40 protein-coding genes are annotated in these 45210 nt (G+C 60.9%); 24 read left to right on the forward strand and 16 right to left on the reverse strand.

Annotated features, from left to right (window positions below):
- The first annotated feature begins 365 nt into the window (after window positions 1-365).
- The 7 genes from MA884_RS04045 to MA884_RS04075 all read left to right on the forward strand — a co-directional run bounded on the left by MA884_RS04045 (window position 366) and on the right by MA884_RS04075 (window position 8047).
- Window positions 366-1418 (forward strand): Gfo/Idh/MocA family protein, encoded by a 1053-nt coding sequence (locus MA884_RS04045; protein ID WP_256229147.1) that lies wholly within the window; start codon window positions 366-368, stop codon window positions 1416-1418.
- Between the two features lie 142 nt (window positions 1419-1560).
- Entirely contained in the window at window positions 1561-1713 is a 153-nt protein-coding gene (locus MA884_RS04050) for a hypothetical protein (RefSeq protein ID WP_256229148.1), read from the forward strand.
- Between the two features lie 53 nt (window positions 1714-1766).
- The gene (locus MA884_RS04055) at window positions 1767-2693 is read left to right on the forward strand and encodes a sugar ABC transporter substrate-binding protein (protein WP_256229149.1); all 927 of its coding nucleotides are present in this window, start codon (window positions 1767-1769) and stop codon (window positions 2691-2693) included.
- Window positions 2694-2768: 75 nt separating this feature from the next.
- Window positions 2769-4322 carry a sugar ABC transporter ATP-binding protein gene (locus tag MA884_RS04060; RefSeq protein WP_256229150.1) on the forward strand — a complete coding sequence of 518 codons (1554 nt, stop codon included), beginning with the start codon at window positions 2769-2771 and terminating at the stop codon, window positions 4320-4322.
- Between the two features lie 186 nt (window positions 4323-4508).
- Window positions 4509-5531, forward strand: a complete 1023-nt coding sequence (locus MA884_RS04065) for an ABC transporter permease (protein WP_256229151.1) — start codon at window positions 4509-4511, stop codon at window positions 5529-5531.
- A gap of 326 nt (window positions 5532-5857) precedes the next feature.
- Window positions 5858-6262: a TraR/DksA C4-type zinc finger protein gene (locus MA884_RS04070; RefSeq protein WP_003202859.1), complete on the forward strand. Its 405-nt coding sequence runs from the start codon at window positions 5858-5860 to the stop codon at window positions 6260-6262.
- Between the two features lie 561 nt (window positions 6263-6823).
- On the forward strand, window positions 6824-8047 hold the full coding sequence (locus tag MA884_RS04075; RefSeq protein ID WP_371134730.1) for a methyl-accepting chemotaxis protein: 1224 nt from the start codon (window positions 6824-6826) through the stop codon (window positions 8045-8047).
- 55 nt (window positions 8048-8102) lie between these two features.
- On the opposite strand, the gene MA884_RS04080 is transcribed toward MA884_RS04075, so the two are convergent.
- The 3 genes from MA884_RS04080 to MA884_RS04090 form a co-directional block, all read right to left on the reverse strand.
- The gene (locus MA884_RS04080) at window positions 8103-8339 is read right to left on the reverse strand and encodes a DUF2789 family protein (RefSeq protein WP_092398847.1); all 237 of its coding nucleotides are present in this window, start codon (window positions 8337-8339) and stop codon (window positions 8103-8105) included.
- Between the two features lie 86 nt (window positions 8340-8425).
- Window positions 8426-8656, reverse strand: a complete 231-nt coding sequence (locus MA884_RS04085) for a hypothetical protein (protein ID WP_256229153.1) — start codon at window positions 8654-8656, stop codon at window positions 8426-8428.
- 132 nt (window positions 8657-8788) lie between these two features.
- Window positions 8789-9025 carry a hypothetical protein gene (locus MA884_RS04090; RefSeq protein ID WP_256229154.1) on the reverse strand — a complete coding sequence of 79 codons (237 nt, stop codon included), beginning with the start codon at window positions 9023-9025 and terminating at the stop codon, window positions 8789-8791.
- 428 nt (window positions 9026-9453) lie between these two features.
- Between MA884_RS04090 and MA884_RS04095 the strand changes: the two genes are divergently transcribed.
- The 3 genes from MA884_RS04095 (at window position 9454) to MA884_RS04105 (ending at window position 11669) form a co-directional block, all read left to right on the forward strand.
- Window positions 9454-9903 carry a hypothetical protein gene (locus tag MA884_RS04095; protein WP_256229194.1) on the forward strand — a complete coding sequence of 150 codons (450 nt, stop codon included), beginning with the start codon at window positions 9454-9456 and terminating at the stop codon, window positions 9901-9903.
- A gap of 191 nt (window positions 9904-10094) precedes the next feature.
- Window positions 10095-11105, forward strand: a complete 1011-nt coding sequence (locus MA884_RS04100; RefSeq protein WP_256229155.1) for an ABC transporter substrate-binding protein — start codon at window positions 10095-10097, stop codon at window positions 11103-11105.
- Between the two features lie 126 nt (window positions 11106-11231).
- Window positions 11232-11669: a DUF3995 domain-containing protein gene (locus tag MA884_RS04105; protein WP_256229156.1), complete on the forward strand. Its 438-nt coding sequence runs from the start codon at window positions 11232-11234 to the stop codon at window positions 11667-11669.
- A gap of 307 nt (window positions 11670-11976) precedes the next feature.
- On the opposite strand, the gene MA884_RS04115 is transcribed toward MA884_RS04105, so the two are convergent.
- From MA884_RS04115 to xylA, 6 genes are all read right to left on the reverse strand, one after another.
- On the reverse strand, window positions 11977-12258 hold the full coding sequence (locus tag MA884_RS04115; RefSeq protein ID WP_256229157.1) for a fructose-bisphosphate aldolase: 282 nt from the start codon (window positions 12256-12258) through the stop codon (window positions 11977-11979).
- 615 nt (window positions 12259-12873) lie between these two features.
- A complete protein-coding gene (locus MA884_RS04120; RefSeq protein ID WP_256229158.1) occupies window positions 12874-14013 on the reverse strand; it encodes an epoxide hydrolase family protein in 1140 nt (379 codons plus the stop codon).
- 189 nt (window positions 14014-14202) lie between these two features.
- Window positions 14203-15339, reverse strand: coding sequence for a sugar ABC transporter permease (locus tag MA884_RS04125; protein ID WP_256229159.1), 1137 nt, complete (start codon window positions 15337-15339; stop codon window positions 14203-14205).
- On the reverse strand, window positions 15340-16896 hold the full coding sequence (gene xylG / locus MA884_RS04130) for a D-xylose ABC transporter ATP-binding protein (RefSeq protein ID WP_256229160.1): 1557 nt from the start codon (window positions 16894-16896) through the stop codon (window positions 15340-15342). It abuts the gene before it with no gap.
- Between the two features lie 215 nt (window positions 16897-17111).
- Complete coding sequence (gene xylF, locus MA884_RS04135; RefSeq protein WP_256229161.1) at window positions 17112-18113, reverse strand: D-xylose ABC transporter substrate-binding protein; 1002 nt, start codon at window positions 18111-18113, stop codon at window positions 17112-17114.
- A 145-nt stretch (window positions 18114-18258) separates the two neighbouring features.
- Complete coding sequence (gene xylA, locus MA884_RS04140; RefSeq protein WP_256229162.1) at window positions 18259-19575, reverse strand: xylose isomerase; 1317 nt, start codon at window positions 19573-19575, stop codon at window positions 18259-18261.
- 154 nt (window positions 19576-19729) lie between these two features.
- Between xylA and MA884_RS04145 the strand changes: the two genes are divergently transcribed.
- From MA884_RS04145 to MA884_RS04160, 4 genes are all read left to right on the forward strand, one after another.
- Window positions 19730-20914 carry a XylR family transcriptional regulator gene (locus MA884_RS04145; protein ID WP_256229163.1) on the forward strand — a complete coding sequence of 395 codons (1185 nt, stop codon included), beginning with the start codon at window positions 19730-19732 and terminating at the stop codon, window positions 20912-20914.
- A 241-nt stretch (window positions 20915-21155) separates the two neighbouring features.
- The gene (locus MA884_RS04150; RefSeq protein ID WP_256229164.1) at window positions 21156-21497 is read left to right on the forward strand and encodes a hypothetical protein; all 342 of its coding nucleotides are present in this window, start codon (window positions 21156-21158) and stop codon (window positions 21495-21497) included.
- Between the two features lie 246 nt (window positions 21498-21743).
- A complete protein-coding gene (locus tag MA884_RS04155) occupies window positions 21744-22538 on the forward strand; it encodes a DeoR/GlpR family DNA-binding transcription regulator (protein WP_256229165.1) in 795 nt (264 codons plus the stop codon).
- A gap of 118 nt (window positions 22539-22656) precedes the next feature.
- Window positions 22657-23583, forward strand: coding sequence for a Gfo/Idh/MocA family protein (locus tag MA884_RS04160; RefSeq protein WP_256229166.1), 927 nt, complete (start codon window positions 22657-22659; stop codon window positions 23581-23583).
- A 111-nt stretch (window positions 23584-23694) separates the two neighbouring features.
- On the opposite strand, the gene MA884_RS04165 is transcribed toward MA884_RS04160, so the two are convergent.
- The 4 genes from MA884_RS04165 to MA884_RS04180 form a co-directional block, all read right to left on the reverse strand.
- Window positions 23695-24726 carry an HlyD family secretion protein gene (locus MA884_RS04165; RefSeq protein ID WP_256229167.1) on the reverse strand — a complete coding sequence of 344 codons (1032 nt, stop codon included), beginning with the start codon at window positions 24724-24726 and terminating at the stop codon, window positions 23695-23697.
- A gap of 6 nt (window positions 24727-24732) precedes the next feature.
- Window positions 24733-26298, reverse strand: a complete 1566-nt coding sequence (locus tag MA884_RS04170; RefSeq protein ID WP_256229168.1) for an MFS transporter — start codon at window positions 26296-26298, stop codon at window positions 24733-24735.
- On the reverse strand, window positions 26295-27860 hold the full coding sequence (locus tag MA884_RS04175; RefSeq protein WP_371134725.1) for an efflux transporter outer membrane subunit: 1566 nt from the start codon (window positions 27858-27860) through the stop codon (window positions 26295-26297). The genes MA884_RS04170 and MA884_RS04175 overlap by 4 nt, the downstream gene beginning before the upstream one ends.
- Before the next feature lie 199 nt (window positions 27861-28059).
- A complete protein-coding gene (locus tag MA884_RS04180) occupies window positions 28060-28437 on the reverse strand; it encodes a response regulator transcription factor (protein ID WP_256229169.1) in 378 nt (125 codons plus the stop codon).
- Window positions 28438-28932: 495 nt separating this feature from the next.
- On the opposite strand from MA884_RS04180, the gene MA884_RS04185 reads away from it, so the two are divergent.
- The 6 genes from MA884_RS04185 (at window position 28933) to MA884_RS04210 (ending at window position 40643) form a co-directional block, all read left to right on the forward strand.
- Window positions 28933-34434, forward strand: coding sequence for an AAA family ATPase (locus MA884_RS04185; RefSeq protein WP_256229170.1), 5502 nt, complete (start codon window positions 28933-28935; stop codon window positions 34432-34434).
- A 147-nt stretch (window positions 34435-34581) separates the two neighbouring features.
- Entirely contained in the window at window positions 34582-35190 is a 609-nt protein-coding gene (locus tag MA884_RS04190; RefSeq protein WP_256229171.1) for a lecithin retinol acyltransferase family protein, read from the forward strand.
- Window positions 35191-35284: 94 nt separating this feature from the next.
- Window positions 35285-35935, forward strand: a complete 651-nt coding sequence (locus MA884_RS04195; RefSeq protein ID WP_256229172.1) for a response regulator transcription factor — start codon at window positions 35285-35287, stop codon at window positions 35933-35935.
- A 271-nt stretch (window positions 35936-36206) separates the two neighbouring features.
- Window positions 36207-37928, forward strand: a complete 1722-nt coding sequence (locus MA884_RS04200) for a type I secretion system permease/ATPase (RefSeq protein ID WP_256229173.1) — start codon at window positions 36207-36209, stop codon at window positions 37926-37928.
- Entirely contained in the window at window positions 37921-39291 is a 1371-nt protein-coding gene (locus MA884_RS04205; RefSeq protein ID WP_256229174.1) for an HlyD family type I secretion periplasmic adaptor subunit, read from the forward strand. The genes MA884_RS04200 and MA884_RS04205 overlap by 8 nt, the downstream gene beginning before the upstream one ends.
- 2 nt (window positions 39292-39293) lie before the next feature.
- A complete protein-coding gene (locus MA884_RS04210) occupies window positions 39294-40643 on the forward strand; it encodes a TolC family outer membrane protein (protein WP_256229175.1) in 1350 nt (449 codons plus the stop codon).
- Between the two features lie 79 nt (window positions 40644-40722).
- Here MA884_RS04210 and MA884_RS04215 read toward each other — a convergent pair whose 3' ends face one another.
- Complete coding sequence (locus MA884_RS04215) at window positions 40723-41064, reverse strand: hypothetical protein (protein WP_256229176.1); 342 nt, start codon at window positions 41062-41064, stop codon at window positions 40723-40725.
- Between the two features lie 204 nt (window positions 41065-41268).
- Between MA884_RS04215 and MA884_RS04220 the strand changes: the two genes are divergently transcribed.
- Genes MA884_RS04220 through MA884_RS04230 form a run of 3 tightly spaced genes read left to right on the forward strand, consistent with a single transcriptional unit; the run spans window position 41269 to window position 43422 of the window.
- Window positions 41269-41901 (forward strand): TonB C-terminal domain-containing protein, encoded by a 633-nt coding sequence (locus MA884_RS04220; RefSeq protein WP_256229177.1) that lies wholly within the window; start codon window positions 41269-41271, stop codon window positions 41899-41901.
- A complete protein-coding gene (locus tag MA884_RS04225; RefSeq protein WP_256229178.1) occupies window positions 41898-42443 on the forward strand; it encodes a sigma-70 family RNA polymerase sigma factor in 546 nt (181 codons plus the stop codon). The genes MA884_RS04220 and MA884_RS04225 overlap by 4 nt, the downstream gene beginning before the upstream one ends.
- Before the next feature lie 37 nt (window positions 42444-42480).
- Complete coding sequence (locus tag MA884_RS04230) at window positions 42481-43422, forward strand: DUF4880 domain-containing protein (RefSeq protein WP_256229196.1); 942 nt, start codon at window positions 42481-42483, stop codon at window positions 43420-43422.
- Window positions 43423-43483: 61 nt separating this feature from the next.
- On the opposite strand, the gene MA884_RS04235 is transcribed toward MA884_RS04230, so the two are convergent.
- Both MA884_RS04235 and gspH read right to left on the reverse strand, forming a co-directional pair.
- Entirely contained in the window at window positions 43484-44095 is a 612-nt protein-coding gene (locus tag MA884_RS04235; protein ID WP_256229179.1) for a type II secretion system protein GspJ, read from the reverse strand.
- Window positions 44092-44544: a type II secretion system minor pseudopilin GspH gene (gene gspH / locus MA884_RS04240; protein WP_256229180.1), complete on the reverse strand. Its 453-nt coding sequence runs from the start codon at window positions 44542-44544 to the stop codon at window positions 44092-44094. The genes MA884_RS04235 and gspH overlap by 4 nt, the downstream gene beginning before the upstream one ends.
- Before the next feature lie 116 nt (window positions 44545-44660).
- On the opposite strand from gspH, the gene MA884_RS04245 reads away from it, so the two are divergent.
- Window positions 44661-45092, forward strand: a complete 432-nt coding sequence (locus MA884_RS04245; protein WP_256229181.1) for a general secretion pathway protein GspC — start codon at window positions 44661-44663, stop codon at window positions 45090-45092.
- Window positions 45093-45210: the final 118 nt, after the last annotated feature.

The raw sequence follows: 45210 nt of genomic DNA on the forward strand, positions 1-45210 counted from the left end.
TCGACATTAATGCTGGAGGACCCGCCGCCATCGCGAGCAGGCTCGCTCCCACATGGGGTCTGTGGTGAGCAGAGTTCCCGCAGTTACCCGAGAACAAACTGTGGGAGCCGGGCTTGCTCGCGATAGCGTTGGGTCAGTCGACATTAATGCTGGAGGACCCGCCGCCATCGCGAGCAGGCTCGCTCCCACATGTGATCTGTGGTGAGCAGAGTTCCCGCAGTTACCCGAGAACAAACAGTGGGAGCCGGGCTTGCTCGCGATGACGGCGGCACATTCGGCATCAATGCAAGCTGATTTACCGCCATCGCGAGCAAGCTCAGCTCCCACAGGGGTTGCATTCATTCAGTGATTAACCAGGAGCTTTCATGCGAATCGGACTAGTAGGCTACGGCAAGGGCGGGCGGTTTTTTCATGCGCCGCTGATCAGCAGTCTGCCCGGGGCTACGTTTGTCGGCGTGGTGACGCGGTCCGCTGAGCGCCGCCAGCAACTGGCGAACGAGCACCCGCACGCCCAAGCCTTCGATACCCTCGAGCAGTTGGTGGCCGCAGGCGTCGATGCGGTGGTGGTGTCCACGCCGCTGGACGGTCGTCCGGCCTTGGTCATGCAGGCCATTGAGCTGGGCGTCGCAGTGGTCAGCGACAAACCTTTCGCCCTTGATGCCGCGCAGGCCGAGGCGATGGTGCTAGCCGCCGAGCAGCGCAACGTGCCGCTGACTGTGTACCAGAACCGCCGCTGGGATTCGGACTACCTGACCTTGCGCAAACTGCTGGAGTCCGCTGCGCTGGGACAAGTCATTCGTTTTGAGTCCAGCGTCGAGCGCTATTCACCAACGTCAGTCGGCAAAGGCAGCGGCGGCGGGTTCCTGCGGGACCTGGGTAGCCATCTGGTGGACCAGGCGCTGCAATTGTTCGGGCCGGTGACCAGGGTTTACGCCGAGCTGGATTACCGACAACCCGGCCAGGTGTTCGACAACGGCTTTTTTATGTGCCTGACCCACGCCAGCGGCGTGCTTTCCCACCTGAGCGGCAGTTGTCTGCAAAACGCACCGCGCCCGCGCTTTCGGGTCAGCGGCAGCGGGGGCTGCTACACCGTCGAGGGCCTGGACGGGCAGGAGGCCCAGGCGTTGGTCGGGTTGAGCCCGACGACCGAGGGTGAGCGCTGGGGGAGCGAAGAGCATCGGCGCTGGGGCTGGTTCGAGCAAGGCAGCGAGCGCGAGCGTGTGGCGTCGGAGCGCGGCTGCTGGATGGCGTTCTACCAGCGTCTGCAAACCGCCTTGCAGAACGCCGGCCCGCTGCCAGTGCAAGCCCGTGATGCACTGGCGACCACGCGCATTCTGGACGCGGCAAGGCAGAGCGCCGAACAGGGTGAAGTGGTGAGGTTATCCACGCCTGTCGGCCATGGAATAAAAAACGAATAAAATTCTAAAATTAGTTGATATGGAAAATATTTTCCAATAAAGTCGATTCCAGGTTACCGACAACCCTGTTCGTCTTTTGCCAAGCCAGCCTTGAGCAAATCACGGACAAAACAAAAACAAGAAACACAGCCAGGTACCGTCGATGAAAACCTTCAGCCGTTCTGCGTTTCACCTGCCACGCCCGCTGCGCTTGTGCGCAATCCTTCCCCTGTTCGAATCCCTGTGCATCCAGCGCAACGGCGCCGTGGTGTGTTGCATGCCCGGAGCGCCCATCGTGCGTTTGCCCCGTTCCTGAGATCCATCACGCCTTATCCATAAAACCAACAAAAAAGTGGAGAAAGACCGTTCATGAAGACCAAGACCCGTATCGCCTCGCTGGCCCTGTCGTTGATGCTCACCAGCGGCGCCGCCCTGGCGGACCTGAAGATCGGCGTCAGCATGTCCCAGTTTGATGACACCTGGCTGACGTACCTGCGTGAGTCGATGGACAGCAAGGCCAAATCCCTGCCGGATGGCGTGACCCTGCAGTTCGAAGACGCACGCAGCGACGTGGTCAAGCAACTGAGCCAGGTGGAAAGTTTTATCAGTCAGAAGGTCGACGCGCTCATCGTCAACCCGGTGGATACCGCTGCGACCCAGCGCATCACCAAGGCCGCGGTGGCCGCCGGCATCCCCCTGGTGTACGTCAACCGCCGCCCGGACGAACCGAAGTTGCCGGAAGGCGTGGTCACCGTAGCCTCCGATGATCTGGAAGCCGGGCGGATGCAGATGCAATACCTGGCCGACAAGATGGGCGGCAAGGGCAACATCGTCATCTTGTTGGGTGACCTGGCCAACAACTCCACCGCCAACCGTACCAAGGGCGTCAAGGACGTGCTTGCCAAGTACCCCAACATCAAGATCGAACAGGAACAGACCGGCACTTGGTTGCGCGACAAGGGCATGACCCTGGTCAACGACTGGTTGACCCAGGGACGCGAGTTCCAAGCGGTGGTGGCCAACAACGACGAGATGGCCATTGGCGCCGCGATGGCACTCAAGCAAGTGGGCACTAAGCCGGGCACGGTATTGATCGCCGGGGTTGACGGCACGCCGGACGGTTTGAACGCCATCAAGAAAGGCGAAATGGCGGTCTCGGTGTTCCAGGACGCCAAGGGCCAGGCCGACGGTTCGATCGACACGGCGGTGAAAATGGTCAAGAAGCAGCCCGTCGAGCAGGCCGTGTGGGTGCCGTATCGCCTGATCACCCCGCAGAACGTCGACCAGTTCAAGTGACGTTCAACCCATCGCCACCACCACAATAAGCAGGCGAGGTCGCACCGTCGACCTTGCCAAGGGGAGTACCTGACCATGTTCGCTTCAGCGACTGCTTCGAGCGCCTCGGCGGCTACTGTCCGGCCGGACGGAATACCTGAAGAACCGTACCTGCTGGAAGTCGTCAATGTCAGCAAGGGGTTTCCCGGCGTGGTGGCCCTTTCGGATGTGCAATTGCGGGTGCGCCCCGGCTCGGTGCTGGCCTTGATGGGCGAGAACGGTGCGGGCAAATCCACCCTGATGAAAATCGTGGCCGGCATCTACCAGCCGGACGCCGGTGAATTGCGCCTGCGAGGCAAACCGGTGAAGTTCGACACACCTTTGGCAGCCTTGCAGGCTGGCATCGCGATGATCCACCAGGAACTGAACCTGATGCCCCACATGAGCATCGCCGAAAATATCTGGATCGGCCGCGAGCAGCTCAACGGCCTGCATATGGTCGATCACGGGGAAATGCACCGTTGCACCGCCAAATTGCTGGAGCGCCTGCGTATCAACCTTGATCCCGAGGAGCAGGTGGGCAACCTGAGCATTGCCGAACGGCAGATGGTCGAGATCGCCAAGGCGGTGTCCTACGACTCCGACATTCTGATCATGGACGAGCCGACCTCGGCCATCACCGAGACGGAGGTCGCCCATCTGTTCTCGATCATCGCCGACCTCAAGTCTCAGGGTAAGGGCATCATCTACATCACCCACAAAATGAACGAAGTGTTCGCCATCGCCGATGAAGTGGCGGTATTTCGCGACGGCGCCTACATCGGCCTGCAACGGGCCGACAGCATGGACGGCGACAGCCTGATATCAATGATGGTCGGGCGCGAATTGAGCCAGTTGTTCCCGGAGCGGGACAAACCCATCGGCGATCTGGTGCTGTCGGTGCGTGAGCTGAGCCTGGATGGCATTTTCAAAAACGTGACTTTCGACCTGCATGCCGGGGAAATCCTTGGCATCGCCGGACTCATGGGCTCGGGTCGGACCAACGTCGCCGAGGCGATTTTCGGGGTCACCCCGAGCACCAGCGGCGAAATCTTCCTGGACGGCCAACCGGTGCGCATCAGCGACCCGCACATGGCGATCGAAAAGGGCTTTGCGCTGTTGACCGAAGATCGCAAGCTCAGCGGCCTGTTCCCGTGCCTGTCGGTGCTGGAAAACATGGAAATGGCCGTGTTGCCCCACTACGTCGGCAACGGTTTCATCCAGCAGAAAGCCCTGCGCGCGTTGTGCGAAGACATGTGCAAGAAGTTGAGGGTCAAGACCCCATCCCTGGAACAGTGCATCGACACCTTGTCCGGCGGCAACCAACAGAAAGCCCTGCTGGCCCGCTGGCTGATGACCAACCCGCGCATCCTGATCCTCGACGAGCCGACCCGTGGCATCGACGTTGGCGCCAAGGCCGAGATCTACCGACTCATTTCCTACCTCGCCAGCGAAGGCATGGCGGTGATCATGATTTCTTCGGAACTGCCGGAAGTACTGGGCATGAGCGACCGCGTGATGGTGATGCATGAAGGTGACCTGATGGGCACGCTGGATCGCAACGAAGCGACCCAGGAACGGGTCATGCAACTGGCCTCGGGCCTGTCCTGATAATAGAAGGGCGCAAACTCGCGCTGGGCTCTGTAGGAGCTGTCGAGTGCAACGAGGCTGCGATCTTTCCCCAGACACCTGAGTCACAAGCGAAAGATCAAAAGATCGCAGCCTCGCTCCGCGAGTCAGCTCCTACAGAACCCAGCGGGAGCCAGCGCCCTCGCCACATAGAAAAAGGTGAATGCTATGAACGCGATACTGGAAAACAAACCCGCGGCCGCACCGGCCCGGACACGTCGGCGGCTACCGACGGAACTGAGTATCTTCCTGGTGCTGATCGGCATCGGCCTGGTGTTCGAAGTGTTCGGCTGGATCGTGCGCGACCAGAGTTTCCTGATGAACTCCCAGCGCCTGGTGCTGATGATCCTGCAAGTGTCGATCATCGGTCTGCTGGCCATCGGGGTGACGCAGGTGATCATCACCACCGGTATCGACCTGTCGTCCGGATCGGTCCTGGCGTTGTCAGCCATGATCGCCGCGAGCCTGGCCCAGACCTCGGACTTCACCCGGGCGGTGTTCCCCTCCCTGACGGACTTGCCGGTGTGGATACCGGTGGTGGCGGGGTTGGGCGTAGGGCTTTTGGCCGGGGCAATCAACGGCAGCATCATCGCGCTGACGGGCATTCCTCCCTTTATTGCCACCCTCGGCATGATGGTCTCGGCCCGCGGCCTGGCGCGTTACTACACCGAAGGCCAACCGGTGAGCATGTTGTCCGATTCCTATACCGCCATCGGTCATGGCGCCATGCCGGTGATCATTTTCCTGGTGGTGGCGGTGATTTTCCATATCGCCCTGCGCTACACCAAGTACGGCAAGTACACCTACGCCATCGGCGGCAACATGCAGGCGGCGCGCACCTCGGGCATCAACGTCAAGCGCCACCTGGTGATCGTCTACAGCATCGCCGGCTTGCTGGCGGGGCTGGCCGGGGTAGTGGCTTCGGCGCGGGCCGCCACCGGGCAAGCCGGTATGGGCATGTCCTATGAGCTGGACGCGATTGCCGCGGCGGTGATCGGCGGCACCAGCCTGGCGGGCGGGGTGGGGCGCATCACCGGGACGGTGATCGGAGCGCTGATCCTCGGAGTCATGGCCAGCGGGTTCACCTTCGTCGGGGTCGATGCCTACATCCAGGACATCATCAAGGGCTTGATCATTGTGGTGGCGGTGGTCATCGACCAGTACCGCAACAAGCGCAAACTCAAACGCTGAACGTTCTTTCGCTGCGATAAAGCGCCACGCCTGACCCGCGTGGCGCTGCCATTTGTCTTCTTGATACAGCTATTGCATCGAATTTCTTGTTATAAACGCACTCCGATGACTACCAAAAGCTTGTCAGAGAACATTTAGAAGGGTTGTCGGACATTTTCCCTATGTTTTCAGTTGCTGACGCTTCGACTCGGCCTTAGACTGCCGCCCCTCGTAAATTGAGTGCCGGGTGGCGCTTGGAATAGACGGCGCCTTCCCGATGAGCGTGGCAGCGCGCTGCGGGACGCTTCATAATTCGTCTTAATGCACGTTTTTTTATAGAGAAATCAATGACAAAGGAAAAGTTGCTGGCCATGCCGGCGGATGACTACATGAATGCCGAGCAGCTGGCTTTCTTCACCAAGCTGTTGCAGAACATGAAAGTGGAAACCCACGAGCGCATCGAACAGAACCGAATCGCCATTGAGAGCCTGGATACCCCGGCTGACCCGGCGGACGCTGCTTCCGTAGAAGAAGAGCGGACCTGGCTGGTCAACGCCATCGATCGCGACCAGCGCATGCTGCCTCAGTTGGAGCAGGCCCTGGACCGTATCAACGACGACAGCTTCGGCTGGTGTGATGACAGCGGCGAGCCAATCGGCCTCAAGCGCCTGCTGATCAGTCCGACCACCAAGTACTGCATCGAAGCTCAGGAACGTCACGAGCAGATCGACAAGCATCAGCGTCAGGCCTGATTCGCGTTTCAGAAAAGATCGCAGCTTTCATCCGGAAGCTGCGATTTTTTGCTTTCGTCTGCGCCTGTTCGTCTACTTCCGTTGACCCCCCGCAAGAACACGACTAATGGACCATGGATAATGGCTTCGTAGTGGCGTTTAATGCAGGTATAACAACGAGAAATGTGGGTGATCAACATGGCGACAGACGGTTCCGTGGCGAATGCGGTACAGGCACAGGTGCCTGTGGCCAACAGCATGGCGCGCTGGTTGACGCCGACTTTGCAGAGCCTGGCGCTGACATTGCTGCTATGCGGCATGACGCTGGGCGGCTGGTCGTTGTATCTGGGCCTGCCCCTGGCGATGCTCATCGTCTGGCTGCCGCGCCTACGCTCGCGCCTGGCTGCCGCGCCTGAGCCGGTAGCCGCGGACACGTTGGCCGAGCTGACCCGTGACCTGTCTTACACCACCAGCCATAACGCTTTGTCGGCGGCCGGCGTCGCCTATTCGGTCAAGCAATTGGCTGGCAAGGTCCAGTCGCAGCTCGACGCGGCGGCGCAAATCGTCGGCAATGCCGAATCGATGATTGCCACCGAGCAGGCCACCTCGCAACTCAGCCAGCAGGCCCTGAGTGCCGCCAGTGAGGCCCATCGCAGCAGCGTTGCCGGGCGCAGCGAACTGGTGGAGTCCATCAGCCGGATGCACCAGCTCAGCCAGCGCGCGAACGACAGTCGCGAGTTGATCGAGGCGCTGAGCGTGCGCAGCGATGAGATCCAGCGGGTAAGCCTGGTGATTCAGTCGATCGCCAGCCAGACCAACCTGTTGGCGCTGAACGCGGCCATCGAAGCTGCACGGGCCGGTGAACATGGTCGTGGCTTCGCGGTGGTGGCTGATGAGGTCCGTGGGCTGGCCGGGCGCACGGCTGCGGCGACCGGTGAGGTTGGCGTAATGGTTGCGGACATCCAGCAGCGCACCGCCCAGGTGGTAGAGCAGATCCGGCAACTGGCCAGCGACCTGGACAGTGGCGTACAGCAGGTCGAACACACCGGCCAGCACCTGGAAAACATAGCCCGGCTGGCGGCCGGCGTCGAAACCCAGGTCAGCGCCATCGCCCAAGGCACCGACACCAACCGCGAACAACTCGACAGCCTGTTTCATGCCATCGAACAGATGCGCAGCGACCTGTCCATCAGCGATCAGCAGACCCAGCGCCTGGCCCAGGCGGCAGTGCAAATGGAAGGCCAGGCCGAAACCATCAGCGAACGCCTGGCCGAGGTCGGCCTGGACGATTATCACCAACGGGTCTACGACCTCGCACGCGAAGGGGCGAGTCAGATCGCCGCGCGATTCGAGGCGGACATCGACCAGGGTCGTGTCAGCCTGGAGGATTTGTTCGACCGCAGCTACCAGCCGATTCCCAATACCCAGCCCGCCAAGTTCCAGACCCGTTTCGACCGCTATACCGATCAGGCCCTGCCGGCCATCCAGGAGCCGTTGCTCGCCCGGCACGAGGGCCTGGTCTTCGCGATCGCCTGTACCCAGGAAGGTTATGTACCGACCCACAACAACGTCTTCAGCCAGCCACTGACCGGCGACCCGCAAGTGGACACGGTGAACAATCGCACCAAACGCAAATTCTCCGACCGCACCGGGATCCGTTGCGGCAGCCACCAGCAGCCCGTGCTGTTGCAGACCTACACTCGAGATACGGGTGAGCTGATGCATGACCTTTCTGTGCCGATCATGCTCAAGGGGCGTCATTGGGGTGGCTTGCGGCTGGGTTATAAGCCAGAGAAGCCGCGCTAGGCCTCATGCAGTTCCCTGGCCTGCACTTGAACAAATGGTGGCGAGGTTTGATCGGTTATTTACCGTCGTGCAAACGGACATTCAACTGATCCACCAGCACCGCCTCTTCGCCGTCGGCGAGCAGCCATTCGCGCAGTAGATCTTTCTGTTGCTCCGACCAGAAGTCGGCCTCCACCAGTTTGATCTCCGGGTCCAGCGGATGCGCCATGATGAAGTCATCGATGGCTTTGCCGTCCGAAGGCAGGCCGAGTTGATCGAACAGGGTTCTGAGTTCGTGCGAGGGCTGTTCCATGGGGTTCTCCTTGGGCGGGCGCCGTCATGGCGCCTCGGTTGCTTCCCTTTATCTGAGGCAAGCGCCCGTCAGGAGTTCGATCGGATTCAGGCTTTCAACGCGCCTTCATCCACGGCGAGTTTCAGGGCTATTGCCGCTGTCCGCGCGGCTTCGGCGGCGAGCTCGGGGGTTTTGAACCAGCGATCCTTTTCCACCTGATGATAACGGGTGGTGGTCAAGGGGGGCTTGGCGCGCATCACGATGACGGCCTGGAATTCGCCTTCGACCTCTCTGGCCTCGCCCCGGATGAAAAATTCGCCAATATCAAATTCCGTCACGTCGCGCCTTTCCTTCACAAGTCATAGTATGGGTGCGCGATCCGTCAATGGGGACGGGCTTCGCTGGGCGGGCAGTATGGCAGCAGTTGCTCGTCGCGGCTGAGTTAAGTGATGGGCGTGGCGTATATCAGGTCAAGCGCTTCGTTCCAGACGCCTGGCCAGGTAGCAAGCCTCGTTATGATCGGTGCGGAAACCTCGTACACGGCCAGTCGATGTTTCTTCAATATGGAAAAAGCACTTGCCGGCCAGAACCACCCGATAACGCGGTTGAAACAAAGAAACCGGCAGGTAATGGACCTCGTCAAACGTGTCGGGCTTGTTCGTGATGCAAGGAGTGAAGGGGTGGGTCAGGGTGGTGAAAGTGGCCATGTGAATTCCTTTTCTATGGTTTACCGACGAATTACCGAGCGTTTTGAGTAGTCTCCACGCCTGTGGCTGCTCTAGAATCGGCAGCACCGTGTGGATGGCTGTGCCTATCTAAAGCAATTTTTTTTGGCCTCGATGTCAGAAAAATGCTTTTCTAAGTGAGAAATTTCCCTAAAGTTAGTAGTCCCACCTTTTCCGATGCTCAGAGTGGCGTTTTCCTTCAGCCTCTGACGACCCCGCGGGAAAGACGGCGAGAGTGGCAATCCTTTAGTCTTCTCTCGCCCCGGGGCAGGGCACGCCGTTCACTTCGAATTTTCAGTTACAGGTCCACTGCGACACACAGTCGGCACGGGTTCTCGTGGTCCGTCCTTTTCAGAGGGCGGGTCGTTTACAAAGATGGGGATGTTTCCTTGGCAGTAAGTAATCTCGACATGCATGCGTTATTCGTACTTGGTGACCTGCGGGCAAAACTGGTCAAGCAATTCCAGTCGCGCTTCGTCTACATCACCGAGCAAACCGCCGAAGGTATTTATGTTGCCGAAATAGACACTGAATCGGCCCTGGTGGTCGATGACAAGCCAGGGCTTGAACTCAAAGTCGGTGATCATTTTCGTGCAGCGGTATTGCCGAGCCGTGAAGGTGGCAAGTTTGAAATCAGGTTTCGCGAAATCAAACTGACGGTCTATGGCCTTGGGGATTACGCGTTCGTAACCACCCCGGGTGGTCACGCGATCCTGTTCAAGGAAGGTCACAGCGTGGTGACCGTATTCGCGGCCAATGAGCAGTTGCATGAGGGCCTGACCAAGACCTTGAAGGCGGTGACCGCCAAAGCCGCCAAGTGGCGCAAAGGCGAACTTGTCACCTTCAAGGCCAGCGAGTGATGTGTACCGTGTCAGCCCGAGGAATGTGAGAAGCGGGTTGACGCAGCGTCCGGGTTTTGCGCCCTGCTAACAGTTTTCGCAAGGTCTGCCTGGAACCTCGGCTACAGTCAGTTGACTGAACTATTCAGAGGTTTGCGTCCGGTTACGCAGGACCATTTAGCTATTGCTGTGTCTGGTACGAGGTGCAACGCATGAAACGAGTTCGACAGTGGTTGGCTGCCTGGACCACCTTTGCGGTGTTGGTATCATCACTCCCGGCATCGGCCGCGCAGGCGCCGATCCATTTTGCCGACCTGAATTGGGAAAGCGGCAGCCTGATCACCGATATCCTGCGGGTCATCGTCGAAAAGGGTTATGGGTTGCCGACCGACACATTGCCGGGTACCACCATTACCCTGGAAACGGCGCTGGCCAATAACGACATCCAGGTGATCGGGGAAGAGTGGGCGGGGCGCAGCCCGGTGTGGGTCAAGGCCGAGGCTGAAGGCAAAGTGATCGCCTTGGGCGATACGGTCAAGGGCGCGACCGAAGGCTGGTGGGTCCCGGAGTATGTGATCAAGGGCGACCCGGCCAAGGGCATCAAGCCCCTGGCACCGGATTTGCGCAGCGTCGAAGACCTGGCGCGCTACAAGCATGTCTTCAAAGACCCGGAAAGCCCCAGCAAGGGCCGCTTCCTCAACAGCCCCATCGGCTGGACCTCCGAAGTCGTCAACAAGCAGAAGCTCAAGGCCTATGGCCTGGCCGACAGCTATGTGAATTTCCGGAGTGGTTCGGGAGCGGCGCTGGATGCGGAAATCAGCTCGTCGATCCGCCGGGGCAAGCCGATTCTGTTTTATTACTGGTCGCCTACGCCGCTGCTGGGACGTTTCAAGTTGGTGCAGTTGCAAGAGCCCGCGTTCGATGCCGAGGCCTGGAAAACCCTGACCGATGCCGACAATCCCAACCCCCAGCCAACCCGCTCCCTGGCCTCGAAGCTGTCGATTGGCGTATCCGCGCCGTTCCAGAAGCAGCACCCGGACATTGCCGAGTTCTTCAGTAAGGTTGACCTGCCGATCGAGCCGTTGAACAAGGCCCTGGCCGACATGAGCGAAAAGCACACCCCACCGCGTGAAGCCGCCGTGGCATTCCTCAAGGCCCATCCACAGGTCTGGCAGGCCTGGTTGCCGAAGGAGGTCGCCGACAAAGTCGCCGCCAGTCTGTAGCGCCCCAGGCTGAACTCTTGATCTTGAGCAATGCGTCATTCGCCGCAAACCGGCAGTCTGCGCCCGTGCGGCGAAATGCCGAATTCGAGCTAGGATGATTGTTCAACCTTTCAAGGAGGCTGGCGAATGACGCTTTTAGTGGCTCGGTCGCTGGTCGCAATATTTGCGACCATCAGCTTGATTCATTTGTATTGGGCCCTGGGCGGGCAGTGGGCGGCCCTGGCGGTCGTGCCTCAGGTTCCGGTGACACAAGGACAGACACTACGCCCGGCGTTCAACCCATCGGGCTGGTTGACACTGCTGGTGGCCCTCGCGCTGCTGCTGATTGCAGTTCTGGTGTGCCTGCGGGTCGGCTTGCTGGCACCGCCCGTCACCCATCGGGCCTTGCAATGGCTGATCAGCGCGATCGCCTTGCTGATGTTCGCCCGCGCCATTGGCGAATCGAACCTGGTGGGTTTCTTCAAGGAGGTCAAGGGCTCGACGTTCGCCAAGCTCGACACCTGGGTCTATTCACCGTTATGTGTCGTGCTTGGTGCCGGCCTGTTGACGGTTGCCTGGGCCTGAAGGCAGGGCGCTTGTCGTGTCGATCAGGTCCCGGATTGAAGAGCCGTCCAGTGTTCCATCTCCTGGGCGATGAAGTGATTCACCAGGTCGCTGTACATTTTCTCTCGAGATTTTCGGATCACCTCTTGTCGCACCGCTGTGAGTGCACGGCTTTCTGTGGGAGCAAAGCTTGCTCGCGATGCAGGCACCTCGGTCCCCCGGAAGACCGCGTCATCTTCATCGCGGGCAAGCCTTGCTCCCACAGAAGGCTTGCGCTGAGATTTTTCGGAGTTTTTCTAGCGACAGCTGCGAAAATACAACTGTTTGTTTAGCTTTCGAGCCCGCGCTGTTCGATCACGCCAAACACATCCGCCACGTCCTGTACCAGAATCCGGGCGACGTTGGTGAGGGTGTTGATGTCGCTCGTCGCTGAATCGCGCAGGCTGGAGCAGGCCACCAGCGTCAGGTAATCGAGCGTGGCGTGCAGGCGTTCGCTGGCGCAGGCATGGAGTTCGGGCAGTGGAGCGTGGGTGTCGATCAGCAGGACGGGGTGGGTGGTGGCGGTTTTGGTGAAAGGGGTGAAGCGGCTGGATGGTTGATTCGTTGTCATAAGGTTGCACTCATTTGATAGAAAGAATCGCCACCTTTTTGCTGCGAATCAAATGGGTGGCAGTTGCGCGAGGGTTCGCAGACCGAGGAACCAATCCAAAACTCGGCAGACCCGAAAGTCTCCCGCGCGCAACCGCCATAAAATGAAAGCGGGCAAGTTTGCCTGAATTTCATTTGACGGTATCTGGATTTGTTCACTCGGGCTGCGAAACCCCATCACCGGCCAAAGCCAGCGACGAACCCAACTATAGAAGTCGATCCCGGCACCCACAACCGACCTGTAGGACGCACGGATCCCCTGTGGCGAGGGAGCTTGCTCCCGCTCGGCTGCGCAGCAGTCGCAAAACCGCTGCCTGCGGTGTACCTGGCGAAACGAGGTGCCCAGTTTGGGGCCGCTTCGCAGCCCAGCGGGGATAAATCCCCTCGCCACAGAGGTAAATTCCTACGAGATTTTCAGACCAGCTCTGGCCGTCACTGCTTGGAGTGCGCAGGTTCCAGTGGGAGCAAAGCTTGCTCGCGATGCAGGCACCTCGGTCCCCCGGAAGACCGCGTCATCTTCATCGCGGGCAAGCCTTGCTCCCACAGAAGGCTTGCGCTGAGCTTTTTCCGAGTTTTTCTAGCGACAGCTGCGAAAAAACGCCCTGATATCCTCCGCCAACAACTCCGGCTGCTCCAGCGCGGCAAAGTGACCACCCCGAGGCATGAGGGTCCAGCGCTCCACGTTATAGCAGCGCTCCACCCAGCTCCTCGGCGGCATGGGCAGTTCCTTGGGAAACAGCGCAACCCCAACCGGTGGTTTCACCCGTTCTCCGTGGTTGAACAGCAACGGCCGCTTGCTACCTTCCACATACTGGCGAAACGACGAGCCGATGCAGTTCGTCAGCCAGTACAGGGTGACATTGGTCAGCAGCCAGTCATGATCAATGGCGGGGCGGGTATCGCACCAGGACAGGATCTTTTCCCCCATCCATGCCAGCAGGCCCGCCGGTGAGTCATTCAGGCCCACGGCCAGGCTTTGCGGTTTGGTTCGCTGGATGTGCCCATAGGCACCCTCGGCATCGGCAAATGCCGCGGCGCGTTGCAAGAAGGCCGTTTCGGCCTCCGTTAGCGGTGGTTCGGTTTCGCCAAGGGGAGGGCGATAGGACCCCGGGATGTAATTGAGGTGTATGCCTGGCACCCGCTCGGGAAACCGTACGCCGAGCCAGCTCGACACGCCCGCGCCAATGTCCCCGCCCTGGGCGCCAAACCGGTCATAACCCAGCCCCGTCATCAACTCACTCCACAAACCGGCTACTTCATAAGGCCCCATGTCGGATTGCTTGAACGGCGCGGAAAAGGTGTAGCCGGGTAGCGACGGCACCACCACATCAAAGGCATCTGTCGGATCGCCGCCATGGCTGGCGGGGTCGGTCAGCAACGGGATTATTCGTTGCATCTCGATGAACGAACCCGGCCAGCCATGGGTGAGAATCAGCGGCATCGGATTCGGCCCGACGCCCCGCTGATGAATGAAATGAACCCTTTGCTCGCCTATGTTGGCGAGAAATTGCGGCAGGCGATTAAGTGCTGCCTCCTGAGCGCGCCAATCGAATGCGCTCGACCAATACGCGAGAAGGTCCCCAAGCACGTCCATGTCCATGCCCTCATTCCAACCTTGCCCGGCCAAGGGCGCCGGCAGCCGGGTGTTCTGCAAGCGATGCCGCAGGTCTTCAAGGGCGTGTTCGGGGATGTCGATGGAGAAAGGTTCAATGAGCATGATTACGCCTTATGCCGCTATCTGGAAACCGCGCCGGGCCAGGAATCGCAGCGGTGATGGCGAAAGGGATGATAAATAACCAGGTTGAAGACGTGGCAGACATGGCACGGACGCTCCCGATTAGAATCGGATTAATATGGCATCAAGCCAACCGGTGGTCGAGTTGACTTTGCCATAGCGACTTTCAGATCAACGCCGCCCAGTCCGCGTACTCACATCCACCCACACCGCCAGCACCAGAATGCTGCCCTTGACGATCATCTGCCAATAACTGTCGACGTCGAGCATGGACATGCCGTTGTCCAGGCTGGTGATCACCAGCGCGCCGAGGAGGGCGCCGTAGACGGTGCCGGAGCCGCCGCGCATGGAGGTGCCGCCGATGAAGCAGGCGGCGATGGCGTCGAGTTCGCCCATGCTGCCGGCCGAGGGTGAGCCTGCGGCCAGACGCGCGGTGTTGACCACGCCGGCGAGGGCGCACATCACGCCCATGATGCCGAAGATCCACAGCTTCACCGCCTGTACATTGATGCCGGACAGGCGCGTGGCTTCCATGTTGCTGCCCACCGAGTAGACCCGTCGTCCGAACACGGTCTGGCTGGTGACGTAGCTGAACACGCCGAGCAGAATCAGCAGAAGCAGCACGGGAACCGGAATACCGTCGTAGCTGTTGAGGGTATAGACGAAGCCGGCCAGTACCGCGCCGATCAGCACCACGCGTAATACGTCACGCATCAGCGAGTGCGCCGCCAGGCCATGCAGGGCGCGATTGCGGCGCTGTTTCCAGGTCAGGAACAGGGTCAAGGCGAACAGCAGCACGCCCAGGCCCGTGCCGACGGAGTGCGGCAAATAACCCTGGCCGATGTAGACCAGCTCTGGTGACACCGGGGCGATGGTGGTGCCGCCGGTAATGCCCAGCAGAACACCGCGAAAGGCCAGCATGCCGCCCAGGCCGACAATGAACGACGGGATGCGCAGGTAGGCGGTCATGTAGCCGTTACCCAGGCCGATCACCAGGCCACACAGGGCAACCAGGCTCAGGTTCGCCAACAACGGTATGTGATAGATCACGTCGAGAATCGCCGCCAGGCCACCGAGCAATCCAAGCAGTGAGCCCACCGACAGATCGATCTCGCCGCTGATGATCACCAGCACCATGCCGCAGGCCAGAATCCCGGTGATGGACATCTGCCGCAGCAGGTTGGAGAGGTTGCGCGGGGTCAGGAACCCGCCCTCGGTCTGCCAGCTGAAAAACAGCCAGATCACCGCCACGGCGATCACCAGCGCGAGCATTTTGTAGCGGCTGAAGAGTTGCTTGACCTGATTCATCTACGCGGACTTCCGATCATTATTGTTATGGTCTTCGGGGTGGCTGAGGGCGGCGGCGAGCACCTGTTCCTGAGTGAGTTCGTGGTTGATGAAATCGCCGCGCAACTGGCCTTCGCCGATCACCAGGACGCGGTCGGACACCCCCAGCACTTCGGCCAGCTCCGAGGACACCATGATGATCGACACGCCTTCGGCGGCCAGCGCGCCCATCAGCTTGTAGATCTCGTACTTGGCGCCGACATCCACGCCACGGGTCGGCTCATCGAGAATCAGCACGCGGGGTTGGGTCAGCAGCATCTTGGCCAATACGGCTTTTTGCTGGTTGCCGCCGGAAAGGCTGGTGATCGGCAGGAACGGGCTCGCGGTCTTGAGGTGCATGCGCGAGATTTCCCGGTCGATGCTGCCCAACTCCGCTTCGGCGTCGATGCGGGTCATTTTCGAGTAGTTGTCCAGCACCGCCAGCGTGATGTTCTGGCCCACCCCCAGGTCGGGAATGATGCCTTGGCGCTTGCGGTCTTCAGGAACCATGCACAGACCGGCGCGGATTGACTTGAGGGGCGTGCGCGTGTCGATCCGTTGGCCGTTGAGCCAGACTTCACCTTCATGGCGGCCGGGGTAGGCGCCGAACAGCGCCGACACCAGTTCCGTGCGACCGGCGCCGACCAGCCCGGCGATGCCAAGGATTTCCCCGCGCTTGAGGACGAACGAAATGTCATCGACCCGTTTGCGCCTCGGGTTATCGATGTCGTAGCAAGTGATATGGCGCGCCTCGAAAATCACCTCGCCAATGTCATGGGGTTCGGTGGGGTAGAGGTTGCTCATTTCCCGGCCGACCATCTGGGTGATGATCTTGGCAATGTCCATGTCGGTCATGGCGGTGGTGGCGATGTGTTTGCCGTCGCGGATCACCGCAATGGTGTCGCACACGGCGGCCACTTCATCGAGCTTGTGGGAGATATACACGCAGGCAACGCCCTTGGCCTTGAGGTCGCGGATGATGTCCAGCAGCACCTCGATTTCCGAACGGGTCAGGGCCGAGGAGGGTTCATCGAGGATCAGCAGGCGCGCCTGTTTGTTCAGCGCCTTGGCGATTTCCACCAGTTGCTGGTAACCCCCGCCGTATTGTGACACCGGTAGCGAAACGTTCATGTCCGGCACCTTGAGCTCACGCATCAGGGCTTCGGCACGGTGGATCATCGCCGGGTAGTTCATGCGTCCGCCGGGCAGCGTCAGCTCATGGCCCATGAAGATGTTTTCGGCCACCGACAGGTCGGGGACCAGGGTCAGTTCCTGATGAATGATGACGATCCCGGCGGCTTCGGTTTCGCTGATCGAATGCGCCTTGAGCGGCTGACCATCCCAGACAATTTCACCGTCCCAGGTGCCGTAGGGGTAGACCGCCGACAGGACTTTCATCAGCGTGGACTTACCGGCGCCGTTCTCGCCGCACAGGCCGACGCATTCACCCGGCCTGACCTTGATGTCGATGCCATTGAGGGCTTTGACGCCGCCAAAGCTTTTGACGATGCCGTTCATTTGCAGCAGGTAGTCGGACATGGCGAGGGCTCATATGAAAAGGGCTCACACATAGACAGAGGTGGTGACAGCCCTGGGGCCAGGCATCTCAGATGCAGCTAGCCAAGCAAAGCCCCTGTGGGAGCGAGCCTGCTCGCGACGGCGGCAGCACATACAACATCGATGCAAGCTGAACCACCGCTATCGCGAGCAGGCTCGCTCCCACAGGTCTCATTCAACCCAGGGTTGTCCCAATATCACTGCCCGGCGATCTGCGCCTTGGTGTAGAAACCATCCTTCTCCAGCAGGTCGATGTTGTCCTTGGTCAACGGGGTCGGGGTGAGCAGGATGGTGTCGACTTTCTTGCTGCCATTGTCGTATTGCGAGGTGTAGGTGGGTTTCTCGTTACGCGCCAGTTGCACCGAGAGCTTGGCCGCTTCGGTGGCGATCAGTTTCAGCGGTTTGTAGACGGTCATGGTCTGGGTGCCATCGATCACCCGCTTGACCGCCGCCAGGTCGGCGTCCTGGCCCGAGATTGGCACCTTGCCGGCCATTTTCTGCGCCGCCAGTGCCTGGATGGCACCGCCTGCGGTAGCGTCGTTGGAGGCGACGATGCCATCGATCTTGTTGTCGTTCCGGGTCAGGGCGTTTTCAACGATGCTCAAGGCTTCGGTGGGGTTCCATTCCTTGACCCACTGTTGCCCGACAATCTTGATATCACCCCGGTCGATGGCCGGTTGCAGCACTTTCATCTGGCCTTCGCGCAGGACCTTGGCATTGTTGTCCGTGGGCGCGCCGCCGAGCAAAAAGTAGTTGCCCTTGGGCGCTGCTTTCAACACGCCGCTGGCCTGCATCTCGCCGACTTTTTCGTTATCGAAGGAAATGTAGGCGTCGATGTCGGCATTGAGGATCAGTCGGTCGTAGGACACCACCTTGATCCCGGCCTTCTTGGCTTCCGCTACGGCATTGGTCAGCACGGTGGCATTGAACGGCACGATGACGATCACATCGACGCCACGGGAGATGAGGTTTTCGATCTGGGAAATCTGCTTCTGCTCGTTGGCATCGGCCGACTGGACGAAGACTTTGGCGTCCATTTTTTCCGCCGCCGCGACGAAATAGTCACGGTCCCTGGACCAGCGCTCCAGGCGCAGATCATCGATGGAGAAACCGATCTTGGGGTTAGTAGCGTCGGCCATGACCGGAAGCGAGAGCAGGGCCAGGGCGCCGGCGAGCAGCGTGAGTTTCAGTTTTTTCATGGTGGTGCGTCCTTTTATTGTTGTTCGAAAGACACTGCCTGACGATGAACGTGGGCCGGTAGAACTGTAGAGACTCCCGGGGTGCCGCGGGCAGAGATTTGTCGCGAGAATGTAACAACCTCTGCGCAGCGAACGGGGCCGGGTATCAGGGGTAGATGAACCGGTTGACCACGTTCTCGAGCATCTCTTGCCGACCACTCACAGCCTGCGGGTTGAGCGCGTTGTCGAAGGCGTGTTCGGCCAGTGAAGCGAGGCTGAACTCACCCGCCAGCACCGCCTGACCGAACGGCTGCTGCCAGCCGGCGTAGCGTTGGTCCTTGAACTGCTGGAGGCGGTCGTTCTGCACCATCGCCGCTGCACGTTCCAGGGCCAGGGCCAGTACGTCCATGGCCGCGACGTGGCCGTGGAACAGGTCAATCTCGTCCAGGCTCTGACGACGGACCTTGGAATCGAAGTTGAAGCCCCCATTGCCGAACCCGCCAGCCTTGAGGATTTCATAGGTGGCCAGGGTCATCTCTTCGACGCTGTTGGGGAACTGGTCAGTGTCCCAGCCGTTCTGCGGATCGCCACGGTTGGCGTCGATGCTGCCGAAGATTCCCAGGGAGACGGCGGTGGCGATCTCATGATGGAAACTGTGCCCGGCCAGGGTCGCGTGGTTGGCCTCGATGTTGACCTTGATCTCCTTCTCCAGGCCGAACTGTTGCAGGAAGCCGAACACCGTGGCGCTGTCGTAATCGTATTGGTGCTTGGTCGGTTCCTGCGGCTTGGGTTCGATCAGCAGATCGCCCTTGAAGCCGATCTTGTGCTTGTGCTCGACCACCATGCCCATGAAGCGGCCCAGTTGTTCGCGCTCGCGTTTCAGGTCGGTATTGAGCAGGGTTTCGTAACCTTCGCGACCGCCCCACAACACGTAGTTGTCACCCTTGAGACGTTGGGTGGCGTTCATCGCACTGAACACTTGGGCCGCGGCGCAGGCGAACACTTGCGGGTCCGGGTTGCTGGCGGCGCCTGCGGCAAAGCGCGGGTTGCTGAAGCAGTTGGCGGTGCCCCACAGCAGCTTGACCCCGGTTTGTTCCTGGTGACGCTCCAGATGGTCGATCATCTGCGCGAAGTGGTTACGGTATTCCTTCAGCGAGTGACCTTCCGGGGCGACATCGGTGTCGTGAAAGCAGTAGTAGTCGATGCCCAGTTTGGAGAAGAACTCGAAGGCCGCTTCGGCCTTGCCGATGGCCAGCTCCATCGGGTCGCCGGCATGCTGCCACGGTCGCTGGAAGGTGCCGGCGCCGAACACATCGGATCCCGGCCAGACAAAGGTATGCCAGTAGCACACAGCCATGCGCAGGTGCTCGCGCATGGGCTTGCCGAGCACGAGCCTGTCGGCGTCGTAGTGGCGGAAAGCAAGAGGCGAGTCGCTGGCGGGGCCTTCGTAGCGAACCTTGTCGATGGCGGGGAAGTACGACATTGGCGATTTCCTTATTGTTCTTGGCGGTGTATCGATACTAACGCCGGCCTGGTGGCCGCTGATTATGAAAATCACCAAGGTACAGTGCGATTTTGAGTATTGAGATCCGACGGTCACGCGCCTAGTCTGTGGTCATCGGCCCAGGGTAAAAACCATGAAAACCGTCCCGCCCGTTCACCGCATCGCGTTGTTGTTCAACGGCAGCAAGATCTACGACCGTGGCATCATCAGCGGCATCGGCAACTACCTGAGCAGCACCCGCGCGTCCTGGGACCTGTTCCTTGAGGAGGATTTTCTTTGTCGGTTGAAAGGCATCGAGCGCTGGCAGGGCGACGGGATCATTGCCGACTTCGACGACCCGTTGATCGGTGAGGCGCTGGCCGGGATCGGTTTGCCAGTGGTGGCGGTGGGCGGCTCCTACCAGGATGAGCGTGCCTATCCGAAGGGCATTCCCTATGTTGCCACCGACAATGATGCGTTGATGAAGCTGGCGTACGAGCACTTGATCGAAGCCGGGTTGACGCGCTTTGCTTGCTTCAGCCTGCCGCAAGCACAAGCCAATCGCTGGGCGCAGGAACGGGAAAACGCTTTTCGCCGGCTGCTGCAGCGCGATGGTCTGCACGCCGAGGTCTATCGCGGCATGGGCACCAGCGCGCCGCTCTGGGACAGCGCCGTGGAGCAGCAGATCGCCTGGCTGCAAAGCCTGCCCAAACCCATTGGTATCATCGCCGTCAGTGACGCCCGCGCCCGGCAACTGCTGCAGGCCTGCCTGACCGCCGGAATCGCCGTGCCGGAGCAGGTGGCATTGATCGGCATCGACAACGACCCCCTGACCCGCACCCTGACGCGGGTGCCGCTGAGTTCGGTGATCCAGGGCACCGAAACCATGGGCCGGACCGCCGCGCGCCTGCTCCATCAGATGCTGCACGGCATGCCGTCCACGGGTACGCAGGTGCTGATACCCCCGGATGCGATCAACGTACAGGCCTCGAGTCTGCATCAACCGTTAGGCAACCCTTACGTCATGCAAGCACTGTTGTTCATCCGCCAATATGCCTGCCAGGGCATCAAGACCGCGCAGGTGGCGGCGTATGTGGGCGTGTCGCGTTCCTCCCTGGAGGCGCACTTTCGCAAGGCGCGGGGCTGCAGCGTTCACGATGAGATCCTGCGCTTCAAATTGGCGGCGGCCGCCCAGGGCTTGGAAAATACTGACTCGGCGATTGCCGATATCGCCCAGAACTGCGGCTTCAAATCGGCGCAGTACCTGCACACGGTGTTTCGTCGAGAGTTTGGCTGTACGCCCCGCGAATATCAGCAGGGGGGCGGCATAGGTCGCTGAAACCGACCTTCACCGCCCACAACTATTGCTGGAAGCAATAGTGACCATTACGAAACACAAGTTCTGTTTTGTGGGCAATGCCTGGAAAATCCCTCCCATCGAACAGGCGGCTCAAGCAGTAGTGACGATGAGGTTTTACTCATCCGCTGACCACACACCAGATGCACTTGGCAGTGGCGGCCACCCGTAACGCAGCTCCGTTGCCTGATGAACCGAACCTTTTATTTTCAGGACCAGACCGATGCGCCTTTTATTTGCGTCTTCCATGGCATTTGCCTCTTTGTTGCTCGCCGGTTGTGCCTCCGCGCCAAACGATCCGACCCTGACCTTGCAGACCAGCAAGACGCCGGCCCAATACGCCGACTGTGTTGTGCCGAAATTGCAGGACAACGCGATGAGCCCGACCGTCTCCCAGAGTCAGCGCAGCTACCGGATCGTGGTGCCGAGCAAAGTCTCGGCGGACAACGTGCTGGAAGCCTACAAGGCCGGGACCGGCGGCAAGGTATTCATCTACGAACGGCATCTGCTGGCCTCCAGCTTCCTGCCTTCGAGTTTTGAACGCGCCGCGCAGGACTGCATCTGAGTCCAGCCCGTACACGTTTTCCACAGTGCTCCTTTGGTTGGCCGCAACCAACCATTTTTTTGCCCCGCACCGAATTCGGTGGCGGGGTTTTTTTTGCCCGTGGGGAAGGGCGATTTCAGATTCACTTGAGTCCGCTGCCAAAGGGCGGTGGCTGGCCCCGGCGTTGAGGTTTGACGAGAGGCCCTGTAATCGGCATATTTGCTCGATGATGATAATTACTGCTCGTTTATGAAGGTTGTAGGCCCCATGACTTCAACTCACGAAGTGTTTCCTGGCGAACGCCAGCAACGGATCAGCGAGCGTCTGGCCCTGTATGGTCGGGTGATTGCCGCCGATCTGGCCAACGAATTTAATGTCTCCGAGCATTCGATACGGCGCGATCTCGGCGTATTGGCGGCGGCGGGGTTATGCAAGCGCGTCTATGGCGGCGCCATTTTGTTGCCCGCCGTTGAAGGGCCTATGGCCGTTCGAGTACGGCAAAACGTCGAGCGCAAGGACAGCCTCGGTCTGGCGGCGGCCTCGTTGCTGAGGGCGGGACAGCATGTGTTCATCGATGCTGGCTCGACCAACCTGGCGATTGCCGGCGCCATCGATCCAAGCCTTAAGTTGACGCTGAGCACCAATTCTCCGTTGATTGCCGTGCAATTGATGAAGTTGCCCTGCGCTGAGGTGATCCTGTTGGGCGGGCGCGTGAACACGGCGTCGGGCGGGGTGATCGGGCTGGCGGCTGTGCAGCAACTGCGGCAGTTCAATGTTGACCTGTGTTTTCTCGGCGCTTGTGCCATCGACCCGGACAATGGCATCACAGCGTTCGGCCTGGACGACGCGGAGTTCAAGCGCGCGGTGGTCGCGGCGAGCGGTCAGGTGGTGGTGGCCGTGACCAATGAAAAACTCTCCAGCATTGCCCACTATCAGGTGGCGTCGTGTGAAGAAGTTACCGCCCTGGTGGTGGAGCACGACGCGCCGGGTGAACGCCTGGAGCCGTTCCTGGGCAGGATTGCCAACGTCATGAGCGCGCCCTGCGAACCGCGGCAGGCGTGAAGCGTTTGCTGTAGCGCCCACGACAATCAAGCGCATGTGCGGCGAGCCATTGTCCGCCACGCGATTTACCGCTAGTTTGCTGACCCATCAAAAGTACAAAAATAATCAGGAGTCATCGATGCAACCGATTCGTCTCGGTCTGGTGGGCTACGGCAAGATTGCCCAGGATCAACACGTTCCCGCTATCCTAGCCAACCCTGCGTTCCAGCTGGTGTCTGTCGCTACCCAAGGGCAGCCCTGCGCCGGGGTGGAGAATTTCCGATCTTTGGGCGAGCTGCTTGAAAACGGCCCGCAGGTCGATGCGATTGCGTTTTGCACACCGCCGCAAGGTCGATTCGCATTGGTGCAACAAGCGTTGGCCGCGGGCAAACACGTTCTGGTAGAAAAGCCGCCATGCGCCACGCTGGGTGAAGCAATGGCGTTGGTGGATCAGGTAGGCGAGCAGGGTGTCAGCGGTCTGTTCGCCTGGCATTCACGGTACGCACCGGGCATCGACGCCGCCCGTGACTGGCTGGCCAGCCGGACCCTGCAAAGCGTCAAGATCGACTGGAAGGAAGACGTGCGCAAGTGGCACCCGGGCCAGGCCTGGATCTGGCAACCTGGGGGGCTGGGTGTATTCGATCCCGGCATCAATGCGTTTTCAATCGTGACCCATCTGCTGGCGCTGCCGCTGTTCATTGAGTGCGCAGAACTGCGCGTGCCGAGTAACTGCCAATCGCCAATTGCCGCCAGCCTCAAGATATCCGATGCGCAACACCTCGATGTCCGTGCGGAGTTCGATTTCGACCATGGTCATGACGAACTCTGGAGCATCGAGATCCGCTGCACCGAAGGCACCTTGCGCCTGGACAACGGTGGGGCACTGCTGAGTATCGACGGCGTTCGCCAGACCGTTTCCCAAGAGGGTGAATACGCGGCGGTGTATCGGCATTTCCAACAGCTGATTGCTGACAAAGCCAGCGACCTGGACCTGCAGCCGTTGCGGTTGGTGGCGGACAGTTTCTTTCTTGGCAGTCGGACTTTGGTTGAGCCGTTTTATGACTAGCCACTGAGGGGGGGCGATTCTGGCCGTGCATATCCCATCCGGACCAGATTCCTCTGCCGCAAGTCAGCAGAGCAAAAGCCCGGCCGCTTCGCGCCCCTGCAGTCCCAGGCATTATCCGCCGACACGAATGTGCGGCGTGACCGACATACCTACCCGCAATTTGGCTGCCGCGCTCTGATCGGGATCGATGCGAATGCGCACCGGCAAGCGTTGGACGATCTTGGTGAAGTTGCCCGTGGCATTGTGCGGTGCAACGACCGAGTAGCTGACGCCGCTGGCCGGCCCCAGGCTTTGCACCGTGCCTTGCAGCGCCTCGCCCGGTAACGCATCCACCTCGATCTCCACGGTTTGGCCTGTCTTGACCCGCGCCAGTTGTGTCTCGCGAAAGTTCGCGGTGATGTACACGGCCTCCAGCGGAACGATTGCCAGCAAGGGTTTTCCTGCGTTGACGAAAGCACCGATGCGCACCGATTTTTGCCCGATCGTGCCGCTGATCGGTGCGGTGATTCGGGTATAGGACAGCTTCAGTCTCGCGAGGTCCAGCGCCGCCTGCGCGTGGGCGAGGGTTGCCTTGGCTTTTTCCAGATCGGCCTTGAGAATGTCTACCTGCTGCCGGGCGGCCTGAAGACCTGCCTGGCTTTTATCCCGACTGGCCAGTTGCACGCTCAATTGCGCTTCGGCCTGTTGCTGCGCTTGCACGGTTCCCGAGCCGTCGGTGGCCAGATTGCGATAACGGGCATGGTTGACCCTGGCCAACTTGAGCGCCGCCTCGTCAGCGGCGACCGCTGCCTGTGCCTGGCGTATGGCGGTGTCCTGTTGGATCAGGTGCGCTTGCAGGCTGGCGATGCCGGCCCGGGCGCTGGCGACCTGGGCTTTGCCAGCGTTCACGGTGGCAACGAAATCGCGGTCGTCGATGGTCGCGAGCAGGTCACCTTTGTTGACCGGCTGGTTGTCTTCGACCAGAACCGTCTCAACCGTGCCCGATACCTGCGGCGCAACCGTGGTGAAGTCGGCATGGACGTAGGCATCATCCGTGGACTGGGTCGATGCACTGGATTCGGGACGATTGAAATACAGCACGCCGCCGATTGCCACGGCAAGCAACACGGCACTGATGATCTGGGCTTTCTTTGGCAAGGCCATGGTGGGTTACCCGTGTGTGGAGGGAGGTGGTGGGGTTACCTGCGTGACAGGCGCGGGGATGTAGGTCAGCCGCAGCACCAGAGCAATCAACAAAAGCGCCAATAGACCCAGCATTCGATAGGCGTCGGCGATCGACAGCACCAGCGCCTGCTGGCCGATGATGCCCATCAGTTGTGCCGGCTCAGGCGCAACCGCGAGGACGTTGCTGGCCAGGGCGGCTTGGTCCAGCAACATCTCCCCATGGAAGCGACTGCGCACGGTGATGAGCTGTGTGACCACCGCCGCGCCGATCAGCGAGCCGAAGGCGCGTAGCGTATTGATGGTGCCGGACACATAAGGTCCTTCGGGGGGCTGCACCACGCTGGTGATCAGGAACAGCATCGACACCACCGCCATCGGTTGCCCGAGGGCTTGCAGCGTTTGCGCCAGAACGAACTGGTCGCGGTTCCAATCGCTGGTCAACTGCGCGCCGCACAGACACGCCAGCGCGATCAGCAGCAGCCCCAACGCGAACACCACGCGGGCATCGACCCACTTCTGGTACAGCAGCAGCGCCACCAACGGCCCCAGGACCAGTTGCGGCAGCGCGACGATCAGGCCGATGGACGCCATCTGCAACGGTCGGTATTGCTGAAGCGAGGTGAGATAGCTCGCTGGTAACAGTGAGCTGGACATCAATACCACCAGCAAGGAGACGAACAGCGTGCAGCCCAGCCCCAGGTTGCGGCGTCCCAGGATCTGCAATTTGATGAACGGCGAGGGGTGATACCACTCGCTCACCAGGTAGATAGCCAGCAGGGCCAGGCCAGCCACCAGTGATGAGGTGATCAACGGTGAATGAAACCAGTCCAGCCGCACGCCTTGATCCAAGGCGATGGCAATCAGGCCGAGCGCCGGTACACCGCAGGCCATGCCGAACCAATTGGCCTGTCGAAAGCGGCGGTGCTGGATGGATTCCTTCGGCAGGCCCCAGGCGATCAGGTATCCCGCGATGAGCGCCAGGGGAATGATTTGCCAGTACACCCACCGCCAATCATTCAGACCATCCGTCCAGTGCCCGGTCAGCCAGATGGACAGATTGGGCGCGAAGGTCGCGGTCATTGCATACAGCGCCAGCCCATACAGGCGGATGGGCGGTGGCAGGAATTTCAGGGCCGCCATCATCAGCAACGGAATCGTCGTGCCACTGGCAATACCCTGCACAAAACGCAAGGCCAGCAGCAGGTCCAGGTCATGGATCAAGGGCAGGATTGCCGCCAGCAGTGCACAGGCGCCGAGCATCCACAGTTCCAGGCGTCGGACCGAAAGGGTGAGGGCGAACCAGGCTGAAAAGGGCATGGCAATCAACTCCCCGGCACTGTACGCCGTGGTGAGCCAGGAGCCGTCGTCGAAGCCCAGGCCCATGGCCCCTCTGATATCGGCCAACGCCAACGCGCCGACCCGGATATTGAGCCCCGCCATCATGGCCGCGAGGAAAATTCCCAGTAGGCCCACCAGCGGACGTTTTGAGGGCGTGGCCTGGGGGGCTGTGCCGGCCGCGACGGCTGCTGGCGACAATGTGGCGCTGTTCATGGGGAGGCCTTCGAGCGCGCCGAGCGCGGCGACACACGAACCATCGGGTCATCCGATGAGGACGCAGGCGACTCATCGATGCTCGCGTGTGGCGCGCCCTGCAATGCCGCCGCCTCCCAACCGCCCCCCAGGGACTTGAAGAGATTGACTACGGTAAGGGTGGCGTTGGTTGCGCTGGCATTGAGATGGGTCTGGCTGGCAAGCAGGTTGAGTTGCGCTGTCAGTACGCTCAGATAGTCGGCTGCGCCTTGTTGATAGCCCCGTTCGGCGGCATGCAATGCCTGCCTGTTCTGTTCATAGGAAACCAGCAGATCCTCATGCTGGCGCTGTTGGGCAGCCCAGGCATCCAGGGCATTGTCCACCTCGTGCCAGGCTCGTAACACGGTTTGCCGGTAGGCGATCGCCGCGGTTCTTTGCCGTGATTCGTTCAGGGCCAGGCGTTGCGTCAATCGCCCGCCCTGGAAGATCGGCAAGTAGACTGTCGGGCCGATGGAAAAAACACGTGAGTCCCAACTGGAGAGGTCAGCGCTTTCGAAGGCTTCTACGCCGATTCGACCTTTGAGTCCAATACGCGGGTAGAAATCAGCCTTGGCGACACCGATGGCCGCGGTAGCGGCATGCAGTTGTGCTTCGGCGCGCAGGATGTCGGGGCGCCGGTGAGCCAACTCGGAAGAGACACCCACCGGAACATGGGTTGGAAGCGATGGCAAGGGCATGGCTTCACGTAATTGTGCATCCAGTGCCCGGGGTTGCTCTCCCAGCAACAACGCCAGTGCATTCATCTGTGCATTGCGTTGCTGGGTCAGTTCGGGAACCGTGGCCTTGATCGTCGCCAACTGCGCGCGAGCGGACGAGGTTTCGAAGCGCGTGGCAACACCATTGCGCTCGCGGCTTTCGGCCAGGCCCAGGGTGCGCTCGGCAATTGTCAGGTTTTGCTCGGCAATGTCCAGTTGCGCCTGGGTTCCGCGCAACTGCAAATACGTTCGGGCCACTTCGGCGGACAAGGCTACCCGTGCGGCTTCGCGGTCATGGATCGTGGCTTGCAGGGTCGCCGCAGCGCCCTCGCGCCCGCGTTGTGCTCGACCCCAAAGGTCGATTTCCCAACTGGCATCGAAGCCAAGTTGCCAAAAATTGCTGGGGCCAACAGGGGCGCCCAGCGCGGCGAATTTGCCATGTTCGCTGAGCCGCTCACGGGCGTAGCTGGCGTTGGCGCCCACGCTGGGCAACAACCGCGAAGAGGCGATGCCCCATTGCGCCCGGCTTTGTTCGATGCGTTCGCCGGCTATCTGCAGATCGAGATTGCCCGCTTGGGCCCGCGATTGCAGTTGGGTGAGTACCGCGTCGTTGAACAGTAACCACCATTGGGAGGGCACGGCGGCATCGGACGTGGGGGCGACGTTCGCGTGCTCTGGCCGCGGTGCCAGCTCTACGACACTCAGCCCGCTTTCAGGTTTCATGAAGTCGGGGCCTACCGCACAACCGGCCAGGGCCAACAGGCCAAGCATTGCGATGGTGCTTGTGAACTTCAGGATGCGTGGGGGTGACTCTCTGAAAGCCGACATTGCCTGTTTCCTGGAAGGTTGCAGCGTTGCTCGGCGAGCGTGCGCCATGGCGTCGATAAACTGGGCAGCGACGTGCGCGCTGTGAATCCATGTTATTGACGCAGGCTCTCAGGCGCACTTCTACATCGGTTCAGCTAAGCCATACCTCAGTGGCAGGGATATATACGAAGGTATGCCTGGGGGAGGGATTTGCAGGGACTCAGTGCCGCTGGCGCAGGGCGGCTTCGATGCTGTTCAACAGGCTGTCGGCTTCACAGGGTTTGGGCAGGCAGGCAACCAGCCTCGGGGTGCCAGCGCCCAGATGTGGGTAAGCGGTAATGAATATGGTGGGGATCTTGAAACCCATCGCGTCCAGCTTTTCGTGCAACTGCACGCCGCTCATTCCCGGCATCTGGATATCGGAAATCAGGCAATGCGTCCCGGCGGGGGCGTTTGTGTCGAGGAACTCCAGGGCGCTGCAGTAGGTTCGAACCTTATAACCACTGGAGCGCAACAAGCCTTCCAGGGCGGTCCGAACCGATTCGTCATCATCCACAACGGCGATAGTCGTGGTATTGCGTAGCGGGGTGTCGTGCATAGTGGGTCGCTCGTACCAGCGCCTGTTGTTATTACACGATACGCGGTCTCGAAGGGCGCAAAAGTATACCTACGTATAGCGCGCTAAGACTAAAGGCTCGCCGTTGACCTCATCCGCTCACTCCCGGTCGACGGCGCACACTCCAAGGGATACTTGCGCGGTACCTGGGTACAACTGACCTTGGCCGGCTGCCCGGGTAGACTGGCGCGCATTACTGGGTCCACACTCGCCACGAAGCGGAGGTGCCCATGTCGGTTTATCCGCCGCTGCTCATGAAATCACTTGAAGGGCTTTCGTGAAGCGCTAATCTAGGCATTGGCAACACGACCCGTTCTGGATCCCGGTATGCCTCATCAACGGACCTCCAGTGAAGCCACGGAAGCCGCTCCCACAGCGACGACATCGGCACTTGCGACATGACACAGGACGACAGCTCAACGGCAGCGTGCGGCATATAACACACCACTGATTGTTCCCGTGTCGATGGATAACAACATGCAAATACTATGGGACGATGGCGAGCGAATCTTCTGTCGCGAATCACGCTTGGGTGTGGAGGGCGATCGCAACGTCCTGGTTGCGCGGCCTGCCGCCGAACAACCGCCGCCCGGCTGCATTGACCGTCTGACTCATGAATTTGGCCTCAAGGACGAACTGGACAGTAGCTGGTCGGTGCGGCCCCTCGAAATGGTACGCGATGGCGCCCGGATGCAGCTGGTGCTCGACGATCCAGGGGGCGAACCGCTTGTGCGGTTGCTCAACGTCCCCATGGACACGGCAACCTTTTTGCCCCTCGCCGTGAGCATCGCCTCGGCACTGGGCAAGCTCCACCAGTGCGGCCTCGTCCATAAGGACATCAAGCCCAGCCACATCCTGGTCAACTGCACCGACGGACAAGCCCGACTTACCGGCTTCGGCCTTGCCTCGCGGCTGCCGCGGGAACGGCAGGCGCCCGAGACCCTGGCCGGTACACTTGCCTATATGGCACCGGAGCAGACTGGCAGGATGAATCGCTCGATCGATTCGCGCAGTGATCTCTATTCTTTCGGCGTCACGCTGTACCAGATGTTGACCGCCTCGTTGCCGTATACGGCAACCGATCCGATGGAGTGGGTACACTGCCATATCGCCAAAAAACCCTTGTCACCCAGCGAACGGGTCGAAACTGTTTCCCAAATGCTCTCCCGGATCGTCATGAAGCTGCTCGCCAAGACCGCCGAGGAGCGCTACCAGACGGCTGCCAGTGTCGAGCATGATCTGCGGCGGTGCCTGGCAGACTGGCAGCAGTTGCGCCGCATCAACACCTTTGCGCCGGGCGAGCACGGCATTTGCGACCGGCTACTGATTCCCGAAAAGCTTTATGGGCGCGAGCGAGAGGTCGATACGCTGGTCGCAGCGTTCACTCGGATCGTCAACAGCAGCGCACCGGAACTTGTGCTGGTCACCGGCTATTCCGGAATTGGCAAGTCGTCGGTCGTCAATGAACTGCACAGGGTGCTGGTGCCGCCACGGGGGCTTTTCGCCAGTGGCAAGTTCGATCAGTACCGGCGTGACATTCCCTATTCAACGCTGGTGCAGGCCTTTCAGAGCCTGGTGCGTACGCTGTTGGGCAAGAGCGACGCTGAACTGGCGAGCTGGCGTGACGCCTTGCAGCAAGCGCTGGACGCCAATGCGCGGCTGATGACCGATCTCATCCCCGAACTCAAGCTCATCATCGGTGAGCCAGCGCCGGTGCCGCCTCTTGATCCTCAACAGGAACAACGCCGTTTTCTCCTGGTGTTCCGGCGTTTTATCGGTGTATTTGCCCGCCAGGAGCATCCGCTGGCGCTGTTTCTCGATGACCTGCAGTGGCTCGACGCGGCGACGCTTGACCTGTTGGCGGATCTGCTGACCAGTTCGGACGTGCGGCACTTGATGCTGGTAGGGGCCTACCGCAGCAACGAGGTGGATGCCGCGCACCCGTTGACCGTCAAGCTTGAGGCCATTCGCAGTGCAGGTGGCAAGATCGGTGAGATCATGCTGGCGCCGCTCGCCAAAGTGCATGTCGAGCAACTGATCGGCGATGCGCTTCACGACGAACTTGAGCGCATCGAACCCCTGGCACAGCTGGTGCTGGACAAAACCGCCGGTAATCCGTTCTTTGTGATCCAGTTCCTGCAAGCGCTCGCCGACGAGCAATTGCTGACCTTCGATCATCAAACACGGCAGTGGCGGTGGGACCCCGACCGCATCCATGCCAAGGGGTATACCGACAATATCGTGGACTTGATGGTTGGCAAACTGGTCCGCCTGCCGACGCAAACGCAGCAGGCGTTGCAGCAGCTTGCCTGCCTGGGCAACGTCGCCGGGTTCAAGGCGCTGTCCATCGTTCTGGGCATTCCCAAGGCTCAGGTTCGCGGGCTTTTGTGGGAGGCGATTCATCAGGAACTGGTCGAGCGGCGCGACGGTGGCTATGGGTTTGTTCACGACCGTATTCATGAAGCCGCTTATTCGCTGATCCCCAAGGATTCGCGCGCCGATGCTCACTTGCGCATCGGTCGACTGCTGGTGGCGCAGACGCCCCCGCTGGAGCGCGAGGAAGCGATTTTCGAGATCGTCGGCCAGCTCAATCGCGGCGCCGCGTTGCTCACCGATCAGGACGAGCGAGAGCAGTTGGCGGCGTTCAACCTGATGGCCGGTCAACGGGCCAAGGCGTCGACGGCCTTTGCTTCGGCCCTCAACTACCTCACCACAGGGACGCAGTTGCTGGGCGACGACTGCTGGGAGCGTCGCCATGGGCTGATTTTTGCTCTGGAGCTGAACAGGGCCGAGTGCGAGTTTCTCACCGGCCAGCTCGGCACGGCGGACGAGCGCCTGAGCGCACTGGCCAATCGTGTCGGCACGGTGCTCGAGCGCGCGAGCGTTGCTTGCCTGCTGATGGACGTCTACCTGCTCCTGGACCGCAGCGACGGCGCGGTCGCTGTCTGTCTCGACTACCTGCGACAGGTGGGGATCGAGTGGTCGGCCCATCCGAGCGATGATGACGTGCGCAACGAATACGACCGCATTGGGACTTTACTGGAGGGCCGGGAAATCGCGGACCTCATCGATTTGCCTTTGATGCAGGATCCGACCTCCCTGGCGACCCTCAATGCGCTGGGCAAGCTCTTCGCACCCGCCTTGCAGAGCGAAGCGAACCTGGCGGACCTGTTGATCTGCAAAGCGGTCAGTCTGAGCCTTGAGCATGGCAACTGTGATGCGTCCTGTGTGCTCTACGCCAATTTATTCAGGGTCGCAGGCAGGAGGTACGGTGACTACCAGGTGGGGTTCCAATTCGGTCAGCTCGGCTGCGAACTTGTTGAGAAGCGCGGCCTGACGCGATTCGAGGCCAGTACCTACCTGTGTTTTTCGTGCTTTGCCGTGCGCTGGATGAAGCCTGTGGAACAGTGCCGAGACCTGTTGCGCCGTTCCTTTGTGGCCGCTAACCGGATCGGGGATCTGCCCTATGGCGCCTATGCGGGCAACAACCTTACCGCCGATTTGTTGTTCGCAGGTGAACCGCTGTCCGACATACAAGGTGAGGCCGAATGCGGTCTGGCTTACGCCAGGAGGGTGCGCTTCGGGCTGGTGACCGATTTCATCCTCACGCAATTGGCACAGATTCGGATGCTGCGAGGCTTGACGCCAACCTTTGGTCGCCTGGACAACGGTGAGTTAAACGAGACCGACACCGAGGCCCATTTGACCAGCAACCCGGATCTGGTATTGGCTGAGTGTTTGTACTGGGTCAGAAAACTACAAGCCCGCTACATGGCTGACGACCCCGCAGCGGCTATGGAGGCCGCCGCGAAGGCGCAGGACTTGCTCTGGGTTTGCCAGGCGTTCTTCGAGGAAGCCGAATATCACTTCTACGGTGCCCTGGCGCGGGCCGCCTGTTGTGACAGCGCCTCAATGGATGAGCGCAGGCAGTACCTGGTCACGATGGCCACCGATCACCGCCAGCTCCAGACCTGGGCGCAGCAGTGCCCGGAGAACTTCGCGAGTCGCGCCGTGCTGGTCGGCGCCGAAATTGCCCGGGTCGAAGGGCGCGTGATCGACGCCGAGCTGCTCTACGAGCAAGCCATCGACGCCGCGCAACAGAGCGGCTTCGTGCATATCGAGGCGCTTGCCAATGAACTCGCGTCGCGTTTCTACGCGGCGCGCGGCTTTGCCAAGATTGCCCGTGTCTATCTGCAGGACGCCCGTTACGGCTACCAGCGTTGGGGGGCCGAGGGCAAGGTACGACAGCTGGAGAACAAGTACCCGTCGTTGAGGACTGAAGAACCTGCGCTTGGGCCGACGACTACGATGACGACGCTCGTCGACCACCTTGATCTGGCTACGGTCCTTAAGGTCTCCCAAGCCGTATCGGGGGAAATTGTCCTGGAAAAGCTGATCGATAGGATCATGCTCACGGCGATTGAACAGGCCGGTGCCGAGCGCGGGTTGCTGATTCTGCCGGACGGCGGTGAGTACCGGGTAGCGGCGCAGGTGACCACCGGTGGTGACACCACACAATTGCATGATGTCGCGGTGAGCGCGGCGATGTTGCCCGAGTCGATCCTTTACCACGTCCTGCGCACCCAAGAGAGCGTTTTTCTTGATGATGCGGTGGTGGCCGGGGCGTTTGCCGAAGACCCTTATATTCGTCAGCAACACGCTCGTTCGATTCTCTGTCTGCCGTTGATGAATCAGGCCAAGCTCGTCGGCGCGCTCTACCTCGAAAACAACCTTGCCGGCCGCGTGTTCAGCCCAACCCGGATCGCCGTGTTGAAACTGGTGGCTTCCCGGGCCGCTATCTCGCTGGAAAATGCCCGCTTATACCGCGAGGTCGCCGAACGCGAAGCGAAGATCCGGCGCCTGGTGGACGCCAACATCATCGGGATTCTGTTCTGGAATGCCGAGGGCGACATCATTGAGGCCAACGATGCGTTCCTGCGCATGGTGGGATATGAGCGAGAGGACCTCACCTCGGGCCGCCTGCGCTGGAGAGATCTGACCGTACCGGAGTTTCTTGATCTCAGCGAGCGTTCACTGGCCCAGGCGCTGCTGACCGGGCAGGCCAGCCCCTATGAGAAGGAGTACTTCAGGAAGGATGGCGGCCGCGTGCCGGTCATCGTGGGGCTGGTGACGTTCGAGGCCAGCAGCAGGGAAGGGGTGGCCTTTGTGCTGGACCTGACCGAGCGCAAGCTGGCGGAAGAAAGGATCCGCGAGAGCGAACGTCGCTACCGCGAGGTACAAAACGAACTGGCCCACGCGAACCGCGTCGCGACCATGGGGCAATTGGTCGCCTCGATCGCCCACGAAGTCAATCAGCCGATCGCTGCGGCCATTCTCAACGCTGATGCCGCGCTGCGCTGGTTGAACGCTCAACCGCCGGAGATCGAGGAGGTCCGACAGGTCCTTGGTCGGCTGATCTTCGATGCCAATCGAGCGGCGGATGTGCTGGGCCGCATTCGCGGGCATATCCGCAAGGCGCCACCGCAGAAGGGGTTGGTGGACATCAGCGCTGCGATCAGCGAGATGATCGAATTTACCCGCAGCCAGATCATCAAGAGCGGTGCCTCGATACAGACACGATTGATGGAGGGCTTGCCCTTCATTGAAGGTGACCGTGTCGAGCTGCAGCAGGTGTTGCTCAACCTGATCATGAATGCGCTGGAAGCGATGAGCGCTGTCGCTGAAGGCGAACGACACTTGCTTATTTGCGCGACGCTGGGCGATGCCGGGTGCGTGGTCGTGAGCGTGAGCGATTCCGGACCGGGTTTCGCCTCGCAAAGTAGCGACCTGGTTTTTACCTCTTTCTATACGACCAAGCCCACCGGCCTGGGATTGGGGCTATCGATCTGTCGCTCGATCATCGAGGCCCACGGCGGTTGCTTGGGGGCACTCGCAAACCTGCCTCGCGGCGCCACCGTTCAATTCACGCTGCCCATCGCGCAGCAGTCAACTCAGTGTCAATCGTTGCCAACTCCTTGATGGAGTTGGCACGTGCCTGACAGCCGGTCATTCATACTTAGGTTTAAAGGCCGTATATGAACAGGTCACTTAAACCAATCCCACGTACAAATGAAGTGCTGCAAGCGCCGCGATAGAGTACCTCTCAAGGGTCGCGGAGTATTCAGCATGAATCATTTAACGCTCAACGCCGTTGATAAGTTGTCCTCGCTGCGCTCGATAGCGCTGATTGGCATGACACTGTTAACGACGAACGTTTTCTACCGCTTGAGCGCGCCGCTGCCAGAGCGTGTTCGATCCCTCGAATCCTGCCATTGCGGTAAACGGCCCGTGAGCGTGTCGGATGTTTCATTGGAGCCAATCGATATCGAACAGCCCACAGACCGCGTGCCTGTCGGGGCGCATTTGGTCAGTCCGCGCCGGTTCTACATCCACCATGGAATCTATCTGGGCGGCGGGGCGGTGGCTCATTACTCGGGCTTCAGTGGCTCGCTTAGGTCGGGGCCCATCGAAGTGACCGATCTGGAACACTTCGCCCTTGGCAAGCCGGTTTGGAGGATTCAAGAAAAATGCAATTATTCCAGCCATGAGATCGTTGATCGGGCGCGTTCAAGACTCGGTGAAAACCGCTACCGGGTGTTTTCCAATAACTGCGAACACTTCTGCAGTTGGTGCATCAGTGGGGAAAATTACAGCGCCCAAGTCAGTGCTTACTTGCGCCGTCCCCGAGATGTGTTCGCGTTGATTTATGCATTGAAACCACACTTTATTGCATAGTTTATTGCTGACCGAGCCCGCCCGCCGGGGGCGCACTCTGCAAGCAAAAACGCTGTGCTACACTTTTTTTCGTCCACTCCCAAGAGGATCGTGCATGAATGGCAATCCCTCGTCCGATGAGCCGGGCAGCAAGGGTTCTGTTGTATTTGTGGTGGATGACGATGCTTCCATGCGCGATGCCTTAAGTAATCTTTTGCGCTCCGTCGGCATCCGCGTCGAGACGTTCGCGTCCACGACGGAGTTTCTGCGCCAACCCAGGGCAGAGGGTGCCAGCTGCCTGGTGCTGGATGTCCGGCTTCAAGGCAGCAGCGGCCTGGACTTCCAGAATCAGTTGGCTGAGTCAAACGTCAATATCCCCATCATTTTCATTACCGGCCACGGTGACATCGAAATGTCGGTCAAGGCCATGAAAGCAGGGGCCGTGGACTTCCTGGTAAAGCCTTTTCGCGAACAGGATCTGCTGGACGCTGTGACGGCGGCGCTTGAGGCCGATATTCGGCGGCGGGAGATCGAACTGCAGTTTGCGGACCTGCATAGTCGCTACGAAACGTTGACCCCCCGCGAAAAAGAGGTGATGGCCCTGGCCGCCAAAGGCCTGATGAACAAGCAGATTGCCGGACAGATGAACCTCAGCGAAATCACCGTGAAAATCCATCGCGCCCATGCCATGAAAAAAATGCACGCCAAGTCCTTCGCCGACCTGGTTCGAATGGCCGAGTCTTTGGATGCTGCGCAAAGTCGTTGACCCGCGCCGCCGTATCCCCCGCCAGTGCCGGTCCAAGATCGCACACCGTCTGTCTTGAACGCCCCATCCTGCCCATATTGACGTGAAAACACCGGCCCCATGCTGGCACTAACCCGTGGTTACGTTGTCAGTACTTGGCGTCTGTAGCGGCGAGGATCGACCCAGATAGCTGCACGTCAGCGACATGACGCACTTTTTTTTGACGCCTTCGGGCAAATAACTCGCGATGGATTGCGCCGGGACCGACTATTCCTTTGCGGGTTGATTCTCTATGCGCTTTCTACTCGATCCGCGTCATGACATTGATGCTGCATTATTAAGTTACCGCCGGGTGTTCTGGTCGCTGGCGCTGTTCAGCGGCGTGATCAATCTGTTGGTGCTGGTGCCATCGCTGTACATGATGCAGGTGTACGATCGGGTCCTCACCAGTCGCAACGAAACCACCCTGTTCATGCTGACCTTGATCGCCCTGGCCCTGTTTCTGTTCAGTGCCCTGATCGAGTGGGTGCGCGGCGAGGTGATGATTCGCATGAGTGCGGGGCTGGACGACGCCCTCGGCGAGCGTATTTTCGACGCCGCCTTCGCCCGCAGCCTGCGCGAGCACAACGCCAACCCGGCGCAGGTGCTGACTGATTTGGCGACGTTGCGCCAGTTGATCACCGGCCAGGGCCTGATCGCGTTGCTCGATGCGCCGTGGTTGCCGATCTTCCTGTTGGTGGCGTTTATCTTTCACCCCTGGTTCGGGGTACTGACCCTGGTGCTCGCCCTGGTGCTGATCGGCCTGGCATTGTGGGGTGAGCTGGCGACTCGCACCCGGTTGGGTGAAGCCAATCGCCTGGGCGTGCAGTCGTCTGTCTATGTAAACAGCACGTTACACAATGCCGAAGTCATTCAGGCGCTGGGCATGCTCGGGCCGTTGCGCCAGCGCTGGAGCTTGCTGCAACAACGCATCATTGCCGCCCAGGCCCATGCCAGCGACCGCGGTGCGCGTATCACCTCCGCGACTCGTTTCGTGCGCATATCGGGACAATCCTTGGCCCTGGGCCTGGGGGCGTTGCTGGTGCTCGAAGGGCAGATGTCGGCGGGCATGATGATCGCCATGTCGCTGCTGCTGGGGCGTGCCCTGGCACCAGTGGAAATTGCCATCGGCTCCTGGAAACAGTTCAACGCCGGGCGCCAGAGCTACCAGCGCCTGAGCCAGCTCCTTACCCAGCACCCCCGCGAGCGTCTGCGCATGCCCTTGCCGCCGCCCACCGGCGCGGTGCGCCTGGAGCAACTGTATGTTGGCCCGCCCGGTGCCTCGCAACCGATTGTGCGCGGGATCAATTTCAGCCTGGCCAAGGGCGAAGTACTTGCCGTAGTCGGCCCCAGCGCCAGTGGCAAGTCGACGCTGGCCAGGGCGCTGGTCGGGGTATGGCCGGCCATGGGCGGTTCGGTGCGCCTGGATGACGCCGAGATCAGCCAGTGGTCCCATGATGCGCTGGGCCCGTACCTGGGTTACTTGCCGCAGGACATCGAGCTGTTCGATGGCAGCGTTGCCGATAACATCGCCCGTTTCGGCGAGCAGGATGCCGACAAAATCATTGCCGCCGCTCGTCACGCTGGCATTCACGAGATGATCCTTCGATTCCCCAAAGGTTATGACACGCCACTGGGGCCCGGCGGGCTCGGTTTGTCTGGCGGGCAGAAGCAACGCCTGGGCTTGGCCCGCGCACTTTACGGGCGCCCGTCGCTGATCGTGCTCGACGAGCCCAATTCCAACCTCGACGAAGCGGGTGAACTGGCGCTGGTACACGCGATCAATGCGCTCAAGGCCGCCGGCAGTACCGTGGTGCTGATCACCCATCGACCCAATGTGCTGGCGGTGGTCGATCACATCCTGGTACTCAAGGACGGCACCCAACAAGCCTTCGGCCCACGGGACCGGGTGCTCAAGGCATTGATGCCGGGGCCCCGGCCCGCTGCGGTGAGGGAGGCTGGCGAAGATGCGTGATCTGACCCCGGCTGCATCGGCGCACAGCGAGCAGCAGGTGAGCGTGCTCAACGCCAATACCCTGCCCAGCGCCAGTACCGACGCCAGCGGTGCGGCGCGTTATGGGGTGGGCTTCCTGGTCCTGACGCTGGGTGGCTTTTTGCTCTGGGCCTTCCTGGCGCCTCTCGACCAGGGGGTCGTGGGCAGTGGCACCGTGGTGGTGGCGGGCGAGCGCAAGGCGGTGCAGTCGTTGGTCGGCGGGGTAGTGGACAAGCTGCTGGTCAGCGATGGCGATCGTGTCAGCCAGGGGCAGTTGCTGGTGCAGCTCAATACCGTGCAGGCGCAGTCGCAACTGGACGTGACCCTGGGCAAGTTGCTCAACGATCGCAGCATTGAAGCGCGGTTGATTGCCGAGCGCCTGGGCAGTGCCGAGATCCAGTGGCCGGTTGAACTGCTGGAGCGCGCCGACGAACCGCGGGTCAAGGCCGCCATGGCCTTGCAAAGCCAGTTGTTTCTGACCCGCCGTGCCGAACTGGGCAGCCGCTTGCAGATCATCGAACACGAGGTCGCGGCGTTGCAGCAGCAATTGCAGGGCTATGAAGGCGTCAAGCGCAACTACGACGCACAAATGCGCTTTCAGCAGCAGGAGCTCGAAGGCCTGCGCGAGCTGGCCCGTGAGGGCTATGTTCCGCGCAACAAACTCTTCGAGGCCGAGCGCAACGCCGCGCAACTGGCAGGCCAGATTGCCTCCGGTGTGGGCGATGTCGGTCGGACCCGCCAGGCCATCAACGAAAGCAGGCTCAAGGCGTTGCAGGTGCAACAGGAGTTTCGTCGCGATGCTGAAACCCAGCTCAGCGAGGTCTCCGCCGAGGCAGCCGGTTATGCCGATCAGATGCGTGCCCTGCAGTTTGAAGTCGACAACGGTGCTATCCGTGCGCCAGTGGCCGGGCAGGTCATGGACGTGAGCCTGCATACCGTCGGCGGCGTTGCCCAGGCCGGGCAAACCCTGATGCAGGTAGTGCCGCTGGATGCGCCGATGGCGATTACCGCGCGTTTCGAGCCGTTGATGGCCAACAAGTTGCGTCCGGGGTTGCCGGTGCATGTGCATTTCACCGCGCTGCAACGGGTGGATACGCCGACGGTGACCGGCACCGTGAGTACGGTCTCGGCCGACCAGTTGATCGATGAGCAGACGCACTTGCCGTACTTCTCCGCCAAGGTCGAGATTGCCGCCGACACGGTCGCTTCCTTACAGGCCGCCGGGTTGTGGGTGCGCCCGGGCATGCTGGCCGATGTGACGGTGGTCACAGGTGAGCGCACCTTTATGAATTACCTGATGAAACCTTTGCGCGAACGCTTGCTGGCAGCCTTCAAAGAGGAATGAGCATGACCGACCGATGCCGTTACAGCGCTCGCGTGCTGCTGAGCCTGTGTTCCAGTTGGGCGGTGATCAACTTCACCTGGGCTGCCGACGGCGGCCTGAGCCTGACCGCGGCGTACGACGCCTCTCGCCTCAACGACCCTACCTTGCAATCGGCCACCCATGCCTATGACGCTTCTCGACAGGAAGAGGCGATTGGCCGTGGCGGCCTCTATCCGCAAGTGTCGCTGACTTCGCGTTATGGCCGCGGCGGACGGACCGATGGCGGTGACGACAGCGGTTACGTCAACAGCAACGACTACCAGGCCAACAACGTCACCCTGGCGGCGCAGCAAGCGCTCTACGACAAGGCACGCTGGGCGGCGTATCAGGAAGGCAAGGCGCGAGGACAATTGGGCAGCCAGCTCTTCGACGTCGCCGGCCAGACCCTGTTCGACCGGGTTGCCAAGGGCTACTTCGACGTCGCCCGGGCGGAAAACGAGATCAAGTTGATCGCCCAGCAGAAAGCCGCCATCAATGGGTTGGTCACCCAGAGTAAAAAGCTCTTTGAGGGGGGACAGGGCGCGATCACTGATATCGATGAAGCTCAGGCGCGGCTTGATCTGGTCGAGGCCCAGGAGGCCGAAGCCCAGGCCCGTCGCGTGGCGGCACTGCGGGCGTTGTCCGGTCGTGCCAATGTGCCCATCGACGATATTTTGCCGATGGGCGAGGAGCTTGCCGCCGGCAGCCCGATCCCGCCGGAGCAGGACCTGCCTTACTGGACGGCGATTGCCCGTGAGGCCAGCCCCGAACTGGCGGCCCGGTTGGCGGCGGTGAAAGTGGCCGAGGCCCAGGCCGACAGCCAGCGTGCCGGGCATTATCCGACCTTGGCATTGACCACTCAGTTGACCCGCCGGGAAACCCGCCAGTACCAGGAACTCGACCCGCGCCAGGACACCTATTACGTGGGGCTGCAGCTGGATATTCCGTTGTATCGCGGCGGGGCGGTGCGAGCGTCGGTGGCCAAGGCCCAGGCGCAACTGGCCGGTGCGCAGTCGGACTATGACGTGCAGCGCCAGCAGTTGGCCGAGGCCATCGAAACCGATTATCTGGGCGTGGTAGCCGGGTTCGCCAAAAGCAAGGCGATGCAACGGGCGGTGGAGTCCAACCGGCGGGCGCTGGCCTCGACAGAAAAAGGCTTCCAGGGCGGTGTGCGCTCCACGGTGGATATCCTTGATGCGCAACAACGGTTATTCCAGGCTCGTCGAGATTTGCTCAACACCAAGCTCGACATGCTGCAAAGCTATGTGAGCCTGCACACCCACACCGGCCAGATGAACCGCGCGGTCCTGGAACAGGTGCAAAGCCTGTTTTGAGGCGCATAGGGCTGCGAGAACTTAAAGTTGCCACGCATCCCCGCGGTCAGGGAGCAAGCGTCCTCGCCAAAAAGCGCGGTTATCTGGGCAGCGGCGAGTTGCCAGCCGGGACCGGTGGTCTCTGGGGCTTGACCGAGGTGCCGAACGTATTGCCCATGCGCACGCCGGTGGCCGCCGGGGTCGCCAGGCCGATGCTGTTCGGCGCGCGTTTGTTAATGGGCACATTCAAGGCCTCTTGCGTGCGTTGTGCGGCAGCCGCAGCGTGCGGATCGTTGCCCATTTGCCGGCTCAGGCAGTTGTAGTCCGCACTCCTGTAGCCCCCCACGGTCACCTCGATACACGCCGGTGCCTCCTCGCCATGGACCCAAGGCAGGGCCAGGAGCAGTCCGAGGCCCGCCATCATTCTCATCCACTGTTTCATTGCCGACCTCCTGGCCCGCCCATCGGACGGTTCGCTGTCAGAACTCCAGTTTAGTGTGGCCCGAGGGATTTGTATCAGTTGTCATACGACATTCATAAACAGCCCTCAGGATGACGGTTTTTAACGGATACGTCAGTCGTGCAGCAAGGCAAAGCCGGGGGCGGACGCAGGCGTGGATTGGCCAGGTCACCCTTGGGGGGGCTGATGGCATTGTTGTGGTTGCTGGCCGCGCCGATCCAGGCGAACGACCTGGTGGACCTGGATATCGCCCCGCAGGAACTGACCACAGCGCTGGAGCAATTCAGCCGGGCGACGGGTATGGCGGTGCTGGTGGATCACCAACTGTCCAGCCAGCGCCATACGTTGGGCGTTCAGGGACTGTTCACCGCTTCTCAGGGGCTCAATGTGTTGCTTCGCGGCACCGGGCTTGTGGCGCATTACGCCCGAGCGGATGCGTTCACGTTGCAACCGGTGCGGATCCGCGAGGTGCCGCTGCCTCCTGGCACCGCCCCGGGCTTGAGCGACAGCAATTATGCGGCGGCGATCCAAACGGTCATCCAGCGCAACTTGTGTCGTTCACCACTGACTCGCCCGGGAAGTTTTCGGGCAGTGCTGCAAGTGTGGATCGGCCGGGATGGCGTGGTTCAGCATAGCCGCCTGGTCAGTTCCACTGGCGAGCCGATACGTGACAAGGCCTTGGTCAACAGTTTGCAAAACCTCAGGATCGACCGCCCGGCGCCCAGTTCATTGCGCCAACCGGTAACCCTGCTTTTATTACCCGACTCATCAGGAAAAAGCATGGAGTGCACAGCAGGGGAAGGGGTTTTCGGGCGATGAAAGACTCTGGTCGCAGCCCGCTGGTCAAGTTGTTCCTCACCTCTTATGAGGATTTCAAGGTGCGCCTGCGCAAGCGCCTGGGCTCCGAGGAACTGGCCAACGATGTGTTGCATGAAACCTACCTGCGGGTCGATCGCATGGTCGAGACGCCGGACATCGCCCAGCCCAATGCCTATCTCTATCGAATGGCGCTGAACATTGCCGCCGACCGTCGGCAATCCGATGCTCGCCTGCTCACCGGCAGCGAAATCGAGGACTTGCTGCAGGTCTCGGATGAAGCGCTGGATCCGGCCCGGGTGGTCGGGGGGCAAAAGGAGTTGCAGAGCCTGCTCAAGGCCCTGTATGAACTGCCAGCGCGGCGTCGCAGGATTTTCATAGCTGCGCGCCTGGAGGAAGCGCCGCACCTGGAAATATCCCAACGTTTCGGCATTTCCACGCGCATGGTGGAGAAGGAAATCAAGGCCGCGCTGGGGCATTGCGCCCTGCGCCTGGAAAGAAAAGTGATTCAGCGGTTCGGTCCCGGCGCGGGAAAACAGTCTTGAGAGTAGAGACCAGACCAATTCGTGAGTATGTGTGCGTTTGAACATCTTCAGCATTGCTTCCCCTGAGGCCACGCCTCAGGCCCGACTGGCCAGCGAGGCCCAAGACTGGTTGATCCTGCTGACCTCCGGCCGCGCCACCGTGGCCGATGCCCGGGCCCTGCGCCATTGGTGCGGACAAAGTCCCGAACACGCTCAGGCGTTCGAGCAAGCCAAGGCTCTGTGGCACGGGCTGCAACCGGCCGCCGAGGCGGTGCAGGCGCCACGACATTTCGGACGACGGGCGTTGCTTGGCGGCGCGATCGCGGCGTCGGCAGGTTTTCTGTTGATCCGGGCCACGGTGCCTGGTGGGGTTTCCGGACTCGCTGCCGACTACGTCACCGAGGTTGGCGAACAGCGCCGGGTGGAACTGGCCAAGGGTGTCAGTCTTGAGCTTAATACCCAAACCCGCCTCAGCCGCCGTCAGTTGGCCGATGGAGGGGAAGGACTGGAGTTGCTCGGTGGCGAAGTTGAAGTGCTGGGAAGCAGTGCTTCGACGGTCAGCGTCCAGGCCGGCGCCGGCTGGATCAGCGCCGCCCGGGCTCGGTTCAATATCCGCTACATCGACCAGAGTGTCTGCGCGACCTGTCTGGAAGGTGTGGTGCAGGTCCAGGTACGTGGCCAGAGTTTTCGCCTGGAGTCGGGCATGCAACTGACCTACGACAGCGGCCGGGTGGGCACTCCAAAGAATGCTGATGTGTCGGCGGCCACTGCCTGGCGCGAGCAGGTGCTGGTGTTCAACGACGCGACCCTGGCCAGCGTCATCGACGAAATAAACCGCTACCGTCCTGGCATGTTGCTGTTACTCAATCGCGAATTGGGCCAACGCAAGGTCCAGGCGCGGTTCCGTCTTGATCAACTGGCTGGCGTGGCGCTGTTGATCCGCGATGCCTATGGCGCCAAATGCACCGAGTTGCCGGGCGGGGTGGTGGTGCTGAGCTGAGTTCAGCGCTATCCGGATGAGCCTCATTGCGAGCAGGTTCGCTCCCACACTGGGTTTGCCCTCACTCCAGCGGCCCCAACACCTGCCGGTACTTTTCCACCCCTTGTGGCGTCTGCCGTGTCAGGCTGATTTCGATGCCCTGCGGGTTTTCCTGACGATTGCCGCTGAGCTTGCGCCAGCCTTTTTCCCTGTCCCAGTAACGCAGCCCTGCGTTGCTGACTTCGCTGAGCACCGCCACGCCCGCGCCAGGTGCCGGCAACGGGTAGCGGCTGCGGGCCTGGCCTTGGGCTCGGTAAAGCGTGTCTCCCTCGAGCCACCAGCGCACCCTTTGCAGCGTGCCTTCTTGAGCGGCGGCCACACGGATCACATCCAGGCGAAAACCCCGGCCTTCGGTGCTGCGCACGGTGAGGGCGGGTGGCGCGGTCGAGGGCGGGTCATCGACGCCGGGTTTTAACGGTTCGCTCAACTCGATGCTGGCGCGTAAAGCTACGTCGCGCTCCAATTGGTTCAACACCCGCAGTAAGGCTTCGGTCTGCTCGGTGCTGGCCTGCAAATGGCTGTCGGCCCGGGTGACGCTGTCCAGTCCGCGCCAGGCAATCAGGCTGACCACCGCCATCAGCAGAATCGCCACCATGACTTCAAGCAGGGTGAAGCCCGTCTCCCGGCCGCTCATTGAATCTGCACCCGGCCAGCGGCGCTGCGCTGGACGTTTATGCTGTTCTGGCCGTCCGACAACCGAATGTCCAGGGGGGCGCCGATCCACTCGGCGCTCAACACCACCCGCTGCCTGGGTTCCACCTGAACGTCCATGGACGGGCTCTGCCACCGGCGCGGGTGCAATTGTTGATCATCCTTGAAGCGATCCAGCCCCGGCCCTTGATCCTGCCGACGGCTGAAACCGAACCCCTTGGCATCCCAGCGCCAGCTAATCGGCCGGCCATCGACGCGGGCTTCGGTTTGGGCGAGCTGTAGCAGTTGCGCCAGCCGCTCAGCGTCCTGGCGCAACAACTTCAGCGGATCGGGTTTGATGCTCAGGCCCACCGCGGCGCTGGCGATGCCGATGATCACCAGTACCACCATCAATTCGATCAGGGTGAAACCGTGTTGCTTGCCAAGGTTCATGCGCGCTCCTTTGCGTCGATATTCATCCTGCACGGTGAAGATGATAAGGATGTGAAATAAAACGGAGAGAATTGACGCGTACGCTGGAGACTGGAATAAAAAAGGATACCCAGACCATGGCGTTCATCGAGCGTGTTTCCCCGGCGCAACTCCTCCAGGCACTGGGTCTGTTGGCGGCATTGGCCGGGGTGGCGACCTGGTCTTCGTTGCTGCTGACATCGGCCGAATCCCGCACGCCGGATGTTGCCCCGCAACGGTTGGCCGAGCGTTCCGATAATCCTGCACTGCAATGGTTCTCCAGCCAGCCGGCGCCGGTGGATATCAAGGTCAGCGGTGTGTTGGCCGGCGCTCGCGGGGCCGTGGCGATCCTCAGTCTCAACGACGGCCCACCGCGCAGTTTCCTGACGGGGGAGCGGGTGGCTCAAGGGGTGCGGCTGGTGTCGATCGAGGCGCAAGCGGTGGTGATCGAGCGGGGCAATCAGCAAACCAGACTGGCCTTGGCCCGATTGCCGGATTCGGTGGCTTTACCCTCACTCACCCGTCCTTGAGATCACGACGAACCCTTGCGGCAAGGGAACAAGCTCCCTCGACAAAAAGGGACCGTGTATAGCCGTAATGCTGTTCACTTAGGAAAAACGGCGCTTGTTTCAGAAATGAAAAGCGCCG

It is taken from the genome of Pseudomonas sp. Q11 (genome assembly GCF_024494355.1).
Lineage (GTDB): Bacteria > Pseudomonadota > Gammaproteobacteria > Pseudomonadales > Pseudomonadaceae > Aquipseudomonas > Aquipseudomonas hefeiensis.

Coding starts and splice junctions, on each gene's coding strand:
- MA884_RS04045 (WP_256229147.1), top strand. CDS start 366: ATGCGAATCGGACTAGTAGGCTACGGCAAGGGCGGGCGGTTTTTTCAT.
- MA884_RS04120 (WP_256229158.1), bottom strand. CDS start 14,013: ATGCTCATTGAACCTTTCTCCATCGACATCCCCGAACACGCCCTTGAA.
- MA884_RS04165 (WP_256229167.1), bottom strand. CDS start 24,726: ATGGCCTTGCCAAAGAAAGCCCAGATCATCAGTGCCGTGTTGCTTGCC.
- xylF (WP_256229161.1), bottom strand. CDS start 18,113: ATGAAAAAACTGAAACTCACGCTGCTCGCCGGCGCCCTGGCCCTGCTC.
- MA884_RS04195 (WP_256229172.1), top strand. CDS start 35,285: ATGAATGGCAATCCCTCGTCCGATGAGCCGGGCAGCAAGGGTTCTGTT.
- MA884_RS04225 (WP_256229178.1), top strand. CDS start 41,898: ATGAAAGACTCTGGTCGCAGCCCGCTGGTCAAGTTGTTCCTCACCTCT.
- MA884_RS04075 (WP_371134730.1), top strand. CDS start 6,824: ATGATTGCCACCGAGCAGGCCACCTCGCAACTCAGCCAGCAGGCCCTG.
- MA884_RS04210 (WP_256229175.1), top strand. CDS start 39,294: ATGACCGACCGATGCCGTTACAGCGCTCGCGTGCTGCTGAGCCTGTGT.
- MA884_RS04060 (WP_256229150.1), top strand. CDS start 2,769: ATGTTCGCTTCAGCGACTGCTTCGAGCGCCTCGGCGGCTACTGTCCGG.
- MA884_RS04170 (WP_256229168.1), bottom strand. CDS start 26,298: ATGAACAGCGCCACATTGTCGCCAGCAGCCGTCGCGGCCGGCACAGCC.
- MA884_RS04115 (WP_256229157.1), bottom strand. CDS start 12,258: ATGACAACGAATCAACCATCCAGCCGCTTCACCCCTTTCACCAAAACC.
- MA884_RS04080 (WP_092398847.1), bottom strand. CDS start 8,339: ATGGAACAGCCCTCGCACGAACTCAGAACCCTGTTCGATCAACTCGGC.
- MA884_RS04245 (WP_256229181.1), top strand. CDS start 44,661: ATGGCGTTCATCGAGCGTGTTTCCCCGGCGCAACTCCTCCAGGCACTG.
- MA884_RS04180 (WP_256229169.1), bottom strand. CDS start 28,437: ATGCACGACACCCCGCTACGCAATACCACGACTATCGCCGTTGTGGAT.
- MA884_RS04185 (WP_256229170.1), top strand. CDS start 28,933: ATGCAAATACTATGGGACGATGGCGAGCGAATCTTCTGTCGCGAATCA.
- MA884_RS04190 (WP_256229171.1), top strand. CDS start 34,582: ATGAATCATTTAACGCTCAACGCCGTTGATAAGTTGTCCTCGCTGCGC.
- MA884_RS04125 (WP_256229159.1), bottom strand. CDS start 15,339: ATGAATCAGGTCAAGCAACTCTTCAGCCGCTACAAAATGCTCGCGCTG.
- MA884_RS04155 (WP_256229165.1), top strand. CDS start 21,744: ATGACTTCAACTCACGAAGTGTTTCCTGGCGAACGCCAGCAACGGATC.
- xylG (WP_256229160.1), bottom strand. CDS start 16,896: ATGTCCGACTACCTGCTGCAAATGAACGGCATCGTCAAAAGCTTTGGC.
- MA884_RS04145 (WP_256229163.1), top strand. CDS start 19,730: ATGAAAACCGTCCCGCCCGTTCACCGCATCGCGTTGTTGTTCAACGGC.
- MA884_RS04235 (WP_256229179.1), bottom strand. CDS start 44,095: ATGAGCGGCCGGGAGACGGGCTTCACCCTGCTTGAAGTCATGGTGGCG.
- MA884_RS04050 (WP_256229148.1), top strand. CDS start 1,561: ATGAAAACCTTCAGCCGTTCTGCGTTTCACCTGCCACGCCCGCTGCGC.
- MA884_RS04095 (WP_256229194.1), top strand. CDS start 9,454: ATGCATGCGTTATTCGTACTTGGTGACCTGCGGGCAAAACTGGTCAAG.
- MA884_RS04205 (WP_256229174.1), top strand. CDS start 37,921: ATGCGTGATCTGACCCCGGCTGCATCGGCGCACAGCGAGCAGCAGGTG.
- MA884_RS04220 (WP_256229177.1), top strand. CDS start 41,269: ATGGCATTGTTGTGGTTGCTGGCCGCGCCGATCCAGGCGAACGACCTG.
- MA884_RS04160 (WP_256229166.1), top strand. CDS start 22,657: ATGCAACCGATTCGTCTCGGTCTGGTGGGCTACGGCAAGATTGCCCAG.
- MA884_RS04150 (WP_256229164.1), top strand. CDS start 21,156: ATGCGCCTTTTATTTGCGTCTTCCATGGCATTTGCCTCTTTGTTGCTC.
- MA884_RS04105 (WP_256229156.1), top strand. CDS start 11,232: ATGACGCTTTTAGTGGCTCGGTCGCTGGTCGCAATATTTGCGACCATC.
- MA884_RS04200 (WP_256229173.1), top strand. CDS start 36,207: ATGCGCTTTCTACTCGATCCGCGTCATGACATTGATGCTGCATTATTA.
- MA884_RS04100 (WP_256229155.1), top strand. CDS start 10,095: ATGAAACGAGTTCGACAGTGGTTGGCTGCCTGGACCACCTTTGCGGTG.
- MA884_RS04175 (WP_371134725.1), bottom strand. CDS start 27,860: ATGTCGGCTTTCAGAGAGTCACCCCCACGCATCCTGAAGTTCACAAGC.
- gspH (WP_256229180.1), bottom strand. CDS start 44,544: ATGAACCTTGGCAAGCAACACGGTTTCACCCTGATCGAATTGATGGTG.
- MA884_RS04070 (WP_003202859.1), top strand. CDS start 5,858: ATGACAAAGGAAAAGTTGCTGGCCATGCCGGCGGATGACTACATGAAT.
- MA884_RS04090 (WP_256229154.1), bottom strand. CDS start 9,025: ATGGCCACTTTCACCACCCTGACCCACCCCTTCACTCCTTGCATCACG.
- MA884_RS04065 (WP_256229151.1), top strand. CDS start 4,509: ATGAACGCGATACTGGAAAACAAACCCGCGGCCGCACCGGCCCGGACA.
- xylA (WP_256229162.1), bottom strand. CDS start 19,575: ATGTCGTACTTCCCCGCCATCGACAAGGTTCGCTACGAAGGCCCCGCC.
- MA884_RS04215 (WP_256229176.1), bottom strand. CDS start 41,064: ATGAAACAGTGGATGAGAATGATGGCGGGCCTCGGACTGCTCCTGGCC.
- MA884_RS04055 (WP_256229149.1), top strand. CDS start 1,767: ATGAAGACCAAGACCCGTATCGCCTCGCTGGCCCTGTCGTTGATGCTC.